Below are 57,671 nucleotides of genomic sequence, written 5' to 3' on the forward strand. Positions count from 1 at the left end.
GGTGACGCCGCGTTTGAGGTGCGGGCGTTCGTCAACGAGGGCGGCCGCTTCGAGGAGGACCCGGTGACGGGCAGCCTCAACGCGGCGATCGCGCAGTGGCTCATCCCGGCGGGAATCGCCGCGGAGCGGTACGTCGCGGCCCAGGGCACGGCGCTCGGCCGGCGGGGGCGGATCCACCTCGACCAGGCCGACGGCCGGATCTGGGTCGGCGGGAACACGGTCCTCGGCATCACCGGACGGGTGTCGCTGTGATCGTCACCTGAGCAACCGCGGACTTCCTCGCACACAACGGATACCGGCTCAGCAGGACCGGTTGCCGTGCGGCGGCACCGGTGCGTCCATCCGACGCATCTTCTCCGGACGCGGTTTGCGCGAGCGCCGCTTTGGGCACAAACACGCTCAGTGCGCGAACGAGTCCGGAGCGGTGAAACATGGTGGCGTCGTACTGGGAAACCGCGCGAACCGGGTTCTCGGCGTTCGTGGGTGTCGGGCTTCTTGTGCTCGTTCCCTTGGTGTTGTTGCATTATTGGCGCTTCGGGCGGGTGGAGCCGCGCCGGGCGTTCGTGCTGTACGGACTGCTGGCCTACGGGCTCGTCGCCCTGGCGTTGATCTTCCTGCCGTTCCCCGCGGACGTGTCGCGGTTGTGCCAGGGCGAGCGGATGCTGTCCACGGTGCCGTTCCAGTGGGTTACTGACATGCACAACAACATGGAGGCCCACGGGCGCTCCGGCATCGCGGCGATGGTGAGGTCGCCTGCGTTGCTTCAGCAGTTGTTCAACGTCGCGTTGTTCGTGCCGCTGGGAGTGGTGCTGCGCAAGGCTTACGGCAAGGGGCCGTTCGCCGTCGTCGCGATCGGACTGGCGATCTCGGTGGTGGTCGAGGTCGTGCAGTACACCGGCAACTTCGGCTACTACCCCTGCCCGTACCGGATCGCCGACGTGGACGACCTGATGTCGAACACCTTCGGTTCGCTGCTCGGCTGGATGATCGCGCCCGCCGCGCTGGTGGTGCCGAGGGTGCCGGCGTCCGCCGACTCGAGCGCGCCCACCGGCACCGTGACCGTGCCGCGCCGGCTGCTCGCCCTGGTGGCGGACCTGATGATCGTCCTCGTGGCCGCGAGGTTGTTGCTGCCGCCGGATCCGTTGTGGACGGTCGGTGCGCTCGCGTTGCTGCGCGTCGTGCTGCCGGTCGTGACGGGCGGGATGACACCCGGCGGATGGCTGATGCGCTACCGGGTTCGCGCCGGGAACGGCTCGACCGCCAACCCGCTGCGGCTGGTCGTGCGCGAACTCCTTGGCGTCACGGGGCTCGCGACCTACGCGATCGTCGTGTCACCGCTGATCGACATGGTGTGGCTGGACCTTGTCGTCATCGCGGTGTTCGCCCTCGGGGCGTTCGTCGTCCCGGTGTTCCGGCGGGACCAGCGTGGCTGGCACGACCGTGCCGCGGGGACACGCGCTGTGCCGCACCACGACGACAGGAGCCGCGACGGTACCCCTAGCCGCCCTGCAGCGCCTCGTCCAGGCTGAAGTACAGCTCCAGCGTCTCGTTCAGCATGGCCGCCCGCAGCGCCCGCAGCACGCTTCCCCTGGGCGACACCAGGCGCAACGGGGTGCCGCGCTCCTCACCGAGCAGGTGGTACTCCACCAGCACGGAGAGACCGGCCGACGCGAAGAACTCCACGGCGCAGAGGTCCAGCACCACCGGAAGCCGCACGCCGAACGCCTTGGACAGCTCGTCGCGCAGGAGGTCGGCCGTGTAGGAGTCGACCTCGCCCTCGGCGCGCAGCACCACGGCGGTGCCGACCTTCTCCGAGGTCAACTTCAACGGCGCCGCGTTGCCGTCGTCCACGTCAGGCCTCCCGGGCTTGCGTCAGTGCACGGGCGAACAGCTCCGCCGGCTGGGCACCGGCGACGGCGAGACGCCCGTCGACGAGCACGAACGGGACACCGGAGACGCCGATCTCGCGCGCCCGCTTCTCGTCGGCGCGCACCTCGTCGGCGTAGGTGCCGGAGTCGAGAACGGCCTTGGTGTCGGCGGGATCGAGCCCGGCCTCCACGACGATCCCGGTCAGCGACTCGGCGGTGAACAAGGAGCGCGCTTCGGCGAAGTTCGCGTGCAGCACGGCGTCGAGGACCTGCCGCTGGATTCCCCGCTCCCCCGCCAGGTGCAGGAGGCGGTGCACGTCGAACGTGTTGCCCACCTCGCGGTCCAGCCGGTACCCCAGGCCCTCGTCGCGCGCGAGCTGGGCGACGGAGTCCTCCATGCCGCCCGCCTGCGGACCGAACCTGGCGGCGAGCATGTCCCGCACGGACTCGACGCCCTGCCTGGAGGGATCCAGCTCGAACGCGCGGTGCACCACGGTCACCTCGTCGCGGTGCTCGAACCCGGCCAGCGCCTTCTCGAAACGCGCCTTGCCGATGTAGCACCACGGACAGATGACGTCAGCCCAGAACTCGACCTGCATCGTTCGATCATGTCATGCCCCGCACCCGAAGTCCGTTCAGAAACGATAATCATTGTCATGTATGGTGCGGGCATGGCAGCACGGGTCGTATTGGTAGCCGGGTTCACCCCTCATGACGTGGCCGACGAGCTCTGGCGGGCGTCACCGGAGTCCATGCTGGTCAGGCACGATCTGAGCGGCCTGGCCGACGGCGTGGTGCGGCGGTGGCTGAACGGCCGCCTCACCGTGATCGAGCTCGCACACGGATGTGTGTCGTGCACCCTGCGGCTGGACCTCGTGCCGTTGCTCGAAGGACTCGACGAGCGCGTGATCGTCTATCTGGACCCGGTGCTCGAACCGGAGGCCGTCTGCTTCGCGCTGAGCGAGACCGAGGTGGAGGTCGAGGCCGTGGTGACGGTGGTCGACACGGCCACGTGGCTGGACGACGCGACCGGCACCGACTCGCTCGCCGACCGGGGCATGCGCGCGGCCGAGGGCGACGAGCGGACGGTGGCGCAGGTCGTCGTCGGGCAGGCTGAGTTCGCGGACGCGCTGGTCCTGACCGGTCCCGCCGATCCGGTGCTCACGGCCGTGCTCGACCGGCTCACGCCGCACGCGCCACGGCAGGTGCTGGACGATCTGGACGTCGGCGCGCTGCTCGCGGCGATTCCCGCCACCGCGCGGCGCGGCGAGGTCGACGACGGGTTCGGACCGCTGCTGTACGGGCAGCCGCCGCTGGAACCGGCGCACGGCGTGTCCGTCGTCCACTTCACCGAGCGACGGCCGTTCCACCCCATGCGGTTGCACGACTCGATCGACGTGCTGCTCGACGGCGTGGTGCGGACGCGTGGCCGGGTGTGGGTGGCGAGCCAGCCCGACGCGGCGTTGTGGCTCGAGTCCGCGGGCGGCGGGTTGCGCGTGGGCAACCTCGGGCCCTGGACCGAGGGCACCGGTGGCGACCAGGAGCTCGTCGTGATCACCAGGTCCGCCGACGCCGCGGAGATCACCGCGGCCCTGCGGTCGGCCCTCGTCACCGACGAGGAGCTCGCGCTGATCACCGAACTCGACTTCCCCGACCCGTTCGCCGACTGGCACGAGGAGACGGAACTCTGATGCGCACCCCGGTGACCGTGCTGTCCGGCTTCCTGGGCTCCGGCAAGACCACGCTGCTCAACCATGTGCTCGCGGCCCGCGACGGCAGGCGGGTCGCGGTGATCGTGAACGACATGAGCGAGATCAACATCGACGCCGCCCTGGTCGCCGGCCAGGGCACCCTCGACCGCACCACCGAACGGCTGGTCGAGCTCACCAACGGCTGCATCTGCTGCACGTTGCGGGAGGACCTGCTCGACAGCGTCGGTGAACTGGCGCGCTCGGGCCGGTTCGACACGATCCTGATCGAGTCGACGGGCATCTCCGAGCCCATGCCGGTGGCGGCGACGTTCGACTGGACGTTCGACGACGGCACGAGCCTGTCCGACCACGCCCGGCTCGACACGATGGTGACGCTGGTGGACGCGGCGGGCTTCCTGCGCGAGCTGACCACCGGTGACCGGCTGGACGCACGGGACCTGGAAGCGGCCGCCGGCGACGAGCGCACGATCTCGGACCTGCTCGTGGACCAGGTGGAGTTCGCCGACGTCCTGGTGGTGAACAAGACCGACCTCGTCACGGCCGGGCAGCTCGCAACGCTCGACGCCGTGCTGCGGCGCCTCAACTCCTCCGCCCGGCTGCTGCACACGGTGAACGGCGTCGTCGAGCTGTCGGATGTGCTCGACACCGGCCGCTACGACCCGATCACCGCCGCTCAGGCACCCGGCTGGGCGCAGGAGCTCGCGGGCGGGCACACCCCGGAGACCGAGGAGTACGGGATCAGGTCGGTCACCTACCGCGCGTCCCGGCCGTTCCACCCCGCCCGTCTGGTGGAGGCACTGGCGGACTGGGAGGGTGTGTTGCGCAGCAAGGGTTTCTGCCACATCGCCACGCGTCCGGACGTGCTGGCCGTGTGGTCGCAGGCGGGACCGAACCTGACCCTCGAACCGGGCCAGTCGCTCGACGCGCCGTTCGCCCGGCAGGAGCTGGTGTTCATCGGCGTGGACCTCGACGTGACGATGCCTGCTCAGCGCCTGGATCCCGCGCTGCTCACCGATTCCGAGCTCGCGGCGGGGCCCGAGGTGTGGCGCACGTTCCCCGATCCGTTGCCGGCGTGGGACCTCGCTGACCTGCACGGCCACTCGACCGCGATCACGACCAGCGTGACCAGCGCCAGCGCCGGGTAGGTCCAGCCGACCAGCGACAGCCAGCCCGGCCGGCCGATCGTCCAGATCGACGGCTGCCGGCCGAGCTGGAACGCGATCACGTCCAGGAACGCCACCGGAATCCACAGCGCCAGCAGGGTGACGCGCGCCCACGGCGTGATTCGCTTGTGCACCAACCAGATCAGCAGCGGGGCGACCCACACCCAGTGGTGGTCCCAGGAGATCGGCGAGAGCAGCAGACCGAGGAACTGCACCGACAGCACGCCGATCAGCGCGTCGTCCGCCCGCACCGCCGCCCTCAGGGCGAACAGGGCGATCACGATCGACCCGACCGCGGCGATCACCCACGGCCAGGACACGCCCACGTCGTGGCCGAGGCTGCGGGACAACGCCCCGCGCAACGACTGGTTGTGCGCGGTGGCGATCGGGCCCACCCGGTCCGCGTTGCCGAAGAGCACGAGCCAGTACTGCTTCGCCTGGTCGAAGTTCACGAGGAAACCGAGGCCGGCGCTCAGCGCGAACGCGGCGACCGACCACACTGCGGCCTTCCAGCGGCGGGTCGCCAGGAAGTACAGGCCGGAGATCGCGGGTACGAGCTTCACCCCGGCGGTCAGGCCGATCCCGGCACCCGCGACCCGCGAGTCGCGCGCCACCAGCGTGGCCAGCACGACTCCGGCCAGCACGAGGTTGATCTGGCCGAAGTCGAAGGTGTGGAAGACCGGCATCATCCACAGCAGCAGCGCGGTCCACAGCATCGCGCGCTGCCGCCAGAGTCTCGCGTCGGTCGTCCACGCCTCGCCCGCCACCAGACGCAGCGCCACGCGCACCATCCAGTACAGGCACACCAAGGAGAGCACGCGGAAGCTCCACTGCGTGACGCCCCAGAACAGCCACGTCATCGGCAGGAACACCAGCGCCCCGAACGGCGGGTAGGTGAACGGCAGCGGGAAGTCCGGCGGCGAGTGCGCCGAGAACACCTGGTAGAGATCACCCTTGAGCACGTGCGGGGCGAGGGACCAGTACACGTACAGGTCGATCGACTCGTTGCCGAAGCCCGTGACGATCGTCAATGTGCGGACGAGCACGGAGATCGTCAGCAGCCACGGGGCGACGGCCGTCAACCGCCGTTCCAGCTTCCGCAAGGTGTCCACTGTGGTCTGCTTTCTACCTGGTGCGCAGCACCGCGCGTGCTCCGACGCGCAGGAGCTTCGGCGTGACCGTCAGGGTGATCAGCGCCAGCGCCGGGTAAACCCAGCCGAGCGCCGCGAACGGCCACGGTCTCGAAAACTCCCAGATCGACGGTTGCTGGTTGATCAGGAACGTGATGACGTCCGAGCCGGTCGCGACCACCCACGCCGCCGCGAGCGCCCAGTTCCGGTGCGCGTGGACCAGCCACAGCACCAGCGGGATCACCCACAACCAGTGGTGGCTCCACGAGATCGGCGAGATCAGCAACCCGAACAGCTGCACGCTGACCAAGGCGGACAACGTGTCCTGCGCCCGGACCGCGGCCCTGACCGCGAACCAGGTCACCGCGGCCGACACCGCCACCGCGAGCAGCCACGGCCAGGACGTCTCGACGTCGTACCCGAGCGTGCGCGACAACGCGCCGCGCAACGACTGGTTGATCGCCGACCCCACCGGTCCCACCCGGTCGGCCGCACCGAGCAGGTCGAACCAGTAGCGCCACGAGCCGGAGGCCGACGCGAGGAAGCCCAGCGCCACGGTGACCGCGAAGCCCGCCACCGACCACGCCGCCGCCTTCCACCTGCGGGTGGCGAGGAAGTACAGGCCCGAGATCGCCGGTGTCAGCTTCATCCCGGCACCGACGCCGACGCCGAACCCCGCCACGACCTGCCGCGCCGCCACCATCGCGGCGAACACGCCGGCGACCAGGACGAGGTTGATCTGTCCGAAGTCGAGGGTCTTGCGCACCGGCTCGCACCACAGCGCGAGCGCCGTCCACAGCAGAGCGCGGCGCTTCCACGTCACGTCGTACGGCTGCTCCGCCCTGGCGGCCACCAGTTTCAGCGCCGTCCGCACCAGCCACCACAGGCAGCCCAGCGACAGCACCTGCCACAGGGCCTCCGCGGCGACCCACGGCAATGCCGACAACGGCAGGAACACCAGCGCCGCGAACGGCGGATAGGTGAACGGCAGCGGGAAGTCCGCCGTGAACGGCATGCTGATGTCGTAGAGCTGGTCGGTCAGCAGGTTCGGGGCGAGGCTCCAGTACACCTTGAGGTCGATCATCCCCCAGTCCGCGGGGGTGCCGAGCGTCCAGGCGTAGAGGCTGAGCGACAGGCCCAGCACCAGCGGCGCGAACCTCAGCAGGCGCTGCTCAGTCACCGGTGCCTCCTGCCGTGGGCCGGCGCACGGGCGGCGGAGATCGCCGGGGCAAGGCTGACGTTGTCACCCGTCAGGAATACCGTTGCCCTGTCCGGCAGGAGGAACAGGGGGTCCATACGGAGACGGTGTTTCCTGCCACAGTCCGGCCGCGTACGACGTTCGAACCAGCGCGAGGTTGCCTCAGTGGGATGAATGTCATCCGGAGGCACACCCTCCCGCCGCCCGCAGCCCTCCTCTTGAACAATGGGACCACGAGGGAGGGCGCCATGAACAGCGAGCACCGGCCGGTCGCCGGGGGCTGCACCGTCACGGTGAAGTGGCCGGACGGGAGATCATTGCGGGAATCTGCCCTGGCACTGACGGGCGTGCGGCTTGCATGACCGCCAGGACCAGCACGGCCGAGGTCAGCCACACGTAGGTGTCGAACTCGTGCAGCCGCGTCACGAACACCAGGAACACCGCGGCGAAGGCGGGCCAGGCATTGCCGCGCAGGGCGAGGAACACCAGCACGGGTACGCACCACACCCAGTGGTGCAACCAGGACACCGGCGAGGCCAGCAGCCCGGCTGCCGCGATGACGAACAGCGCGACGAGGTCTTCGCGGGTCCTCCTGGCCACGAACACGGCGGCGGCGACCACGGCGGCGGCCAGCGACACCCACAGCAGCGTCTCGACGCCCGACGCGAGACCCAGGCCGCGCAGCAGGCCGCGGATCGACTGGTTGGTGGACAACGACATGTCGCCGATCCGGTCGGGGTTCAGCAGGGTGTGCAGCCAGTACTGCGCCGAGTCCTGCGGCGCGACGAGGAAACCCACCACGGCCAGGCCCGCGAACGTGGCCATCGACGTGATCGCCGCCCGCCAGTCGCGTTTGACCAGGAAGTACAGCACGAAGATCGCGGGCGTCAGCTTGATCGCCGCCGCCACGCCGACGAGCACGCCGCGGAAGCGCCGGTCCGTCACCAGCAGGCAGTCGACGACCACCAGCACCATCAGGAAGAGGTTGATCTGGCCGTAGCCGTAGGTCGTCCACACGGGATCCAGTGCCAGCGCACCGATCGCCGCCAGCGGACCGATCGTCCATTTGAGACGCGGACGTACCTTGCCCGCCACCGCGACGCACACGACCGTGAGCGCCACGAAACCGAACGCGACCGTGAGCGGGTTCAGCAGCGCCTCCGGCAGGAAGCTCAGCCCGCTGAACAGCACCGCCGCCATCGGCGGGTAGGTGAACGGCAGCTCGGGGTCAAGCGGCGGCCCGGTGAAACCGATGTACAGCGGACGGCCTTCCAGCCAGGCAAGGCCGCCGAGGCGGTACACGTCCAGGTCGATCGGATAGTGACCGGACCACGCACCAAGCAGCCACACCAGCACGGTGAGCCAGAGCACACCAATGAGCTGAGGAAGAAACCCGCGCGCTACCGCATCGGTTCTGCGCGTCGGCGAAACAATTGACACTCTTTCAAAATTAGTGACACCGGACGCTGTTCACCTTGCTGAACAACCGGAAGAACTACCGGCAGAACTGCTCTCGCCAGCAACGACGAGAGGAGCCGCGCGTCTACCAGGACGCATGATGCGCGGGTACGAAGAGGGGGCGCAGAGTGAGCACGACAGCGTTCGGGGACTTTCTCCGTTTTTACCGATCGCGTGTTCCGCTGACGCAGGAAGAACTCGCCGACCGCACCGGTTTGAGCACTCGGGCGATCAGCGACATGGAGCGCGGCCGCACGCTCAGCCCGCAGCTCCGCACCGTCGAGCTGCTCGTCGACGGGCTCGGGCTGCAGGACGACGAGGCGGCGGAGTTCACCGCGCTGGCCCGCGCGAGCCGTGTCGTCGCGGCGCAGGAAAGGCCGGCGGTTCCACAGGTCGTGGCGTCCTTCTCACTGCCGCCGGTGCTCCTCGACCTCACCGGCCGCGCGACCGAACGCGGCCTGCTGGACGGATTCGCCGCGGAGGCCTCGTCGTCGTCACGGCTGCAGATCGCGGTGGTCCACGGCGCACCGGGAGCCGGCAAGACCGCGCTCGCCGTCGACGCGGGGCACCGGCTGGGATCGCGGTTCTCGAACGGCTGCGTATTTCTCGACCTGCGCGGCACCGACGCCGAGCCGCTGACGCCGGACCGGGCCGCGCACCGGTTGCTGCGATCGTTCGGAGTGGACGAACGCCAGATGCCGACCGACCCGGAGGACAAGCTGTCACTGTACCGGTCGCAGCTGCGCGACCGGACGGTGCTGCTGGTGCTCGACAACGCCGCGAACGAGGCCCAGGTGCGGCCGTTGCTCGCGTCGAGCCCCGGCACGCTCGTGCTGCTGACCAGTAGGCGAACCCTCACCGGCCTCGACGCACGGCATCGGCTCGCGCTGGAACTGCTGCCGCTGGACCATTCCGTCGAGCTGTTGCGCGTCGTGACGGGGCCCGAGCGGCTCGGCACCGAACCCGAGGCCGCGCAGCGGGTCGCGGAACTGTGCGGGGGCTTGCCGCTCGCGTTGCTCATCGCGGGCAACCGCCTCACGAGCAGACCACAGTGGACAGTCGGTCACCTCGCCGAGCAGCTGGAGGACGAACGGCGCCGGCTGTCCGTGCTGCGGGCGGGCGACCTGCAGGTGCGGGCGGCGTTCGAGCTCTCCTACCACCAGCTGAGCCCCGGTGCGGCGGCGTTGTTCCGCAGGCTCGCACTGGTGCCGCGCCCCGACATCTGCGGGGCACTGGCCGCCGAGCTCACCGACAACGCGGAGGAGGCGCTGGAGGAACTGGCGGACGCGAGCCTGCTCGGCATCAGCGACATTCCCGGCCGGTACACGTGCCACGACCTGTTGCACGTGTTCGCCTCCGAGCGGCTGGAACTCGACGACGACCCCGCCGTCGTGCTGGAGCTGCGCACACGGTTGCGGCACTGGCTGCTGGACGTCGCGACCAGGGCCGCGCGGTTCTTCGACCATGACGTGCCCGCCGAACGGTCGGCGCCGGTGCGCGACCGGGAGTCCGCGTCCCGGTGGCTCGAACTGGAGCTGGAGAACTGGCGTGGCGCGCTGCGGTCGGCGGTGGACGAGGGCGAGCACAATCTGGTTCTCGCGCTGGCACAGGCGATGCACTGGTACTCCGACATGCACGGCGTCGGCGAGCTGTGGCACGAGGTCTTCGGCGCCGGCGCGCGGGCGGCGCAACAGCTCGGCCGTGCCAGGGAGGCCGCGGAGCAGCTGAACTACCTGTCGTGGGCGCTGTACGCGTTGTGCGGCCGCCCCCACGACGCGCTGGCGGTGCACGAGGAGGCCGCGGCGGTGCCGGTCGACGACACCCTGACCGAGGCGTGGAACTGCTACTACGGCTCGGCGATCCGGCGCCGCGTCGGCGAGCGGGAGAAGGCCGTGGCGCTGGGCCGCCGGTCGGTCGAGCTGTTCCGGCGGGCCGGCTATCCCATCGGCGAGAACCTCGCTCTCTCGCTGCTCGGCGTCATGCTGCACACCGCGGGCGACCTCGGCGAGGCCGTCGAGGTGCAGCAGCGCAGCGTGGACCAGCACCGCAAGGCGGGCGGTGACGACGAGCTGCTGTCGATGCTGCTGATCCGGCTGGCGACGACGACGGCGGCCACGGGTCAGGTGATGATCGCGCTGGACCTGCTCAACGAGGCGGAGTCGCTCTTCCGCACGCACTCCAACGTCGCGGGAACGGCGCGGGTGCAGCACAACCGCGGCCTGGTGCTGATGGACGCGGGCCGGTTCGGCGAGGCCCGGGAACAGCTGCTGGCGGCGCTGGGTGAGGCGCGGCTGGCCGACCACCGCGTCGAGATCATGGCGCGGCTGGCCGACCTCGCCGACGCGGCCGGAGACACGGCGCAGGCGCGCGAGCTCCGGGTGCGGGCGCTGGCCGAGTGCGACCGGTACGACACGCCCGCGGTGCGGGTGGCGGCGGCGAAACTGGCCGCGGCCCTGCGTTAGCGCACCACGGCCGGAGCTGCTCACGGCGCTGATCGCCGGCGCCAGGGCCATCGGACCTGTGTTGGTCAGCACTTGCACCGGACCAGGACCTTTTTTATTACATCAGGTTCGGATGCGTGGATTGTTCGCGTTGAGTCATCTCGATAGGGTCCGCGTATCACCTCAGGCATCACGTTAAGGCGGCTTATCCTTTGATCGGGCAGCGTGGACGACCGCCGTCGGATGCCGACCTGATCGACGCCGTCAAGGACGGCGAGGTCGAGGCCTACGGCACGCTCTACGAACGGCACGTGCGCTCCGCCAACATCCTGGCGATGCAGCTGTCCACGTCCTCCGCGGACGCCGACGACCTGGTGTCGGACGCGTTCGCCAAGGTCCTCGCGGCACTGCGCTCCGGCGGCGGCCCCGGCACGGCGTTCCGGCCGTACCTGCTGACGGCGGTGCGGCACGCGGCGTATGACCGCACCCGCAAGGAAAAGCGGCTCGAGCTCGCCGGTGACATCGAGGAGGTTCCCGGCGCCACCAAGGCGACCAGCGTGCCGTTCCGCGACAAGGCGGTCGAGGACCTCGACCAGGCGCTGGCGGCGACGGCCTTCGCGACGCTGCCGGATCGGTGGCAGACCGTCCTGTGGCACACCGCGATCGAGGGCCAGTCCCCCGGCGAGATCGCACCGATGCTCGGACTGACCGCGAACGGTGTCTCCGCGATGGCGTTCCGCGCCCGTGAAGGCCTGCGCAAGGCGTTCCTGCAGGCGCACGTCAACCAGGAGCCGGCGGAACGGTGCCGGGCCACGGTCACGAAGCTCGGCGCCTGGACCCGCGGCGGGCTGAAGGGTCGCGACGCCGTCCAGCTCGACGCGCACATGGACGACTGCGCCGAATGCCGCAAGCTCGCCAGCGAACTGTCCGACGTCAACGGCGCGCTGCGCGGACTCGTGGCCCCCATCGTGCTCGGCACGGGTACGGCCGGGTACCTTGCCGCCGCCGCGACCGCGACCAAGGGCGCCGCGGTGACCCTGAGCGCGAGCTCGTGGCTGGGCGTCGCCGCCTCGGCCGCCGCGGTCGTGGTCGTCGCCGCCTCGGGCGTCGCCACCTCGAACGACCCGGCCGCCACGATCCCCGGTGCCGCTCCGGCGACCAGCACCAGCACCTCGGCCGGGATCGCGCAGCCCGGTCAGCCCGGTCAGCCCGGCACCACCCAGAACCCCGGCGCCGCGTCGGCCGGCAACTCCGCCGGCACCGGCACACAGGCCACCGGGCCGAGCGGAACCACCGGACCGGTGGCGACCACCGGCACCACCTCCGTGGCTCCGGCGGGGACGGCCCAGCTGTCGGGGTCCGCCCCCAGCACCATCGCCATGACCACCGAGGGCCCGCCCAACGAGATGAACGTCAGCATCACCAACAACGGCTCCGCGCCCGCCACGGTGCCAACGTTGACGTTGACCATGCCGGACAAGGTCAAAACGGTCGGTCCGGGCCAGTTGCCGGCGGGGATGATCGGGTGCCCGGCCGGCAAGGACACCGTGACGTGCGAGGGCGGCCAGACGCTGGCTCCCGGTCAGACGATCACGTTCCGTGCCCGGCTGCAGGCGGGACCGAAGGCGGGCGACGGCGTCATCACCGGGGTCGCGGGACCGGTGCGGCTGAGCATTCCCATCACGATCTCGTAGGGCCTTCAGGTCCACTTCGGACAGTGGAGTCGGCCGGCGGACCGCACCATGGCAGCGTGGAAGAGCTCACGGCCGCACCAGTGGCGCGGCTCGGAGTGGGCGCACGCGAGCATGGAGGGCCTGGTGCTCGACGTCGGCAGGTGGTGGTCTGCCGGCGCGCAGACCCGCCTGCAGCCCCAGGTGACCTTCAGCGACGCGTTCAGCGAGGCGGCCCGCCACAACGGCGGCGTGTACGTGGAGGGCTACATCTGGGTGGACGGTCAAGCAGTCGCGGCGGCGTGGTGCGGACTCGGTGAGGCGGTCGTCTACGGGCCGCGGGCGCAGGCGTACCTCGGGGTGCCGTTGTCGCCCCACTTCTGCCGCAGGATCCAGCAGCGCAACGGCACAGCCGCGGTGCTCATGAGCAAGCACCCCAAGCTGTTGCCGTTGCTGCGGGACGGCCTGCCGCGCGGTGGGGTGCTCCCCGGTGGCAGGCCGGGCCGCGCTCAGCCGGTGCCCAGTGCCGCGAACCTCTCGTCGGCTTCCCTCTGGTGCAGGGCGGCTTGCACCGGATCCGCGACCGCGCGAGCGAGGTGCTTGTGCGCGTTCGCGGCCTCGCGCCGGTCGTCGATCCGTTCCGCCAGCTCCAGCGCCTCCCGCAGCGGCGCCACGGCCTCCGCGGGACGCCCGGCGGCGGTGAGGACCTCGCCGAGGTAGTTGAGCACCACGGTTTCCGTCGTGACGTCCCCGATCGCGCGGACGGCGGCCAGTGCGGACTCCAGCGCCTCCAACGCCTCGGAGTGCCTGCCCATGGCGTGCAGGATCATGCCCAGCGCGCTGCGGGTGTCCGCCTCGTCGCGGCGGCTGCCCAGCTCGCGCATCAGCGCCAGCGCCGAGGTGCAGGCCCGCAGTGCCTCGTCGTAACGGCCGAGCGCGCTGTAGATGTTGCTGACGTTGCTCATCGCCTGCGACTCGAGGTGCCGGTCACCGAGTTCCCGCGCGACCGTGATCGCCTGTTCGAGCAGCTCAGCGGCCTCGGCGTGGCGGCCGAGGGTCCGGTAGACCAGCGAGAGGTTGTTCAGCGTGCCCGCCACGCCCTGCAGGTCGCCCAGCTCGCGGAGCATCTCGATCGCGCGCTCGTTGTAGTGGATCGCCGTCGGGTACTGCGCGGTCTGCCAGAACACCATCGCGTAGTTCTTCGTGGTGATCGCGAGCGCCGCCGGGTCCTCCTTCGCCGCCTCCAGTGCCAGCTCGTTGATCGTGGCCCAGTCACGAGTGTATCCGCGCACCATGCAGAAGTACGTCAACGCGCGAGCGAGCTGCCACGTGTGTGTGCGCCAGTCGCCGTCGAGCGACAACGCCACGGCGGCCACGAGCGTCTGCCGTTCGGTCTCCAGCCACTCGACCGCGTGGTCGTAGTCGCGCAGCACCAGCCGTGACTCCGGCCGGTAGGTGATGTCGACCTCGTACCTGCGGGCGGCGGGCGACATCAGCCGCGTCGCCTGGTTCGCGGTGTCGAGGAAGTGGTCGAGCAGCCTGGTCAGCGGCTCCCGCGTGGTGTCCACCTTGGACTGCGCGTACTGCCGGAGCAGGTCGTGCATCCGGTACCGGCCGAGCGTGGTCGCCTCGAGCAGGTGGACGTCGACGAGGTCCTCGAGCATCCCGTCGCACTCCAGCGGGTCGAGCTCGCCCAGCGCCGCGGCCTGGTCGACGTCGAGGTCCGTGCCGTGGTGCAGGCCCAGCAGGCCGAAGAGCCGCTGGTGGGAGTCTGGGAGCTGGCCGAACGACAACGCGAAGACCGCGTCCAGTTCGGATAATCGTCCCTCGCGCAACCGCGTCGCGAGGTGGGCGGTGGTCCAGGTCGGACGGCTGCGCAACCGCCCGGCGGCCAGGCGCACGGCCAGCGGCAGCCGGCCGCACAGCTCGACGACCTCGCGGGCCGCCTCGTCGGCGCCACGGTCGTCACCCACGATCGTGGCGAACAGCTGCAACGCCTCCGCCTCGGACAGCACGTCCAGCGTGAGCGTCGACGTGCCCTCCAGCTCGACCAGCCGCGCCCGTGACGTGACCAGTACCAACGAGCCCGGCACGCCCGGCAGCAGCGGCCGCACCTGGTCGGCGCTGACCGCGTTGTCGAGCACGACCAGCAGCCGCCGCCGGGACAGCTCGGCCCGCCACATCGCGGCCCGCTCGTCCAGGCCGACCGGGATCTCGTCCAGACCAAGCGCGCGCAACAGCACGTCGAGCGCGTCCGTCGGCTCCACGGGCGCACGGCCCGCTGTGTGCGCGTGCAGGTCGATGAACAGCTGACCGTCCGGATACTCCAGCCGGTGTGCCAGGTGCACGGCCAACGTCGTCTTGCCAACGCCCGGCATGCCGTCGATCGCGGAGATCACGACCGCCGACCGTCCGGTGACCGCCCTGGTCAGCCTGTCGATCTCGGCGACGCGGCCGGTGAAGTCCGCGACGTCGCGGGGCAGCGTGTTCAGGGACGGGCGCGGCTCGTCCCCGCGCAACAGCCGGGCGTGCAGTTCCCGCAGGTCGCTGCCGGGATCGGTGCCCAGTTCCTCGGCCAGCAGCACCCGGAGGTCCTCGAACGCCTGCAGCGCCTCGGCCGGCCGGTTCGCCCGCTGCAGCGCGTGCATGAGCTGCAGCCAGAGCTGTTCGCGCAGCGGGAACTGCTTGGTGAGCCGCCGCAGCTCGGCGATCAGCCGCTCGCCCTGCCCCAGCTCGATCGCCAGGCGCGCGTGCTGCTCGGCGACGGTGAGCCGCCGTTCCTGCAGCAGCGCGAGCTCGGCTTCGAGGCGCGGCCCGACCGTGAGCCCGTCCAGTGCCGGACCCCGCCACAACGTCAGCGCCTCTTCGTACTTCGCCACCGCCGTCCGGTGATCACCGGATTTCAGCGCCTCGTCACCGGCCGCGCACAGCTGCTCGAAGACGCCGACGTCGATCTCGTCGGCGGGCACCTTGAGCCGGTACCCGCCGGGAACGGTGACGAGGTCGTCCAGCACGAGCTTGCGCAGGGCCGCGACGTAGGTCCGGATGTTCGACTCGGGAGCCGCGGGTGGAGATTCCCACACCGCTTCGTTCAAGTGTTCAACGCTGACCGTCTCGTTGGCATGCAACGCCAACGCCGCCAGCAGTGCCCGTTGCCGGGGTCCGCCCAGCCGCAGTTCCACGCCCCCACGCCAGATCTGCAGCGGCCCAAGAAGCCGATACCGCACTGCCCCTCCTCGGGAGGCATGGTGCCAGAACTCGCCGGTGCTGTGCGGAATTTGTGCGGACGATCTTCGAAACCTGGCTCACACCGCCGTGAAGAGGGCGAACGAAGATGGACCGGAACAGATCATGGACGGGCCAGGCAGCCTAAGATGACCGCATGACCGAGACGGCGAAGCGACGTCCCGGCCCGCGGATCGAAGAGGTCGCGCGGGTCGCGGGAGTGTCCAAGTCGACCGTTTCGCGGGTGATCAACGACGAGCAGTACGTCAGCGCCAAGGCCCGGGAGGCAGTGCACGCCGCCATCGCGGAGCTGGCCTACTCCCCCAACCAGGCCGCGCGAGCACTCGCCGGCAACCGGGCCAACGCGATCGCCCTCGTGGTCTCGGAACCGACCGGCCGGGTGCTGTCCGACCCGTTCTTCGCCGGAGTACTGCGCGGGGTGCACTCCGAACTGGCCGGGCGGCACGTGCAGCTGCTGCTGATGATGAGCCAGCCGGCGGACACCAGCGACCTGGTGACGTACCTGAGCAGCGGGCACGTCGACGGGGCGTTGCTGGTCAGCCTGCACGGCGAGGACCCGCTGGTGCCCATGCTCGCCGAGATCGGCCTGCCGGTGGTCTCCGGTGGCCGGCCGCTCGGCAAGACCGTCCCGTTCGTGGACGCCGACAACTTCACCGGTGCCCTGGAGGCGGCACGGCACCTGACCTCGCTGGGCCGCAAGCGGATCGCCACCGTGGCCGGGCCGAAGGACATGGCCGTGGGCGCCGACAGGCTGAGCGGGTTCAAGCGCGGGCTGAGCGAGGCCAAGATCGCCACCGATCTCGTCGTGCACGGCGACTTCACGCCGGAGAGCGGCGCGCGGGCGATGGAACGGTTGCTGCGCAAGGCACCTGAGCTCGACGCGGTGTTCGTCGCCGCGGACATCATGGCGCTCGGCGCGTTGCAGGTGCTGCACGCGCAGGGCAGGCGGATCCCCGAGGACGTCGCCGTGGTCGGGTTCGACGACTCGGTGTTCGCCGCCACCGCGACGCCGCCGCTCACGACCATCCGGCAGGACGTCGAGGAGCTCGGCCGCACGATGACGTGGAGGCTGCTCGCGGAGCTCGCGGGCGAGGCCGGGCTGCCGCCGTCGCTGCTGCTGCCGACCTCGCTGGTCAAGCGGTCGAGCGCCTGATCAGCTCGACCACTCGTTCCGCCATCCCATCGTGGCTGCGGAAGGGATTTACATCGCCGATCATTGACCGACCGTGACGGATCAGGCTGATTTTCACCCGTTCGGCACAACTTCGCGGCACTGTCGGTAACACCTTGCGTGGGGCCTCGATGGTCAGGCGTACGTACCCACCGCGAGGGAGTTGCGACAGTGATCGAGAACTCGGCCGCCGGTCTGGTGATGGTGCCCGGCGAGGTGACGGTGACCGTCACGGGCGAGCAGCACCACCAGGACGTCCTGGCCCGGTACGCGGTTCCGGCCGGTGTGACGAGGCACGTCGCCGTGCACCTCACGTGGTGCGCGATCGCGTCCGGCAAGTACCGCGGGCACCGCGGGATCGAGGTGCGGCTCGACGGGCAGCGCGTCGGTGAGCTGACTTTCCTGATGTCGCAACGGTATGCGCCCGTGCTGATGCACGTGGCGTCCGGCGGCGGGGCGACCGGATGCACGGCGTTCGTGCAGCGGGGCGACAACGGGTCGCTGCAGATCGCGCTGCGGATGCCGCGGGACGTCCCGCGTGGTGCGGTGGTGCCGGTCGCGAACTCCCGGTCGTGGACTACGCCGGTGGCGATCGGTGCGGCGAGCCTGTTCGCGTTCTTCGTCGCGATCGCCGTCGTCGGGGCGGCGATGAGCGGGCCGGGCGACGTGAACACGGCGGCGGTGGGAGCGTCCACGACGGCCGCGCCCACGACGACCACGACCGTGGCGCCGCCGACCAGCACCACGACATCGACCACGACCACCACGACAACAACGACTACGACCACCACCACTCCGGCGGCGGTCGCGCAGCCGAAGCCACAACCCCAGCCGCAGCCTCAGCCGCAACCTCGGCCCAACCCGCAGCCGAATCCCCAGCCACAGCCCGCGCCGAAGCCCGCCTGCGACCCGAACTACAGCGGTTGCGTGCCGATCGCCACCGACGTCGACTGCGCCGGCGGCAGCGGAAACGGGCCCGCCTACGTGGCAGGCCCGATCCGGGTCATCGGCACCGACATCTACGGCTTGGACAGCGACAAGGACGGCACCGCCTGCGAGTGACGTCAGCGCTGGACGAACACGCTGCCCGCCTGGAAGGTGATGTCGGACTGGCCGGTCTTGCCGTCGATCGGGTAGGGCCGGCCGGTGCAGTCGTCGCTGGCGAACAGCGACGCGGTCTTGGTGCTGTTGTTGTAGGCGGAGCGGATCCTGTTGCCCCAGCCGTGTTCGACCAGGTCGACGCACGCCGAGGAACCGATCGGCATGACGTTGAACTTGGCACCCTCGTAGTTGGTCTGGTCCCACGCGCAGAGCGTGTCGGTGAACGTGCAGTCCGGTTCGGCGGCGTGAGCCGCTGGCGTGATCGCGAGACCCGCCAGAGCGCACAGCACAACGGCGATCTTCTTCATGGTGTCCTCCCCAGGTTTCCCCCTCACACCCTTCCGGGCTTCCTGTTGTGAGGTCAAGGATTTGCGGTACCGGAACTCAATTGGTCGACGAGCACCCGGCCGGGCAGGATGCTCGGGGTGAAGATCCCCGAGGAGATCGTGCGCGCGGTCGGGCCGGACGCGGTGTGGTCCGATGAGCACGAGGGGCTGTCCGGCGACGTGTGGCGGGTCGGGTCCAGCTACGTGAAGCGCGCCGGGGTGGCCGAGCGCGACCGGTTGTCGTGGCTGGGCCGGCACTTCGAGGTGCCGGAGATCAAGGCCTTCGCGGACGACTGGCTGGTGCTGGCCGATGTCGGCGCACCGTCGCTGGCCGTGGCCGATCCCGTGCTCGCCGGAACGGTCATGGGCACGGTGCTGCGGTCGCTGCATTCGTTGCCGGTCGACTCATGTCCCTACGACGCAACGGTTCCGGTCATGCTGGACAAGGCTCGACGCAATGTCGAGGCAGGTCTGGTGGATCCGGACGACTTCGACGACGACAACCTGGGCGTCACGCCGTCCGACCTGTTGAAGCGACTGGAAGCGACCGCGCCGGGGACCGAGGACCTCGTGGTGGCACACGGGGACTTCTGCCCGCCGAACGTGCTGCTGCGCCCGGACGGTTCAGCCGTGCTGATCGACGTGTCGCGGCTGGGTGTGTCGGACCGCCACCGTGACATCGCGTTGGCGCACCGGGAGTTGGGCGAGGAAGCCGTAGGCGCGTTCGACCGCGCCTACGGCCTCACCCCCCGCCCGGAGATGCTCGACTGGTACCGGCTGCTCGACGAGTTCTTCTAACCCCGCTCGTACGGCGTCTTCTCCCCCGCCTCGACGCCGAACGGGAGGTGGTTGCCCGCGGGTGGCAGCGGGCAGGTGGCGAAGTCGGTGAACGCGCACGGCAGGTTCGTGGCGCGGTTGAAGTCGAGCACGACCTTGCCGCCGGCCGGCGTCGCCGCCAGCGATCGGTTCGCCGCGTAGGTGGTGACACCGCTGGTCTCGTCGGTGAACAGGATGTTCAAGCCGCCGTTGCGACCGTTGAACGCCGTCAGCGTGTGCTCGGCGCCGTTGAAGCTGAACCGCACGCGGCCCGGTGCCTCGTAGACATGGCTGAGGCCTTCGACGACAGCGCCGACAGTCGTGGGGATGGGGACGTCGAACGGCTCGTACCGGCCTTCCAGCACCCACCGCTCGTGCGGTTCGTACGCCGGCACGCCCCTGAAGTTCCGCAGCACCTCGGCCTTCGGGTCGTGCACGCGGATCAGGTAGCCACCACGGCGGGCGATCTCGACCTCGACGTCGCCCGTCCCGACACGCGTGCCGGCGCCGCTCTGGACGAGTTCGAACCGCTGCGTCTCGCCCTCGTGCTTCCAGTAGGCCGCGTCGTCGTCTTGCCACCACTCGCCCGGTAGGCCGGCATAGGCGCGTGGGGTCGTCTCCAGCCAGTCGAGTGAGACCAGCGCCAGCCACCCGAACGGGTCAGCCAACGAGGTCTCCCGCTCCGTCTTCCAGGTCTGCCAGTCCTCAGCGAAGCCCATGACCCTTGCGAACGACGGACGCGCGGCGTCTCTTCCCTGTTCCACGAAGTGAGACATGAGCATCACCGGGTCCCGCGCCGGCAGAGGCATAGTCGCGCGTCCTGGTGTCGAACCAGGCACCCCGGGCTCATGAGGCCCAGGTGATCGCCGGATCCCGCGCGGTGGAGTGACCGACCGGACTCGCACCGGCTTCGACCAGGATCACAACCTGGCGCCTCGACTGCTTCGGCTTCGGTCACGGCTGCCCGTCGAGGACTCGAACCTCGATCTCCGCGTTCAGAGCGCGGTGTCCGTGCCAATTGGACCAACGGGCATCAAAAAAGCCGCCTCGTCGCGGACGGCGACGGGACGGCTCCCCGGAGTCATGAGTCAGCTCATGCCGAGGAGCACCAGACGTGCTGATGGCGCATGTGTTGCATCACGGCTGGCTCCTTCCTCCGGTTCGTCGAGATCCACTCTGACGGATGACGCACCGGTGCTGCAATGCATTATTTCGGGGTTGCAAAAATTTGCAGACCTGGGTGATCTGCTCCCGTGTTCCTCAAGCTGACTTGCGGAAAACTTTTGCAACGTCTTTCCTGGAACGCTGACACACCCCACCCCGGAAGGCATGGACATGTCCCAGGACTGGTGGCGCCACGCCGTCATCTACCAGGTCTACGTGCGCAGCTTCGCCGACTCGGACGGCGACGGCGTCGGCGACCTGCCCGGCATCCGCTCACGCCTGCCCTACCTCCGCGACCTGGGCGTCGACGCGGTCTGGATCACGCCGTTCTACGCCTCGCCCATGGCGGACGGCGGCTACGACGTGGCGGACTACCGCGCGGTCGACCCGCAGTTCGGCGGGCTCGACGACGTGCGGGCGTTGGTCGACGACGCGCATTCGCTCGGTATCCGGGTGATCGTCGACATCGTGCCGAACCACACCTCGGACCAGCACGCGTGGTTCCAGGAGGCCCTGGCCGGGCGGAACCGTGAGCGCTACATCTTCCGCGAGGGCGTCGGCGACCAGCCGCCGAACGACTGGGAGTCGGTCTTCGGCGGGCCGGCGTGGACGCGGGTGGCCGACGGCTCCTGGTACCTGCACCTGTTCGCGCCCGAGCAGCCGGACCTGAACTGGGACCTGCCGGAGGTGCGCGCGGAGTTCCGCGACGTGCTGCGGTTCTGGCTGGACCTGGGCGTCGACGGGTTCCGGGTGGACGTGGCGCACGGGATGATCAAGGCGCCGGGGCTGCCGGACATCGGGCACACCGACCAGCTCAAGCTGCTGGGCACGGAACCGTTGCCGTTCTTCGACCAGGACGGTGTGCACGAGATCCACCGCGAGTGGCGTGCGGTCGCCGACTCGTACGAGGGTGAGCGCGTGCTGGTGGCGGAGGCGTGGACGCCTTCTGCCGAGCGGACCGCGATGTACCTGCGTGCCGACGAGATGCACCAGGCGTTCAACTTCCACTACCTCACGGCCGAGTGGGACTTCGAGGCGTTGCGGTCGGTGATCGACTCGTCCCTGGCGGCGGTCGCACCTGTTGACGCGCCTACGACTTGGGTGCTGTCGAACCACGACGTGCAACGGCACGTGACGCGGTACGGCGGTGGTGAGACCGGTGTACGGCGTGCCCGTGCCGCGCTGGCGTTGATGCTGGCGCTGCCCGGTTCGGTGTACCTGTACCAGGGCGAGGAACTCGGGCTGCCCGAAGTGCTGGACCTGCCGGACGAGGTGCTGCAGGACCCGATGTGGGAGCGGTCCGGCCACACCGAACGCGGTCGTGACGGATGCCGCGTGCCGTTGCCGTGGACCGCCTCCGGTCCCTCGTTCGGGTTCGGCCCCGGCGGGTCGTGGCTGCCGCAGCCGGCGGACTGGGCGAAGCTCAGCGTCGAGGCGCAGGCCGATGACCAGAACTCGATGTTGTCCTTCTACCGCACCGCTTTGCGCGTTCGCCGCGAGCACCCGGCACTGGGTTCCGGACTCACCTGGGCGGACGGTCCGGCCGGCGTGCTGTGGTTCGAGCGGGACGGTGTCGCCTGCGCGGTGAACCTGTCCGGCTCGGTCGCGGAGCTGCCGGATCCCGGCTCGGTGCTGCTGGCGTCGTCGTACTACGGAGTGCGTGACGGTCAGCTGCTCCTTCCGCCGGACACCGCGCTCTGGTGGAAGCTCTGACCAGCCTCTTCACCTGATCAACAAAACTGTCAGACCCCCTGAGTACGGTTCGCGGACATCAGCTCCAGATCGGACTCAGGGGGTTTCGTAGTGCGCAGGTGGGAACTCGTCGCGGATGGCTCGGCCAAGTTCTGGGAGATCGACCAGGCCGGGGCAACGGTGACCGTCCGGTTCGGACGGCTGGACACCGAGGGCCAGACGCAGACCAAGGAACTGGCCTCCGCCGAGGCCGCCGCCGCACACGTCGCGAAACTGGTGGCGGCGAAGGAGAAGAAGGGCTACAGAGCGGAAGGCGTAGTCGAACAGCAGCCCGCCGCCGCCACTGGGCCGCCCACCGCTGAGCCGCTCACCACCAAGCCCGCCACCGCAATCGACGAAGACGCCTGGCAGCTTCCCAGGGCGTGGGCGAAGGACGCCGTGCGGCAGCGCGGCTTCCACCCCGGCCCGGAGTTCACGCTCGACGCCGCGAAGGCCGAGGAGGCCCGCCGCCAAGTCACCGAGCTGGCGGAGAAGATCGAGCACGCCCTCTCGGCCAAGAACTCGGTGGCAGAGCTTGTCAGCGCGGTGCGGGACCACCTGGCCGGGAAGCCGACTCCTCTCGGCGCGGCGGCGATCGCGGCCGTCCTGGAGCCGGGCGTCCCCGCCGTGCACGCCTGGATCGCGGACCACGGCCTCGCCTTCTCCACCGCAGCGGTCGTCGAGCTGATGGGCCTGAAGCTCCCCACTCAGTGGGACCGGCGGCACGGCGGGTTGGCCAGCATCTGCCTGCAGTACGCCACGAACGGCTTCTGGACGTCGATCGCCGAGACGGCGGGCCTCATGCTCACCGCCGTCCGGTACGCGATCGCCGTCGCTGCCCCTGAGGAGCGCGCAGCCGCCGAGGGCGTGCTGGAGGGACTCGGGAAGTCGAAGAACCAGAAGGAGAACCGGTCCTTCCTGATGCCCGAGCGGGCGGACTGGTTCACCCAGGCCTGCGAGCTAGGCCACTACGCGAACCGGTGGTGGATGCTGCCGAGCAGCGCCCGCAGCCTCGAAGACTTCCAAGCGGCCGGCGCGTCGATCACGAAATCGGCGTTCCTGCTGCACACGGCGGTGTACGTGCTGGGTCCGGCCGTCGCACCGCTGCTCGCGGAGGAGCTCGACTCCGACAGCGACCAGCTGCGGCCGGACGCCCGCCAGCGGGCGTTGAAGGTGCTCGCGGCGTTACCGACGGACGAGGCGTTCACGATCCTGCTCGACCGGTTGGACGAGAAGTACCTGCGGCCCACCTTGGTGTCCGCGATGAGGGCGTTCCCCGTGAGGGCGGCGCGGCTGCTCTCCGAGCGCGTGGCATCGAGTGACGGCGCGCGCCGGCTGCTGCACGCCCACCTGCTTTCGAACCGCGAGCTCACGGTGTCCGACGAGGTCGCGGCGGTGCTCGCGGAGTCCGGCCTCGTGATCATGCCGGAGGCGAGCGCGGACCAGTTGCCGCCGCTGCTCGCCTCGCCGCCGTGGCTGAACCGCAGGAAGCCGGTGAAGCCGGTGGTGCTCAGCAACCTTCCATTGCCGGAGGCGACGGTGAGCTGGCAGCCGGGCGAGCGCGACGAGTGGCTCCAGTACGGCACGGGGTATCGGGAGCGCAGCAGCCTCGACTGGCGAAAGCTCCTCGAGAGGTACCAGGCCGGCACCATCGCCAGATCCGACAACGACCTGTTCCTCCTCGCTCCCGAGGACGAAGTGCGACACCTGATCGCGGACTGGCAGCCGAGCTACTTCTTGGGCGGCGACCGGTGGGGCGAGAGCATCGCGGCGCGGTTCGGCGTCGACGCCGCGCCGGCGATGCTGCAGATCGCCCAGGCCGCTCCGGCGCACCACTGGACGGTGCTGCGGCCGTTCGCCACCGTCGAGGTGGCCACGCAGATGGCCGACTGGTTCGCGCGCTCCAAGCAGGGCCGGCGCTGGGCCCTCGAGTGGCTGGGCCGGCATCGCGAGCAGGCCGCCCGTGTCCTCATTCCCGCGGCCGCGGGGGAAGCGGGCGTTCCCCGCCGCAACGCCGAGGCGGCGCTGCGGTACCTGAACAACACCGTCGGCGTCGACGTGGCGGCAGTCGCCAGGGAGTGCGGCGCCGAGGCTGCCATCGACCTCGTGCTGTCGGTGGACCCGGTCGACGTCCTGCCCGCGAAGCTGCCGAAGATCGGCCTGTGGGCGGACACCCGCCTGCTGCCGCAGGTCCTGCTGAGCGGCCGCAGGCACGCGCTGTCCGCGGAAGCCGCCGGTCATCTGCTGATGACGGCCGCGCTGTCCAAGCCGGGCGAGATCTACGCGGGGCTGGCGATCGCCCGCGAAGCGCTCGACCGGGATTCCCTTGCCGCGTTCGGGTGGGCCGTCTTCGGGGAGTGGCAGCAGGCGGGCGCGCCGTCGAAGGAGAGCTGGGCGTTGAGCGCGCTCGGCTGGTTCGGCGACGACTCCACGGTCCGTGCGCTGGCCCCGCTGATCCGCAAGTGGCCCGGTGAGAACCAGCACGCCAAGGCGGTCAGCGGGCTCGACGTCCTCACCGACATCGGCACCGAGGTCGCCCTGTCGCACCTCAACAGCATCGCCGAGACGGTGCCGTTCGACGGTCTCAAGTTCAGGGCCGAGGAGAAGGTCGCCCAGATCGCGGCAGAGCTCGGCCTGTCCCTCGACCAGCTGTCCGACCGCCTGGTCCCGCGCCTGGGTCTCAACGACGCGGCGACGCTGGTGATCGACTACGGTCCGCGCCGGTTCACCGTCGGGTTCGACGAGCAGCTCAAGCCGTTCGTCCTCGACCAGGACGGCAAGCGCCGCAAGGACCTCCCGAAGCCCGGCACGCGCGACGACCAGGACCTGGCACCGGTGGAACACAAGCGGTTCGCGGCGCTCAAGAAGGACGTCCGCACGATCGCCTCCGACCAGATCGGCCGCCTCGAACGCGCCATGGTCGACCAGCGCACGTGGACCGCGGAGGAGTTCACCACGGTGCTCGCCACGCATCCGCTGCTGTGGCATCTGGTCCGCCGCCTGGTCTGGATCACCGAAGAGGGCAGCTCGTTCCGCCTCGCGGAAGACCGCACCCTCGCGAACTCCGAGGACGACGAGTTCACCCTGCCCGAGAACGCCGTCGTCCGCGTCGCGCACGCGGTCGACCTCCTGGACGAGGCGGCGGCGTGGGATGAGGTGTTCGCGGACTCCGAGATCCTCCAGCCGTTCCCGCAGCTGGGCCGCCCGGTCCACCTGCTGGAGCAGCCGGGCGACGCCCTCCCCCCGGCTCAAGGAGTACTGCGCCAACTCGTACCCGGTCGGCAAGATCCTCGGCCTGACGAAGAAGGGCTGGGTCCGCGGCACGCCGCAGGAAGTCGGCATCGAGTCCTGGATCACCCGGCCGTTCCCCGGCGGCGGCGCTCTCGTCGTCTCGCTCGAACCCGGCATCGCGGCGAGTGCCATAGAGATCTTCCCCGTGGTCGGCTTCAGCGACGTGTGGTTCTCGCCCAGCGGTCACGGCGAGTGGCCCGCGCCGAGTGACGCGCCCACGACCTACGAGATCGACCCGATCACCCTCTCCGAGCTCCTGTCCGAACTGGAGTCCCTGCGGTCATGACCAGCACCCAGACGACGCAGCGCCCTCCCGCCGAGGTCCGCTTCGCCGACGAGCTCGCCCGCCTGCGCGACACCGACACCGCGCCCAGGCCGCCGGGCTGGGCGTTGAGCCTCGCCGCCGCGCGCCGGTTCGTGGTGGGCGACGAGGAGCACGGCCTCACCAGGAAGTTCGTGGGCGATCCCTCCCTTGTGGACAGAGAGCTGGTCACGCTGGCGACCAGCCGGGGGCTGATGCTCGTCGGTGAGCCGGGCACGGCCAAGTCGCTGCTGTCCGAGCTGATCGCGGCGGCGGTCTGCGGTGAGTCGACGCTGACGATCCAGGGCGGCGCGGCCACCACCGACGACCAGATCAAGTACTCGTGGAACTACGCGTTGCTGGTGGCCGAGGGGCCGTCGCCGCGCTCGCTCGTGCCCGCACCGATGCTGCGGGGCATGGCCGAGGGCAAGATCGTGCGGTTCGAGGAGATCACGCGCTGCCCGCTGGAGGTGCAGGACTGCATGCTGTCGATGCTGTCCGACCGCGTGATGGCGATCGGGGAGCTGAACGGCCCGGACGGCATGGTGTTCGCGCAGGACGGGTTCAACGTGATCGCCACGGCGAACACGCGGGACCGGGGTGTCAACGAGATGAGCGCCGCGCTCAAGCGGCGGTTCAACTTCGAGACGGTATTCCCGATCGCGGACTTCGACACCGAGCTCGCGCTGGTCGAGCAGGAGGCGGCAAAGCTGCTGGAGCGCTCCGGCGTGGAGCTCGCGCCGAAACGGGACGTGCTCGAGGTGCTCGTGCGCACGTTCCGCGACCTGCGTGAGGGCAACGACCGGCTCACGACCGTGATGAGCACGGCCGAGGCGGTGTCGGTGGCGCACGCGGTGGGGCTGCGAGGCTGGTTCCTGCGCGGTGAGGCCGGCTCGGCCGCGGACGTCGTCGAGTGCCTCGCGGGCACGGCGGCGAAGGACAACGCCGAAGACCTGGCACGGCTGCGGCGCTACCTGGAGCAGCACGCTCCCCGGCGCAAGGGCGAGCAGTGGCAGCAGCTGCACCGGGCGCGTCACCTGCTGCCCGGCTGATGGGGCCGTGTTCGTCGGCGTCCGGCACCACAGTCCCGCCTGTGCCCGGCTGGTCGCCGCCACCATCCACGAGCAGCAGCCCGCGTACGTGCTCGTCGAAGGTCCCGCCGACTTCAACGAGCGCATCGACGAGCTGCTGCTGGGCCACGAGTTACCCGTCGCCTTGTTCAGCTACTCCGACGAGCACGCGTCGTGGTCGCCGTTCTGCGACTACTCGCCGGAGTGGGTGGCGATCACCGAGGCACGCCGGTGCGGGGCCGAGGTCAGGTTCATCGACCTGCCCGCGTGGCACGAGGCGTTCCGCGACGTCAGCAACCGCTACGCCGACGCGGAGTTGCGGTACGCCGAGGTCGTCGAGCGGTTGTGCCGCGAGTTCGCCGTCGACAACGTCGACGTGCTGTGGGACCACCTCTTCGAGTGCGAGTCCGAACCGAAGGGCATGGCCGAGTACTTCGACCTGCTCCGCGGCACGGCCACCGCGGACGAAGGTGACTCGGCGCGCGAGGAGTACATGGCGCGCTGGGTGCGGGCGGCGGTGCGGGACGCGGAAGACCAGCCCGTCGTCGTGGTCACCGGTGGGTTCCACACGGCCGCGCTGAAGGCCAAGCTCGACGGCGATGCCGAGTGGCCGGAGGTGCCGGAACGGAACAGGGGCGCCAGCTACCTCGTGCCGTACTCGCACGCCCGGCTGGACGCGTTCACCGGCTACCAGTCGGGTATGCCGTCGCCCGGCTACTACCAGCAGGTGTGGGAGACCGGGGCGCAGCGCGCGGCGGACTGGCTCGTCGAGTCGGTGGCGACGCGACTGCGCCGCAGACAGCAGCCTGTGTCGACGGCGGACCTCATCGCCGCACACACCCAGGCCGGGGCGCTGGCCCGGTTGCGCGGGCACGAGAACCTGGCACGCACGGACGTGCTGGACGGGCTGACCAGCGCGTTGATCTCCGAAGACCTGACCCAGCCGCCGCCGTGGACGAGGCGCGGCACACTGCAGCCCGGCGCGCACCCGGCGCTGGTCGAGATGATCGGGGCGCTGCGCGGCGGCAAGGTCGGGCGGCTGCACCCGGACACACCGGCGCCGCCCCTGGCCGGCGCCGTCGAGGAGCTGCTGCGGACGCACGGACTCGACGGGGAAGGCAGGATCTCGCTCGACCTCACCGACGCGGAGGCGTTGGAGCGCAGCAGGATCCTGCACCGCCTGCGGGTGCTGCGGATCCCTGGGTTCGAGCGCACGAGTGGGCCGTCGGAGGGTACCGCGCCGCAGTGGGACGAGCAGTGGACGCTCAGGCCGGCCGACGAGCGGCTCACGGCGTTGATCGAGGCGGCCGAGAACGGTGGCACGCTGGAGGAAGCGGCCGGGACGGCGCTGGAACGCCGGTCGCGGCACGCGCGGCTCGAGGAGCTGACCGGGATCCTGTTCGACGCGGTGCTGTGCGGGATCTCGATGTTGTCGGGCCGGGTGAAGGAATCGCTCAACGAGTGTGTCCGGGAGACGGGTGACCTCGCGGCGCTGGGCCACGTGCTGAGCGGTGTGCTCGGGCTGTGGCGGCACGACAGGTTGTTCGGCACCAGGAAGGACCCGTTGCTGGGGGCGATCATCGACACGGGCACGGCGCGGGTGCTGTGGCTGATCGAAGGCCTGCACGGCGGACCGGCGCCCGCCGATCCACACCGGCTCAGGGCGATGGCGGCGACCAGGGACGCGGTGCTGCACGCCAGGTCCGCGCTGTCGCTGGACGCGGTGGACGTCACGGGCGTGGCGACCAGGGTGAGCAACGACGTGCAGGCACCGCCGGATCTGCGCGGTGCGGCGCTCGGGCTCGCCTGGACGCTCGGCACCAAGCCCGACGTCCGGAAGCTGCGCTCCGTCGGGGCGCTGGGCGACTTGCTCGCCGGGTTGTTCGCGGTCGCCCGTGAAGAGGTGCTGGCGAGCCCGGACCTCGTCGGAGTGCTCGACGAGCTGGTCGGCGCGATGACCGAGGAGGAGTTCCTGGTGGCGCTGCCGGCGTTGCGGCTCGCCTTCAGCTACTTCCCGCCCAGGGAGAGGGAGACCATCGCGGCCACCGTGCTCGCCCATCGCGGCGTCGGGGGCAGTGCCAGGGGCATCAGCCGCCTCAGGGTCGACCCGATGGTCGTGGCCGAGGCGATGGCGGTGGAGAAGCGCGTGGACGCGTTGCTGGTGAAGGGCGGCCTGACATGACTGACCTGGAACGCTGGCGGCTGATCCTCGGCGAACCCGCGTCGCGCTGCACCGGCGGCCTGCAGGGCGAGGGCGCGCGCAGGGACAAGGCGCTGGAGTGGCTCTACGGGCGTGATCCCGAGCTCGCCGAACGTGGCGTGCGCAAGGGCGGCGGTGAGGACTCGGTGCCGCGGACGGTCGACTGGCTCGACGAGGTGCACACCCTGTTCCCGCGGGAGACGATCGAACGCCTGGAGCGCGACGCGGTCGAGCGGTACGAGATCACCGACGTGGTCACGGATCCCGAGGTGCTGCGACGGATCGAGCCGAACCCGGCCCTGCTGCGCGCGGTGCTGCGGACCAAGCACCTGATGAACCCCGCCGTGCTCGCGATGGCACGCAAGATCGCCGAGGCGGTGGTGAAGCAGCTGATGGAGAAGCTGAGGACTGAGGTGCGCACGGCGTTCAGCGGCACGAGGTCGAGGCGGCCGAGCATCCACAAGAACTCCCGCGACTTCGACTTCCGCTCCACGATCAGAGCGAACCTCCAGCGCTACCAGCCCGAGGAGCGCAAGCTCGCGATCGAGCACCCGAAGTTCGTCTCGCGGACCAAGCGGTACGTGGAGCAGTGGCAGGTGGTCCTGCTCGTGGACCAGTCGGGCTCGATGACGAGCTCGGTGATCCACTCGGCGGTCACCGCGGCCTGTCTGTGGGGGCTGCCGGGCCTCAGGACGCACCTCGTCGCGTTCGACACCAACGTGGTCGACCTGACGTCCGACGTGACGGACCCGGTCGAGCTGTTGATGAAGGTGCAGCTCGGCGGCGGCACGGACATCGCGAAGGCCGTGGCGTACGGTGCGGACCTCATCGACAGCCCGCGCCGGTCGATCGTGGTGATCATCAGCGACTTCTACGAGGGCGGCAGCGAGTCGCACCTGGTCCGCACGGTCAAGGGCTTGTGCGAGCAGGGCACGCACGTGCTGTGCCTGGCGGCGCTGGACGACGAGGCGAACCCGGACTACGACCGGGCGCTGGCCCAGCGCCTCGCGAACGCCGGCGCCCACGTCGGCGCGATGACCCCGGACCAGCTCGTCGCATTCGTCGCGGAGAAACTCAGGTGACCAGACCCGACCTGATGGCACTGACCCCGGACGCGCTCGCGGCGCTGGCGAACCGCGGTCTGGTGAAACGGGCCACCAAGGAGCTCGACGCGGGTGTCGTCCCCGCGCTCGACACCGACCCGGCCGGTGCCGTGCGGGGCAAGTTCCCGGACGGCACCACCACGACGCTGCCGCCGGGCACCACGCTCGACGCCGCGCAGTGCAGCTGCGGTGCCGCGGACGTGTGCCGGCACCGCATCGCGGTCGTCCTGGCGTACCAACGCACACAGGAGGCCAGCGCGCCCGCCGAACTGTGGTCGCCGGGCGCGGTGACCGACGCCGACCTCGTGGCGTTGATGGGCGAACGCACGGTGCGCCGCGCCCGCCGGGCCTTCCAGGCCGGCTACCACGCCAAGCTGCGCCGCCCGACCGCGGAGGACCAGACAGCACAGGCGGAGCTGCCCACCTGCACGGTGACGTTCCTCGTTCCCGGCGATCTGTCCTACGTCCACACGGACGTGGTCAACCGCGACGAGGCGACGGCGCTGGCGGTGTGGGCGTTCCGCGAGGCGGACGCGCAGGGCGGCGGCACGAAGGACAGGGACGCCAGGAACAGGGACGCGGTCGACGTGGGCGGATCCCCGACCACCGCGACGGATCTGACCGCGGTGACGGACCTGCTCGACCAGCTGCTGCTCGACGGCGCCACGAACGCGAGCGAGGTGCTCGACGCGGCGTGGCAGCGCCTGCACCGCGACCTGTCGGCCCAGCGCCTGCACTGGCCGGCCGCGGTGATCACCGATCTGCTCGCCCAGCTGTCCGCGTACCGCGGGCGCAGCGCCGACTACGAGGCGGAGCGGTTCGCCGCGCTGCTGACAGAGCTGCACGCGAGGGCGACCGCGAACGGTCCGCGCGCCGAGGTCCTCGGTCCCGACGAACCCGCCGAGACGCCGCTGCGCAGAGTCCGGCTGACGGCACTGGGCGCCCGACTGCGCTCGGAATCCACGGCGGACGTCTACTTCGCGTCGGGTGACGTGGTCCTGGTGCAACGGGACACTCCCCTGCGCACCGGCCGACGCCTGGCCGCGTCGAACGTGGTGTCCGAGTCGGCGACGCGCAACGCGAGCCGCGCGGTGACGCTGAAGACCAGCAGGGTCGCCAAGACCTCGCTCACCCCGGTCGGCACGGCCTGGGACGACCTGCCGCAGAGGCTGGTGGTCGACGACTACGCCGCCACCGCGGCACACCTGGCCGACCTGCCGCCGCGGCAGGTCCGCGCGAGGGTCGAGGCGGAACTGGTCCGCGCGATCCGTGTCGCCGAGGTGTCCGACCTGGCCTACGACCCGGCCGCGCAACGCCTCACCGCCACGCTGCACGACTCCACCGGCGCCAAGTGCCTGCTGGAGGCGACGCACCGAGCCGTGGCACCGCAGTCGCTCGACGCGCTGGCGGCGGCGCTGCGCGCCGGTCCGGCAACGATCACCGGCTCGGTCCGCCGCCACCGCGGCACACTGGTCGTCGACCCGCTGGCCGTCCGCACCGCAGCGGGCGTGGTCGTCCCGGACCTCGCGACGGACACGGACCCGCAGCCGCTGGCGCCCGGAATCACGACGGCGGACCCGCTCACACCCAGCACCACGGCAGCGAACCCGCTGACACCCGGCGTCACCAGGGCAGACCCACTCACCCCCAACATGACCACAGCGGACCCGCTGAGCGCGGCGGTGGACAGCGCGCTGACGGTGTTAGCCGAGGCCTCGCATCGAGGCCTGGACCACCTGACGGACAGCCTGCTCGTTCGCGTGCGCGAGGTCGGCGCTCATCTGGACGGCGTGGGCCTGCGCACGGCGGCGGCCCGCATCGCGGCGTTCGCCGACGCCCCGGCCGCGGCCACCTGGCTCAGCGCGCACCTCAGGCTGCTGATCACGGCCGACGCCCGCTGACACGACCGAGGGCGCTGACACGACCGAGGAGGCAGGCACGACCGAGGAGGTCGGGTCGATGCGCTGCGACAGCACGTAAGCCTCAGCGGCCTCGGACACCCGCCGGAGCCGTTCCAGCACGAAGCCACGGAGGTAAGCAGCACGAGCCGCACCCCAGCCCCCGAGTGCCACCCCACGGCCGTAAGCCTCCAGCGCCGCGTCCAGCTGACCGGACGCGGCCAGCGCGTCGCCCTGCAACGCCCACGTCCTGTCGTCGCCGGGACTGAGCTCGACGAGCTCGGCGGCGTACGCGACGGCGCGCTGTGTGAGGCCGACGGTCAGATGGCTCCGCACGAGGAAGCAGTAAAGGGCGTAGGCCTCGTCAGCCCACGCCAGCCGGTCAATCTCGGCGGTGCCCGGTGTGATCGAGTTCAGGCTTTCCAGCGCGTGTCCGAGCCGCCGGTGCGTCTCGCCGATGTCGCGCCGCACGAACGGAACCGCGGCGATCGCCCGGTGCAACCGCGTGCGTCGCAGTGCCCCGGCGAACCCGTCGCGCGGCAGCTCCGACGAGGCCTTCGTCGCCAGTGCGGCGGCGGCCTGCAGGGAGGTGGAGTCGGCGCCGCGGGCCGCGTTGCGGAACACCACGAACAACGCCAGGTCGCCGCGCGTCTCGGGTGGCAGCGACGACCTGGCGCCGCGCAGGGCCATCGCCTCCACCGTGGACGACGGGAGGTGGCAGCGCAGGACGGCGAGCTGTTCCAGCGCCAGGTCGGGGGCGAACACGTGCTTGCGCGGGTCGATCACGCTCAACCCGATCACGGAGGCCGCGTGCTGCGGATATCCCAGGCGCAGCAACAGATCGCAAGCCACTCGCCGGTCGGTCGTGCGCGTCGAGCCGAGCGCGCGTTCGTGCACCCGCCACCACAGTTCGGAGGCGAGGTCGACCGGGAACGTCGTCATGTCCGAGCCGACGCCGTCGAGCCGGCCCCAGCTCGCCGCCGTCAGCACCCGCAGCTGGGCGGACGGCGGTGGTTCGAAGCGCGGGACGCCCGCCGACGTTCCCGTCACGAACGCCGCGGCCATGGCGTGGGTGATCCGCGCGTGCAACGCGGAGGTCGGGCCGGGAGCGGAGAGTCCCGCGTAGACACCGCAGGCGACGGGAACGCCGGCGGTGCGCAGGGCACGCAGCCGGACCGCCAGCGCGCGAGGACTCGGGTCGGTGCGGTACCGCGGCAGCGCGGTCATGCGGGCCTCCCAGGTTCAGTTCAGCAGTTCCCAGCCACGCCGGGTCAGGCGGTGGCGGACCGACCGGCCGTTGCGGTGCGTGGAGACGAAACCCGCGGTGCGCAGGGCGGTCGCGTGCTGCGACGCCGTCGGCAGGCTGATGCCCACGTGCTTGGCGAGCTCGGTGGTGGTGCGTTCGGAGGTGAGCGCCCGCAGCACGAGCGTGCGGGTGCGCCCGAGGGCCAGTTCGAGGCTGGCGCCGCTCGGCTGGGGTGTCGCGACCGGGTAGAAGAGCAGCGGCTGCGGTTCGGCGAACATCGAGACCGCCGGGCGGGTGAGCCCGTTGAGCACCGGCACGATGAGCAATCCGGTGCCGTGCAGGGATATCTCCGTGTCCCAGCCGAGCTCGACGTGCAGGGCGGGTGAGGTCCACGAGATCGCCGGGTGCAGGTTGCCGAGCAGGTCCCCGAGCCCGCGCGTCGCCCCCTGGCTCGACCGCAGCCGTACCTCGGCGTCGAACGCCTGGCGCGTCTGCGGCCAGGTCGCCCCCAGCAGGTCGCGGAACCCCGCCCGGAACGCCGACCTCAGGTCCTGGCGCGAGCTCGGCGTGCCGGCCGCGAACGACCGCAGCCACGGCGACGTCGTGCCCAGCATGCTCGCGATCTGGTCGCGCACCCGCGTGGACGGCACGCCGAGCACCTGGCTCACGGCCTCGTCGAAGTCGGGGCGTGCGGAGTTGAAGAAGTCCGGGATGAACCGGCCCGGCCGGATCAGTTCGGCGAGCGGACGGATCTGCGGCAGCAGCAGGCGGTCCCAGTTACCGCTGTGCACCGCGAACACCAGCTCGTACATCGGCAGCGGTGCCGACGCGAAGCGGGTGCGCGCCAGATCTTCCAACTCGAAGAGAATCGTCAACCCGCGCCCCTTGGGCACGGGTTCGGACAACACGATCGGCATTTGCTTCCCCCGGAGTGCAACCACTTCCGACGGTACGCAGATCTCGTTGTCCGGTGTCAGCGCTTTTCCACCTGACAACGTTCGGTGGACAAACTCAGGCGAGCGGCCCGAACTGTTCGGCGAGCTTCAGCAGCAGGTCACGGACGTGATCGCGTTTCTCGTCGATTCCTGGCCGCGCCACGGAAGATCAACCAGCATCACTCCATCGAGTGCACGTGAAATGACCGAACGTCAGCCTCGACGCGGCAGCGATCCGCCACCCACCCGATGATCAACGCGATGCTGCTGCGCAAATCCGCGTTCAGCAATGTATTTGCATCCGGTCGCAATCTTTCGTGCTGACCGGCCTGATGCTCTGGCGAACCCAGTGCTTCCGGAATGGAAGTCAGTTCGTGCGGGAGGCCTCGGCGAGCCGTTCGTGCAGGCGTTCCCGGACCTGGTCCGGGGTGTAGGCGGCGCGGCGGCGCTGGTTGCGGGCGACGACCACGCCGCTCGCCGCGACACCCGCGAACGCGGCGATGCCGAGCAGCTTCCAGAGCTTCATGCGCCTAGGGTACGGGGCCATGGCGATAACCCTGGACGAAGCCGTGGAGATGACCCGTACCGGCGACGTGTGGGTGTTCCGCGGGCGCAGCGCCGCGGACCGGGCGATCCAGGCGATGACGAACAGCCCGGTCAACCACGTGGGCATGGCGATCGTGCTCGACGACCTGCCGCCGTTGATGTGGCACGCCGAGCTCGGCAAGTCGCTCAAGGACATGTGGACGGGCACTCATCAGCGCGGCGCCCAGTTGCACGACCTGCGCGACGCCGTGGTGACGTGGCACGACAAGTACCGGCAGCGGGTGTGGCTGCGGCAGCTCGACCACGCGGTGTCGCGCGAGATGGAGGACGCCGCGCTCAAGACCGTGGCGCGGCTGGACGGCACGCCGTTCCCGTCGACCGCGAAGCTCGCGTCGCGCTGGCTGCGCGGGCGGCTTCCCGCGCGGCCCAAGGACACTTCGCTGGAGAGCGCGTTCTGCGCGGAGATCGTGGCCGTGACGTACGAGGACATGGGGTTGCTGCCGCGGCGGAGGCCGAACTGGTACGACCCCGGCAGGTTCTGGAGCGGGGACGACCTGGAGCTGCTCGACGGCGCCAAGCTCGGTGCGGAGATCGCGGTCATCGTGTGAGGGCCGCGCCCACGAGGATGAGCCGCAGGGTTCGTTCCGTGGCGTCGGTGAGGAGCTCCCCCGCCCTCGCTATCGCGGAGTCCAACGCGACCGGAGCGGCGATGATGCTGGTGTAGGCGTCGATGCCGATGTCGTGGTTGGCGCGGGCGTTCTCGCCGATGGTGCCGGCGAGCGCGATGACGGGCTTGCCGTGCAGCTTGGCCCGGCGCGCCACCTCCGCGGGCACCTTGCCGTGCGGGGTCTGGCCGTCGATCGCGCCTTCCGCGGTGATGACCAGGTCCGCGTGTGGCAGGCGGGCGTCGAGGTCGGAGTGCTCGAGCACCACCTCGAACCGCGGCAGCAGGGTGGCGCCCAGCGCGTGCAGTCCCGCGCCGAGCCCGCCGGACGCGCCACCGCCCGGCATGGTGCGGGTCTCGGGGCCGAGCAGGCCCGCCCAGGTGTCGAGCGCGTCGCTGAGCAGCTCGACCTGGCTCGGCGTCGCCCCCTTCTGCGGACCGAACACCCTTGCGACGCCCCGATCTCCACACAGGACGTTGTGCGGGTTGCAGGCCACCGTGATCTCGACCTTGTCCAGCCTCGGGTCCACTTCGGACAGGTCGAGGCGCCTGGCGCCGGCCAGTGCCGCTCCGCCGCGCCCGATCTCACGGCCTCGGGTGTCGGTGATGCGTGCTCCGAGCGCCTGCAACGCCCCCGCGCCACCGTCGGACGTGCCCGAGTCGCCGCAGCCGACCAGGACGCGGTCGACACCGAGGTCCAGCGCGGCCCGGATGAGCTCGCCGACGCCGTACGTCGTGGTCGTGGCCGGGTCACGGTGGCGTGCGGGAACGAGCCTGAGCCCTGCCGCCGCGGCCATCTCGACGACCGCCGTGCGCGGCCCGGGCCCGCCGAGCAACGCGAAGTGCGACGGCACCGGTTCACCGATCGGCCCGGTGACCAGCGTGGGGACGAGCGTGCCGTTCGTGGCCTCCGCGAGAGCTTTGGCCGAGCCTTCACCGCCGTCCACGAGCGGCACCTTGTCCACGACGGCACCGGGGACGACGCGGTAGATGCCTTGCGCGATCGCGTCGGCGACGGCACACGCGTCGAGGGACTCCTTGAAACCGCTGGGAGCTACCAGGAAACGCATCGGTGACCTCATTTCAGTGGCAGGCCGAGGAGCGGCCAGAGAAAGACGGCGCAGGCGAGGACGAGTGCGCCGGTGATCGGAGCCAGGACAGCGGACAGCCTCAGCAGGTCCTTCGGCCGGTAGGCGTCGGAGAAGAGGGCGACCGGCTTCGCGGACGACGTGAACGTGTGGCAGAACCCGGCGGCCGCGGTGGAGGCGAAGGCCAGGGCGGCGGGGTTCATGCCGGCGGCCGCGGCCAGGGGGATGACGATCGGGACGAGGACCGACGAGCGGGCCGAGCGGGACTGGATGACGAGGTGCGCGCAGAGACTCACCGCGATCACGGTCGGGAGGAGGTGGGCCGGGCTGATCAGACCGGCGACGGCCCTGGCCGCGCCGGAGGTGACCAGGGCGGTGCCGAGCGCGGTGGTGGCGGCCATGAAGAGCAGGAGCGACCAGGGGATCTCGCTCATGGCGCGCTTGAGCGTGGTGGTGCCGAGGCGCGGGGTGGTGATGGCGACGGCGCCGGCCAGAGCGGTGACCTCGGGCGGGACGTGGTGCCACGGCTCGGTCAGCCAGGCCGCTGAGACGGTGGCGAGGATGGCCAGGGAGGTGATCTCTTGCCTGGTGAGGGCGGAGAGGGCTGAGGTGACGGCCTTGGGTGCCGCCTTCACCGCTCGGGCGGCGGCTTTGGGCGCCGCTTCCAGGACTCGGGCGGCGGTTCTGGGGCCCGCTTCCGGGGCCCGGGCGGTGGTTCTGGGGCCCGCTTCCGGGGCTCGGCCGCCGGCCTTGGGTGCCGCTTCCGGGGCTCGGGCGGCGGTTCTGGGGCCCGCTTCCGGGGCTCGGGCGGCGGCCTTGGGTGCCGCTTCCAGGACTCGCGCGAGCGGCTCAGCACGGTCCGCGCGGGTAGTGAACAGCCACAACACCACCTCGGCCGTCACGTGCGCGCTGACCACGGCCAGCGGCAGCCCGAGCAGCAGCCACTGCCCGAACCCGATCCCCTCCCCCGTCGCCTGCTCCAGCAGCGCGCTGGTGATCAGGTGCGCACCCGCCCCCACCAGGGTCGCCACCGCCGTCAGCAGGATCACCGACGGGAACAGGACCCCGAGCGCCCGTGACACCCGTGGGTTCAGCCGCTGCCGCAGCGCGCTGTGCACCGGCAGGACCAGGGCGGCACGGCCCGACGTCGAAGGTACGAAGAACGCGGTGAGCAGCAGGGCGAAGGCCGTCAGGTGCATCAGCCCGCGCACCGAACGCGCGCGGCCGACCAGCGACGACGCCAGGCGGGTGGGCAGGCCGGACGCCGAGACGCCGCAGGCCAGGACGAACGCCGCGATCAGCAGCCACGTCGTCGAGCCGCCCAGCACCGCCAGCGACGACGCGGGCAGCACGCCGAACAGCAGCAGGACCACGACGGCGGTGAGCGCGACGAACGTGTCGTCCAACGGCGTGCACGTCCACAGCACCACCGCCACCGCGAAGACCACCAGCGTCAGGATCACGAGGACAATCCTGCTGAGCCACGCTGACGCACACGTGATGCCCGGATGAAGGACCTTTCATCTACACCAGGCGATATCCCATGCCGCGCACGGTCTCCACCCGTTCGGCGCCGATCTTGCGCCGCAGCGAACGCACGTACACGTCGACCACGTTGGAGCCGGGGTCGAAGTCGTAGCCCCACACGTGCGACAGGATCTGCTCGCGCACCAGGACCTGGCCCGGATGGCGCAGGAACAGTTCGAGCAGGGCGAACTCACGCGCGGTCAGGTCGACGGATCCGGACGGCAGGACGGCCTGGCGGGTGCGCAGGTCCAGTGCCAGCGTGCCGGACGTGAGCACGGTGGCCTCGGGAACGCCGGGTGGGCGCAGCCGGAGGCGGACACGGGCCAGCAGTTCCTCGAAGCGGAAGGGTTTGGTCATGTAGTCGTCGGCGCCGCCGGACAGGCCGGCGACGGTGTCGTGCACGGAGTCGCGGGCGGTCAGGATGATCACCGGCGTGGCCACGCCCTGGTCGCGCAGGGAACGCAGGACCGAGAAGCCGTCCAGGTCCGGCAGACCGAGGTCCAGCACGACCAGGTCGAACGAGGCGGCCCACGACAGCGCGTCCGCGCCGGAGGAGACGACGGACGTCGTGAAGCCGTTGGCGCGCAGGCCTTTCTCGACGAACGAGGCGATGCGGGCCTCGTCCTCGACGATCAGAATCCGGCCGGTCATCTCGGCACCTCCACCACGAAAGTCGCTCCCTCGCCGGCCACCGAACGCACCCGCACGGCACCTCCGTGCGCTTCGGCGATGGCCTTCACGATCGGCAGGCCCAGGCCGGTGGAACGCGAGAACAGCAACGACTCGTCGCTCACGCCGGGCCCGGAGTCGGCTATCCAGAACGACACCGCGGCGTCCACGGAGGAGCCGAAGCGGATGGTCGAGCCGTCGGACGTGTGCCGGACGGCGTTGGAGGCCAGTTGCAGGACTGCCTGGGTCACGCGTTGCGGGTCCAGCACGGCCTCGCCCTCCGCGATCGACTCCAGGATCCACCGGCGGTCGCCGAGCGCGCGGAGCTTGGCGTCGATGTCGCTGGTCAGCTCGGGCAGGCTCACGACGACGGGGCGCAGGAAGTCCGGGCGTTCGGACTTGACCAGGAGCAACAGGTCCTCCACCAGGCGCGCCATGCGGTCGAGCTCGTCGGTGCACAGCCGCACCACGGCGGCGCGTTCCTCGGGCGAGTCGCCGAGGAGCTCCAGGTGGCCGCGGACGATGGTGATGGGCGTGCGGAGCTCGTGCGAGGCGTCGTCGAGGAACTTCCGTTGCAGGCGGAACGAGCGGTCCAGGCGGTCGAGCATCGAGTTGAACTGCTTCGCCAGCGCGGCGACGTCGTCGTTGCCGGAGACCGGGATGCGGCGGGTGAGGTCGTCCTCCGTGATCTCGGCGGCGGCCTGGCGGACCATCCGGACCGGCGCGAGGATCACGCCCGCGACGAGCCACGCGATCAGCGCGGCGATCAGCAGGCCCGCCAGCGAGACGAGCACCAGGACACGCACCGTCGAGTGAACCGGGGCCTGTACGCCGTCCTCGAAGTACCCGGTGACGAACCACATCTCCGCCGGCGCCTCCGCGTGCACCTTCGCCCAGCGGAACGGGCCGGCCGGTGTGAACACGACGCCCCATGGCGCGGAGGACGACGTGATCATGCCCAGAACGGGGCGGTCGTTCTCCAGCGCGTACGTCACCTCGGAGCGTTGCACCAGCACGCTCGTGGGCAGCACGGCGAGGTGGATCTCGTGCTCGTCGGGGTACTGCAGGCGCAGGTGGGCCTCGGCGACGGCATGAGCGTCGCCGGCGTGGGTTTCGGCGTAGGCGCTGAACTCGGTGGTCTCCTGCTCCAGGGCGCGGTTGACGCGGTCGTCGACGTCGACGAGCAGGAAGCGCCACACCACGACCACGACGGTCGCGAGGACGAGCGTCATCAGGCCGAGGAGCCAGCACATGATCTTGGCGCGTGCGGGCACGTCAGTCGTCCTCGTCGTCGTCTTCGACCGGCGGTGGCGGCGGCAGCACCGAGCTCGGCGGCGGCACCACCGAGCTCGCGGGCGGCACCACCGAGGAGGTCGCCGGTGGAGCCGATCGTCCTATCCGGACTTCCGGCACCTGTACCTCCGGAGGGACCGGCCGCACCACGGTGAGCGCGAGCAGCACGGCCGCCAGTGCGCACGCCACGCTGAGCACGGCCACGAGAACCGTGCCGGTGCGGGCGGACAGCAGCATGCGACCGAGCCTGCCCCGGCTCGACGAGTCCAGCATGAGACCAAGATGAAGATCTCTTCATCTGTCCGCAAATCGACTGATAATCATCAGCCCCTTGACCGGCGACACAGCGGCCCAACACGATGGCAGCGGTCTCACACCCGGGAGCTGACAACGATGTCACGACTGCTCGTACTCGTGCTCGCCCTGCTGTTGCCCGCCGCACCCGCTGTCGCCGCACCTGCCGGCTGGACGGTCACCGGACCAGGCCAGGTCGCCGCAGAGGTCGCTCTGAACAGCGGAAACCTGACCGTTGCCGTCCGCAGGCAAGGCAGAACCGTGCTGCAGCCGGCCGCCGCCGGGCTCACCACGACCACCGCCGACCTCACCAGGGACCTGACGTTCACCGGCCGCAGTGACCGCGTTGTCATCGAGCGGTACGCCATGCCGCACGGCAAACGGCTGCACCGCGCCAACCGGATGACCGAGACCAGGCTCGGCTTCCGCAACGCCGCGGGCAGCTTCGACCTGGTCGTACGGGCCGCGGCGGACGGTGTCGCCTACCGCTACGTGCTGCCGGGCGCCGCCACCGTCACGTCGGAGGCGTCGAGCTTCGCCCTCCCCGGGGCGTCGAAGGCCTGGCTTCTGCCGTACAACGCCTGGTACGAGGCCAACCGCGTGCGCACGACCGCGGGAGAGGCCACCGGCGACTTCGGCTACCCCTCGTTGTTCCAGAACGGACCGGACTTCGCGCTGCTGACCGAGTCCGATGTGGACGGCGGGTACGCCGGCAGCAAGCTACGCAGGGCGGGCGACGGCTTCCAGGTCGTGCTGGCCGACGAGCAGGTCGAGTCCACCGGCACGACGCCGTGGCGCACCGCGATCGTCGGCGACCTGCGGACCGTCAGCACGTCCACGCTCGTCGACGACCTCGCCACCCCGGCGACGTTCGCGGACCAGAGCTGGATCAAGCCGGGCAAGGTCGCGTGGTCGTGGCTGAGCGAGCACTCGAGCCCAGTCGATTTCGCCAGGCAGAAGCAGTACGTGGACTTCGCCGCACGCCACGGCTGGGAGTACTCGCTGGTCGACGAGGGCTGGAGCGCCGCGTGGGTGCCGGAGCTGATCCGCTACGCCCGCGCGCAGGGCGTCGAGATCCTGCTGTGGCTGCGCTGGAGCGACCTCGACACGCCGCAGGAGCGCGACACCGTGCTGCCCAGGATCAAGCAGTGGGGCGCCAAGGGCGTGAAGCTCGACTTCATGGAGTCCGACTCGCAGGACCGCTACCGCTGGTACGACGCGGTGCTGCGGAAGACGGCCGACCTGGAACTGATGGTCAACTTCCACGGCTCCACCATCCCGCACGGTCTCGCGCGCACCTGGCCGCACGTGCTCACGATGGAGGCGGTGCGCGGCGCGGAGAACTTCCCGCCCGCCGCCAACAACCCCGTGCAGTTCTTCACCCGCAACGTCGCGGGCTCGATGGACTACACGCCGGTGTCGCTGGAGGTCGGCACCAAGGAGGCGTCGATCGCGCACGAGGTCGCGTTGCCGGTCGTGTACGAGTCGGGCTGGACGCACTTCGCGGACAAACCCGAGGCCTACGAACGGCATCCGCAGGCGTTGCGCTACCTCGACCAGCTCCCGACGGTGTGGGACGAGACCAGGCTGCTCGACGGCGACCCGGACACGCACGCCGTAGTGGCCCGCCGCAACGGCGACAGGTGGTTCATCGGCGGCATCGCGGCCGACGAACGTGCTCTGCGGGCGCGGCTCGGGTTCCTCGGCGGCGGGCAGTGGCTCGTCGAGACCGTGCGCGACCCCGAGACCAGGGCCGACGTCGTCCGCGACCGGCAGGTCCTGCGCAACACCGACACCCTCACCGTCCCGGTCCGGCGCAACGGCGGCTTCGCGGCGGTCATCTGCCGCAACCGGCCGGGTCTGCAGACCTGCGACCAGCCGATCCGCCAGGTGCCGAAGACCACGCTGACGGTCACGCCCACCGGGGTCGTCGACACCCCGGCCGGCTCGTCGATCGAGGTCGGCGGCACGTTCACCAACGGGGACAGGGAGATCCGCGACGTCAGGCTGACGGCCGTCGCTCCCGAGGGCTGGACGGTGTCCGGCACCGCCGTGCAACGCCGCAAGCTCGCTCCTGGCGAGTCGATCAGCGGTCGCTGGCAGCTCACGGCGGGCGAGCAGGTCGGCCCGGTGGACGTGCCGGTCGTCGCCACCTTCGGCGACGTGCACGTGGAACAGGTGGTCAAGGCGTTCGTGCCGCCACCGGTACCGGCGAACGGGGCACAGGTCAGCGATCTGCCGTTCATGAGCGAGACGAACGGGTGGGGCCCGGTCGAGCGGGACCGGTCCAACGGCGAGAACTCGGCGGGTGACGGCAACGCGCTGTCCATGGGTGGTGTCACCTACGCCAAGGGCATCGGCGTGCACGCACCGTCCGAGGTCTCGGTCTACCTCGGCCGCGGCTGCGATCGCTTCACGGCGAAGATCGGTCTCGACGACGAGACGCGGGAACCGGGTTCGGTCGTGTTCCAGGTGTTCGGCGACGACAAACCGTTGTACGACAGCGGTGTCCTGAAGGGCAAGGGCGTGGCGCTGCCGATCGGCGTCGACGTCACCGGTGTGCGGATGCTCAGCCTGCGCGTCACCGACGGCGGCGACGGCCGCAACTTCGACCACGCCGACTGGGTGGAGACCGCGCTCACATGCTGATCAGTCGCAGACAGTTCCTGTACGCCACGGGATTGCTCACCCTCGCGCCGAGCATCTCCGTGACGCAGCTGAAGGACACCTACTACGAGGTGCTGCTCCGGCACACGAGGTGGGCCGAGACCCAGTACGACGCGACGGCGAAACGGTATCGGCGCACGGACTTCGGGTTCGCGGTCGTGCTCGGCAACGCCGTGCTGCTCACCAGGGGCGGCTACGACGCGGCGCTGGCGGGGGTCGAGAAGGACGTGCTGCGCGAGCACACCCTCGCCACCGTCCGGCACTTCGCCGCGAGCAACGTGCTGGCCGGCGGCACCGAATGGGGCAAGACCCTGTTCTGGGACACCACATTCCAGTCCTACTTCGTGCTGGCCGCACGGCTGCTCTGGCCGGACCTCGACGCACCGACCAGGGCGAACGTCGAGGCCATCGCCCGCGGTCAGGCCGAGTACACGACATCGCTCGGCACCGGCAACGACCCGCGCTCGGGCAGCTGGACCCCGAACGGCCTCACCGGCGGCCACCGGGGCGACACCAAACTGGAGGAGATGGGGGTCTACGCCCAGGCCCTCGCACCCGGACTGGCCTGGCACGGCGACGGACCCGGCTGGCGGGAGGCGTTCACCCGGTGGAGCCGCAACGAGGCCGGGCTCGCCGCCGCCGACCTCGCCAATCCCTCCACAGTGGACGGAGTGCCGATCTCGGCCAACACCGCCACAAACCTGCACGACACGTTCATCGTCGAGAACCATGGCTCGTTCGGCCCGCACTACCAGGAAGAGCTGTGGCGCACGTCCGGCCGCAACGCCGTCCACTTCCTGCTCGCGGGACGACCGCTGCCCGAGGTGCTCACCAGCCAGCCCAACGGAGAGCTGTTGTGGCGCACCATCCTCGCCACGATGAGCGACGCCGGCGAGCCGTTGATGCCGATGGTCGACGACCGGGAACACCTCTACGGCCGCGACATCATCCCGCTCGCGTTCCGTTCCACGGTGCTGCGCGACCCGATGGCGGCCCGCGCCGAGGCCGCGCTCGCGTCGCGGCTGCTCGCCTACCAGGCGCATCCTCCGGTGCACCGGCTCGCGAAGTTCTCCGGTGAGGCCAAGTACGAGCCGGAGGCACGGGCGGAGCTCGCGATCAGCTACCTGCTGCACGAGCTGCGTCCGCCGGCGAACCCGGTGTCGGAGAAGGAGTTCTTCACCCGTGCCGCGATCACGATCGACCACGGCGTGGATCCCGGTTTGCTGACCCACCAGTCCGTGGCGGCGTGGGCGGGCACGGTGACGAAGCCGGGATTCACGAAGTTCGCGTGGCAACCGGCGCACGACGACTGGCTGTTCAAGATCAGTGGCGCGACTCCCATGTTGCTGCCGCGCGCAGCAGTCGTGGAACGCAACATCGTTGTCTGCAAAGAGGTTCGGGACGGGTTCGACGCGACGGCGAGCCTGCTGCGGTTCGCGGACGGGTTCGCCGGCACCGCCACGCTGCCCACCGGCACGATCGTGTGCGCGCTCCCCCGGCCTGGACGGGTGGACGTGCACAATCTCGCGATGGCCGGGATGCCCGGCCTCACCGGTTCCCGCACGTACACGGGATCCGCGGGCCGGGTCACGGTCCAGGCACGCGAGGGGTTCCGGGTCGACGAGCTGACCTTCCCGGCGATGACCGCGCGGCACGTCCGCATGATCGGCGTGACACCCCATCCCACCTACGGTTACTCGTTGTTCGACTTCGAGGTGGACTCCGCGCAGGGCAAACCGGCCACCGCGTCGTCGTTCGCGCCCGGCTTCGAACCGGCGAAGGCGACGGACGGCGATCCGGCCACGCGCTGGGCGGTGGCCCGCGCCGAACGCGGCCGCGCCGACAGCTGGATCGCCGTCGACCTCGGCTCCGCGACGACGGTGCGACGCGTGCGGTTGCGGTGGGAGACAGCGGCCGCGGGTGCCTACCGGATCGAGACGTCGCTGGACGCCACCACGTGGACGACGGTGGCCGAGTACCCGCGGCCGGACCTCAGCACGCCGGGCTGGCTCGACGTGGACGGGCGCGCGGGGTTCGTCGCGCGGTCGGCCGAGCCGATCACCGTGCAGGGCGACACGATCACCGTGCCCGCGGGGCTTGTCGAGGGGTACGTACGCGCGGATCTGCGGGCGATCGCGGCCCAGCCAGCTCCGGAATGCCCGCCTGGAGTGCGGGCGAGCACCGCCGACGGGTTCCTCAGCCTCTTCAACCTGTCCGGCACCGATATCACCGGAACCGTGCGCCTGCGCGGCGACAGGCTGTACCGGGGCACCCAGGTCACGACAGCCGGCGGCACGGACTACGCGCTCACGCTGCCCGCCGCCACCGCGCGGGTCGAGGCTCCGTGGTTCACCGCCAACGGCATCCCGCCGGGAATCACGGCGATCGTGCACGACGCGCGCAGGGTCACGTTCCGCGGCGGTCCGGCGCGATTCACGCTGACCCACCGGAACGGCTTCGCGCTGCCGGTCGTTCTCGGCCGGGCGGAGCGCACGGTCACGATGCCCACCGCCGAAGCCTTCCCGTTCGACGACCTCGCACGCGGCTGCGTCACGTTCCCGAACTCGGTTCTGCCGCCGGGGATGAGCGATCCGGCCGCCGCGGTCGACGGTGACCGGCGCACCGCCTGGACACCCGGCCGGGACGGGCGCATGGTCGTCGACCTCGGCGCCGTGCACGCCATCGGCGACGTCAGTCTCAAGTGGACGGACGGCGTGCCACCGCCGCACACCACCACTTACAGCCTGGACGGCAGGACCTACGGCGCGGCGGCGACCGCCCGGTACGTCGCCGTGTCGACGCGATGGCGCCCCGGCCACGCCTCACTACGGAGTGTGTCGGTGCGGCGCTGACGGCCGGCCCAGGGGTTTAGGTCCTAAGTAGTCGGCAATCCGATGGCATGTCGGACGGAATGCGAGCCGCCGCACGCGAAAGCGTGGTCAGGGCGTTGTGGGACGTGCCGAGGCTGGTGCGTCACCCGATCTGGCGAACGACCGATCGGCGTCAGGGCAACGGTCTCGGCGTCGTGCTCGTACCGGGTTTCGGCGCGGGCGGGGTGAGCCTCTCCCCCGCCGGGTGGTGGCTGCGCGCCCGCGGCTACCGCCCGGCGGGTGGCGGAGTCGGCTTCACCGTCGGCTGCACCGCGGACCTGCTGGCGAAGCTCCTGCGCAGCACCGAGAGGCACGCGGAGCGCACCGGTCATCCGGTGGTGCTGCTCGGTCAGAGCCGCGGTGGCTGGCTCGCGCGCCTCGTCGCGGCCCGGCGTCCCGATCTGGTGCACGGCCTGGTGATGATGGGCAGCCCCGTGCTCGACCCGTTGGGCGCACACCCGAGCGTCATGCGCATCGCCCGGTTCCTGGCCCGCCTCGCCTCGGCCGGTGTGCCCGGGCTGCTCGACGAGGACTGCATGCGCGGCCGGTGCTTCGACGAACACGTGAAAGCGCTGGCCGAACCGCTGCGGGTGCCCGCCATCTCGATTTTCTCGCGGCACGACGGCATCGTGCCGTGGGAGCTGTGCCAGGACCCGTGTGCCGAATGCGTCGAGGTGCACAGCTCGCACACGGGTATGGGGTTCGACCCGCAGGTCTACGAGGTCCTCGGCCCGAAGCTCGCCGAATGGGCTCAGGAGACCGGCACGATCCGCGCGTCGAGCAGCACGCCGTCCTCGATGTCCAGCAGCCCGATGGTTCCGTTCGGCTGACGGCGCTTGTCGGTCGGTGAGCCGGGGTTGAACACCCGGACGCCGTCCTCCTCGTCGTCCCAGGGGATGTGCGAGTGGCCGAACACGACGAGCCGGGCCGCGGGGAAGCGGCGGCGCATCCTCGCCATCCGCCCGGTCTTCTGGCCGCTGTCGTGGATCATCGCGACCGGGAGGCCCCCGATGTCGGTCTCCACCGTCTCCGGGGCACCCCAGGCCACCACGTCCGGCCCGTCGTTGTTGCCGCACACCGCGATGACGGGCGCGTACTGCGCCAGCTCGTCCAGCACCGGGGCGACGCAGACGTCCCCGCCGTGCAGGATCAGGTCGGCGGACCTCAGGTGGTCGGCCACGGCCGGTGGGCACCGCTTCCAGAACCGCGGCGCGTGGGTGTCCGACAGCACGACGACTCTCACGACCGCGACCGTAGCAACCCGGCTCAGGTGCGACCGACCGGCCGCACCCCCGCGCCGCGGTTCAGTTCCCGGCGGCCAGCCAGTCCGTCAGGCTGGTCGGCTGCAGCTGCGCGCCAGCGTTCGGCACGAGCTGCTTGCCGGTCAGGAGCGTGCCGAAGTACTTGGCCCGCGGATCACCGACGACCTCGCGCTCGTCGTTGCGCTGCGCCAGAACCGTGCGGATCCACCCGTCCATGGTGAGCTCCTCCGGCCCGCCGATCTCCAGCACGCCGTTGACGGGCCCGGTCGCCGCGGTCCTGGCGACCACGGCCGCCACGTCCGAGGCCGCGATCGGCTGGACACCGCCGTGCGGGAGGTGCACGGCGCCGTCCACCTCGGCCGAGTTCGCGATCGCCCCCGCGAACTCGAAGAACTGGGTGGCGCGGATGATCGAGTAGGTGAGGCCCGACTCCTCGATGAGCTTCTCCTGTGCCACCTTCGCGCGCAGGTAGCCCGAGTCCGGCAGCTCGTCCGCGCCGACGATCGACAGCGCGACGTAGTGGCCGACGCCCGCCTCCTTGGCGGCCTGGGTCAGGTTGGTCGTGGCGGTGGTGAAGAAGTGCATGACGTCGTCGTCGGCGAACGACGGCGAGTTCGACACGTCGACGAGCACGTCGGCGCCCTGCACGACCTCCTTGACGCCCTCACCGGTCACCGTGTCGACGCCGCTGTTCGGGGACGCGGGCACGGCGTCGTGACCGTGCTCAGCGAGCCGCTTCACGACCTGGCTGCCGATCAACCCAGTACCGCCGATGACAACGATCCTCATGGGTCCGTCCCTCTCGTGAGCCCGCCTCGTGCGGGTGTTCACGAGCTAAGACAGGACAGCCCCGGAAGTTGTGACAGGCCTACCGGAATGCCTTCAGCTTTTCCGGGTTGACCAGCCACAACACCTGGTCGATGCCGTCCTCGGACGCCGTCACGGTGATCACCGCGTAGGTGTTGCCGTCCTTGCGCAACCGGATCGCGGGCAGCCCGTTCGCCTCGACGAACGACGCTTCCGCACCGGCCCAGAACGACGGCGCCCACCCCGAGATGATCTTCGCCAGGGAGGCCGCGCCGAACAGCGGGCGACCCGCCGCCCTGATGGCGCCGTTGCTGTCGGAGTAGCTCACGACGTCCTGCGCGAACAGCTTCTCCAGTCCGGCCAGGTCACCGGCCTGCGCGGCCGCCACGAACGCCTCCAGCAGTTTACGCTGGTCAGCCCGTTCGACGGGCACCCGGCGCTCGTCCGCGAGGTGCTTGCGCGCCCGGCTGACCAGCTGCCGCGTCGCGACCTCGCTGGTCTGCACGATCTCGGCGATCTCGCGGTACGGGTAGTCGAACGCCTCTCGCAGCACGTACGCGGCCCGTTCGGTCGGCGTCAGCTTCTCCAGCAGCATCAGCACCGCGAGCTCCAGCACCGCCCCCTGCTCGGCCCCCACCTGCGGGTCGGCGGAGGTGTCGACGGGCTCGGGCAGCCACGGCCCGACGTAGGTCTCGCGGCGAGCCCGCGCGGTCTGCGACTCGTTGATCGCGAGCCGGGTGATGGCCGTCGCCAGGTACGCCTCGGGATTGCGCACCGCGTCACGGTCGGCGACCTGCCAGCGCAACCAGACCTCCTGCAGGAGATCCTCGGCGTCGGCCACGCTGCCGGTCATGCGGTACGCGATGCCGAACAGCCTCGGCCGGGCCGCCGCGAACGCCGACTCCGCCTGCTCCAGCTGCTGCGACATCAGCCACCCCTCTCGTCACGGCAACGTTAGCGCCGTTGCGGGGGGCTCGTGGATGTGGCACTGCTCATGGCAGTTCCTTGATCAACCGCCGCGGCGGCGCCCCGGAGAATGCGGGTGCACGAGATCATCGTCGCGCCCAGACTGGTGTCGTGACCACCGAACGCCCCAGCCCGCCGCTGCAGGCCGGCGAACGCGAGACCCTGCGCGCGTTCCTCGACTTCCACCGCGCCACCCTCGCGCTGAAGTGCGACGGCCTGTCCGACGACGACCTGCGCCGCCGCTCGATGCCGCCCTCCACACTGACGTTGCTCGGCCTGGTCCGGCACATGGCGGAGGTGGAGCGCACCTGGTTCCGCAAGGTCATCAACGGCGAGGACATCCCGTTGGTGTGGTCGGACGCGGGCGACTACCAGGTGGCCTACGACGCCTCGGGGTCGACCAGGGCCGAGGCGTTCGAGGCCTGGCAGGCCGAGGTCGAGCACTCCCGCAGGATCGAGCGCGAGGCCGAGTCACTCGACGTGACGGGCTTCCAGCCGCGGTGGGGTGAGCAGGTGTCGCTGCGCCTGGTCATGAACCACCTCTGCCACGAGTACGCGCGGCACAACGGCCACGCGGACTTCCTGCGCGAGGGCGTCGACGGCGTCACCGGCGCCTGAGGCCTGCTCGGCCGCCGCTCGAACGGACCTGCGTTCTCTCAAGTCGTCAGTAGAAGCCCTCACGCCGTGCCGGGCTCTTGTGGCCCAGGTCAGCGCTGATCCGTTCCGCGGCGTCGAGCAGCAACGGTACCACCTCGCCGCGGATCTCCTCGACGGACGACCGCCCCACCGAGGTGGAGGACGCGAGTGCCGCCACCACCTCACCGGTGCGGTCGCGGACGGGTGCGGACACCGAGAGCAGGCCGATCTCCAGCTCCTCCGCCACGATCGACCACCCGTCCGAGCGCACCTGGCGCAGAGTGGCGCGGAACGCGTCGGCGTCGGTGACCGTGTGCCGGGTCAGCGCCGGCAGGCCGCCCGCGACGACCTCCTCGACCACGGCGTCCGGCGCCCACGCCAGCAGCACCCGTCCCATCGACGACGCGAACGCCGGGATGCGGGTGCCGATCGACACGTTGATGCTCATGATCCGCCGCACGGGCACGCGGGCGACGTAGACGGCGTCGCGTCCGTCGAGTGCCGCGAGCGACGCCGACTCACCGGTCTTCGCCGACAGCTCCAGCAGGTGCGGCTGCGCGATCTCGATCATCGCGTTCGACGCCGAGTAGTGCTGCCCGATGCTCAGCACCCGAGGTGTCAGCGACCACTTGGTGCCCTCGTTGCGCACGTACCCGAGCCGTTGCAGCGTAAGGAGAATCCGCCGCACGGCGGGGCGGGACAACCCGGTGGCCGCGGCCAGCTCCGCGAGGTTCGGGCTGACCCGCTCCTCGTCGAACGCGAGCAGCACCGCGAACCCGCGCTCGATGCTCTGGATGAAGTCGCGCTCGCCCGGACCGCTGGTCATCGCCCCATCTTTCCGCACCACGACCCGTTGACAGTTCCGCGACGTCGGTGCACCCTCATGTAACCGCAAAGCGTACGACTTGTACGCATAGCGTACAGGAGGAGCGGGAGATGACTCTGGATCACCGCACAATCCGCAACGGGTTCGGCAGGTTCGCCACCGGTGTCACGGTCGTGACCTGCCTCAACGACGACGGAGAGCCGCACGGCGCGACCGTCAACGCCTTCACGGCTGTCTCGCTCGAACCGGCGCTGTGCCAGGTCACGCTGACCCGCAAGGCCAAGGCCTGCCGGTTCCTCGACGACAAGCCGTTCGCCGTCAACGTCCTCGCCGCGGACCAGATCGACGCGGCGTGGACCTTCGCGGGCCGTCCCCAGGGGCCCGCACCCCGCTGGGCGGACGGGCCGACCGCCCCCGTCCTGCTCGGCACCGCCGCGACCATCTCGTGCCTGCCGTGGCGCACGTACGACGGCGGCGACCACCTCATCGTCATCGGGGAGGTCGCACACCTCGACACCAGCGACGCCGATCCGTTGCTGTTCTTCGGTGGCGCGTTCCGCGAGATCGCCGGACGCACCGCCGACCACTGGATGAGCTCCGTCGACTGCCCTGACATCGGGTGGTTCGGATCCGACTTCGCCCCATTGCGCACCGCTTCGACGACGAAGGGTTGAGCATGACCACCCAGCAGCAGCAACGCATCACCCGGCCGATGACCGGCGAGGAGTACGTCGAGTCCATCCGGGACGGACGCGAGATTTTCCTCGGTGGCGAGAAGATCACCGACGTCACCACGCACCCGGCGTTCCGCAACACCGTCCGGATGACCGCGCGGCTCTACGACGCGCTGCACGACCCGGACAAGCAGGCCGTGCTGACCGCGCCGACCGACACCGGGAGCAGCGGCTTCACCCACCCGTTCTTCCGCACGCCGCGCAGCAGCGCCGATCTCTACGCCGACCGTGCCGCGATCGCGGAGTGGGCCAGGATGACCTACGGCTGGATGGGCCGCAGTCCCGACTACAAGGCGGCGTTCCTCGGCACGCTGGGCGCCAACGCCGACTTCTACAACCCCTTCGCGGACAACGCGCGGCGCTGGTACCAGGAGTCGCAGGAGAAGGTCCTCTACTGGAACCACGCGATCATCAACCCGCCGGTCGACCGCAATCGCGATCCCGACGAGGTCAGCGACGTGTTCATGCACGTCGAGGAGGAGCGCGACGACGGCCTGATCGTCAGCGGCGCCAAGGTCGTGGCGACCGGTTCGGCTATCACGAACTACAACTTCATCGCGCACTACGGGCTGCCGATCAAGAAGCGTGAGTTCGCGCTGGTCTGCACGGTGCCGATGGGCGCACCGGGCATGAAGCTGATCTGCCGCAACTCCTACGCCGCCAACGTCGACAAGACCACCGGCCCGTTCGACTACCCGCTGTCGTCCCGGTTCGACGAGAACGACACGATCTTCGTGCTGGACCGCGTGAAGATCCCGTGGGAGAACGTCTTCATCTACGGTGACGCCGAGAAGGCCAGCACGTTCTTCCCCGGTTCCGGGTTCCTGCACCGCTTCACGTTCCACGGCGTCACGCGGCTGTCGGTCAAGCTCGACTTCATCGCCGGTCTGCTGCTCAAGGGTGTGGAGGCCACCGGCGTCAAGGACTTCCGCGGCATCCAGACCCGCGTCGGCGAGGTCATCGGGTGGCGCAACCTGTTCCACGCGCTGTCCGAGGCGATGTGCGCGAAGCCGGACGAGTGGATCGACGGCGCCGTGCTGCCGCACCTCGACTTCGGGCTGGCCTACCGGTGGTTCATGACCGTCGGCTACCCGCGGATCCGCGAGATCATCATGCAGGACATGGGTTCCGCGCTGATCTACCTGCCGTCGTCGGCCAAGGACTTCCAGTCCGACGAGGTGCGGCCGTACCTGGACAAGTACGTGCGCGGCTCGAACGGCATGGACGCCGTCGAGCGCGTGAAGCTGATGAAGCTCATCTGGGACTCGATCGGCAGCGAGTTCGGCGGCCGGCACGAGCTGTACGAGCGCAACTACTCCGGCAACCACGAGGGCGTGCGCGCCGAGATGCTGTTCGCCGCGCAGCAGTCCGGCCTGGCCGATTCCATGAAGGGCTTCGCCGAGCAGTGCATGGCCGAGTACGACCTCGACGGCTGGACCGTCCCCGACCTCTTCAACCCCGGCGCGACCTCGCTGAACGGAAGGTGACCTCCCGATGACCGCCGTCCACTCCCCCACCGCGGCCGGCTCCGGCGCCTCCGCGAGCGCCAGCTTCCGTTCCACCGCACGCGAAGGTCTCACCGTCCCGCCCGAGCGGGTGTCCACTGTGGTCACCGCCGTGCTCCAGGGCGTGCACGAGGCGATCCGCGCGAACGACGTCACCTACCCCGAGTTCCAGGCCGCCAAGCAGTGGCTGATGGACCTCGGCGAAGGCGGCGAATGGCCGTTGTTCCTGGACGTCTTCGTCGAGCACGTCGTCGAGGAGGTCGCCGCCCGCACCCAGGACGGCACGAAGGGCAGCATCCTCGGCCCGTACTACCTGCCGGACCAGCAGCGGCTCCCCGCCGTCGCGACGTTGCCGATGCGCCCGGACGAGCAGGGCGCCCCGCTGACGTTCTCCGGCCGCGTCGCCGACCTCGCGGGGCTGCCGCTGGCCGGGGCCGAGCTCGACATCTGGCACGCCGACTCCGAGGGCTACTACTCGGGGTTCGCGCCCGGCATCCCGGACGGGAACCTGCGCGGCGTCGTGACGACCGACTCCGAAGGCCGGTTCGAGATCACCACGGTGCAGCCCGCGCCGTACCGGATCCCGACCGACGGGCCGACCGGGCGGTTGATCGACGCGGCCGGCTGGCACCCGTGGCGGCCCGCCCACCTGCACCTCGTCGTGCGGGCACCGGGGCACCGGCCGATCACCACGCAGCTCTACTTCGCCGGTGGCGAGTACGTCGACAGCGACGTCGCCGAAGCGGTGAAGCCCGAGCTCGTGCTGACCCCCGCCGGCCAGCGCGTCGAGTACGACTTCGTGCTTGAGCCCGCATGAACGACCTCGTGATCGACGGCGTGGACACCGTCCTGCTCGACGTCCCGCTCGTCCGGCCGCACCGCTTCGCCCGCACCGGGATGGACGCGCAGCCCGTGCTGCTCGTCCACGTCCGGACCGCGGGCGGGGCGGCCGGCCTCGGCGAGGGAGTCGTGCCGGGCGGGCCGTGGTGGGGCGGTGAGTCGGTCGAGACCATGAAGGTGGTCATCGACCAGTACATCGCCCCGCTGCTGCTGGGCCGCCGGGTCGACGACATCGCGGGCGTCCTGCGGTCCGTGAACGACGTCGTGAACGCCAACCTCTACGCCAAAGCCGCCGTCGAGGTCGCGCTGCACGACGCGTGGGCGCGGTCGCTCGGCGTCCCGGTGCACACGTTGCTCGGCGGGCTCGCGCGCACGTCGATCCCGGTGACGTGGGCGCTGGGCACCGAACCCGCGACCGTCGTCGTCGAGGAGGCGATGGCCAGGCTCGACGCCGGGCACCGCAGCTTCAAGCTCAAGATGGGCGCGCAGGACCCTGCCGACGACGTGCGGCGGGTCTGCGCGATCGCGGAGAAGCTGCAGGGTGTCGCCGGGGTGCGGGTCGACATCAACGCGCGCTGGGACCGGTTGACCTCGCTGACCTACCTGCCCGCGCTCGCCGACGCCGGCGTCGAGCTGGTCGAGCAGCCGGTGCCGGGCGCCGAGGTCGAGTGGCTGGCCGAGATCAACCGGTCGCTGCCGATCCCGGTGATGGCCGACGAGTCGCTGCGCACGCCCTCCGACGCGTTGCGGCTGGCCGGAATGCGGGCCGCGGACGTGTTCTCGTTGAAGACGACGAAGTCCGGCGGGCTGCGGGCGACGGCGGCGATCGCTTCGATCGCGGCCGCGGCGGGTATTCCGTGCCACGGTGGCACCTCGATCGAGAGTCCGGTCGGCACGGCGGCGTCGCTGCACCTGGCGTGCGCCTCGCCCGCCGTGACGTGGGGCAGCGAGCTGTTCGGACCGTTGCTCATGCGCGAGGAGCTGCTGGCCACGCCGCTGCGCTACGACGGCGGCAACCTGCACCTGCCGGACGGCCCCGGGCTCGGCATCGAGCTGGACCCCGCGGCCGTCGCGGCCTTCACCAGGAGGTGACCGTGCTCTTCCACGTGCGGATGGAAGTCGCCCTGCCCTACGACATGGACCCCAACCGGCGCGCCGAGCTGGTGCGAGCGGAGAAGGACCGGGCGCTGGAGCTGCAGAAGATGGGCGTCTGGCCACACATCTGGCGCGTCGTCGGGCAGTACAGCAACATCAGCATCTTCGACGTGCCCACGCACGACGAGCTGCACGCGTTCCTGTCCTCGTTGCCGCTGTGGGAGTTCATGCGCGTCGAGGTGACACCGCTCGCGACCCATCCCTCCGACCTGGCGGCCCAACCATGACGGCGGTGCGCGAAGGCCTGCTGTGGCGGTCGCTCGCCGAGGTGCCCGCCGACTGGCCCGGCTGCGTGGTCACGATCGGGGTGTTCGACGGCGTGCACCGCGGTCACGCACACCTGATCGCGGCCGCGCGGGAGGTCGCGGGGACGCGGCCGGTGGTGCTCGTGACGTTCGACCCGCATCCCGCCCAGGTGCTCGGCCTGCCGCGGGACACCTCGGCGCTCAGCACCGTCGACCGGCGGGCGGAGCTGGGGCACTCCCTCGGGGTGGAGGCGATCCTGGTGCTGCCGTTCACGCGCCGGTTCGCCGCCCTGTCCCCCGCCGGGTTCGTGTCGGAGGTGCTGGTCGGGTCGTTGCACGCCGAGGCCGTCGTGGTGGGGGCGAACTTCACGTTCGGGCATCGCGGTGCCGGTGACGTGGAGACGTTGCGGGAGCTGGGACTTCCGGCGTTCGGCGTCGGCCTGGTCGACGGCTGTTCATCCACACGGGTGCGGGAGCTGCTGCGATCCGGGGACGTCCGTTCGGCGGCCTCGATCCTCGGCCGGCCGCATCGGGTGGACGGCGTGCTGTGCGACGACGTGGTCACCGTCGCGCCGGGGACCGCGCTGCCGGCGGACGGACGGTATCGGGGGACTCTGGACGGCGAGCCGGCGCGGTTGGTCGTCGCCAGCACGTCGGTGCTGGTGACCGGGCCGGACGGACCGGCGGTGCTCGAGTTCGCGGACCGGCTGTGATGGACCGGGTGCGGCGCCTGGAGGACCTCGAGGCGATCCGGGCGCTGGACGCCGCCTACTGCCGGTTGCTCGACTCCGGTTCGTGGGACGCGCTGGTCGGGTTGTTCACCCCGGACGGTGAGTTCGCCGGGCTGTCCACGGCACGCGGGCGTGGTGAGCTGCGGGCGTTCTTCGCCGGGCTCGCCGACGGTGGACTGACCGCGTTCTGGCACCACGTGACGAACCTGGAGATCGAGTTGGACGGCGACCGCGCGCACGTCTGCTCGTTCCTGTTCCAGCCGTGTGTGCTGCACGGCGAACCGCACGTGGCCGGCGGCCGTTACCACGACGACCTGGTCCGCGTCGGCGACCAGTGGCGTTACCAGCGCAAACGTGTCGTCTTCGACTACTTCGCGCCGTTGTCGCAAGGCTGGGACCACGGCCGGTTCAGCCTCGAATCCGCTCGATCGACCCGATGGGAGCACGCGTGATCCACTACGCCGCGGACGGTCCCGGCGACGCCGAGGTGCTCGTGCTCGGCCCGTCGCTGGGCACCGATCTGGGCCTGTTCGACGCCCAGGTGGCCGCGTTCGCCGACCGCCGGCGGGTGATCAGGTTCGACCTGCGCGGCCACGGCGGATCGCCGGTGGTGCCAGGTCCGTACTCGATCGCGGACCTCGCGTCCGACGTCGTGGAGCTGCTCGACCACCTGGGGGTGCGGGAGTTCCACTACCTCGGCGTGTCGATCGGCGGCGCGATCGGCCAGTGGCTGGCGCTGCACAGCGACCGGCTGTCGACGCTGACCGTCTGCGCTTCCGCCGCACGGTTCGCCGATCCGCCGCAGTGGCCGGTGCGGGCGGCGACGGTCCGATCCGAGGGCACGTCGGTGATCGTGCCGTCGCGGCTCGGCACCTGGTTCACGGAGTCGTTCGGCAGTCGTGAGCCCGCCGAGGCCGCGCGGTTGCTGGACATGCTGCGCGCGACCTCGGCCGAGGGCTACGCGGGCTGCTGCGAGGCGATCGGCGAGTTCGACGTGCGGTCCGAACTGGGCCGCATCACCGTGCCGACGCTCGTGCTGGCGGGCGCCGACGACCCTGCCTCGCCTCCCGAGCTGGTGCGGGAGATCGCGGACGGCATTCCCGGCGCGCGGTTCGAAGTCGTGGCGGACTCGGCACACCTGCTGACCGCCGAACGCCCCGAGATCGTGAACTCACTGGTCGCGGGGCATCTGACGAGGAGTGTTCATGCGTGACGCCGTCATCTGCGAGCCCATCCGCACGCCGGTGGGCCGCTACAACGGTGCCCTGAAGGACCGCACGGCCCAGGAGCTCGGCGCGATCGTCGTGCGGGAGCTGATGCGCCGCACCGGCCTCGATCCGTCCGCGGTGGACGATCTGGTGCTCGGCCACTGCTATCCCACGATGGACGCGCCCGCGATCGGCCGGATCGTGGCGCTGGACGCGGGACTCGGCGTCGGCGTGCCGGGCGTGCAACTGGACCGCCGCTGCGGTTCCGGGTTACAGGCGGTGGTCAACGCGGCTATGGCGGTACAGACTGGTGCGCAGGACCTCGTGCTGGCGGGCGGCGTCGAGAGCATGTCGAACGCCGGTGCGGAGGCCCTGTCGCGCGGCCGGGTGACGGCGGGCGGCCAGAACTACCCGGTGCCGGGCGGAATGCTGGAGACGGCCGAGAACCTGCGGCGCGAGTACGGCATCTCGCGTGCCGAACAGGACGAACTGGCTTTGCGCAGCCATGAACGCGCCGTGGCGGCGCAGGCCTCCGGCCGGTTCGCCGACGAACTGGTCCCGGTCGGGGACTTCGTGGCGGACGAGCACCCGCGGCCGGGTTCGACGCTGGAGAAGCTCGGTGCGCTGAAGACCGTCATGGACGTCGACGGCGCCACGGTCACCGCCGGCAACGCGAGCGGGCAGAACGACGGCGCCGCGATCTGCGTGGTCACCCACCCCGAGCGAGCCGCCGCGCTGGGCCTGCGCCCGCTGGCACGCCTGGTGTCGTGGGCCACGGCCGGCGTCGAGCCCGCACGGATGGGCATCGGCCCGGTGCCGTCGTCCGCGCGGGCGTTGCGGATCGCGGACCTGAAACTCGGCGACCTGGACCTGATCGAGCTGAACGAGGCGTTCGCGGC

General features: G+C 70.6%; 47 protein-coding genes, 2 tRNA genes and 2 pseudogenes (2 of these 51 running past the window's edge). 29 read left to right on the plus strand and 22 right to left on the minus strand.

Features of this window, described 5'->3' with window-relative positions; genetic code table 11:
* Together ACRSBM_RS22010 and ACRSBM_RS22015 are read left to right on the plus strand one after the other, a co-directional pair.
* A protein-coding gene (locus ACRSBM_RS22010; protein WP_434445519.1) for a PhzF family phenazine biosynthesis protein crosses the window boundary here: on the plus strand, window positions 1–252 show its 3' portion. It extends 579 nt beyond the left edge of the window; 252 of the gene's 831 nt are visible here — the last part of the coding sequence; its start codon lies off the left edge, out of view; it ends in the stop codon at window positions 250–252.
* A 182-nt stretch (window positions 253–434) separates the two neighbouring features.
* Window positions 435–1,529 (plus strand): VanZ family protein, encoded by a 1,095-nt coding sequence (locus ACRSBM_RS22015; RefSeq protein WP_434445520.1) that lies wholly within the window; start codon window positions 435–437, stop codon window positions 1,527–1,529.
* Here ACRSBM_RS22015 and ACRSBM_RS22020 read toward each other — a convergent pair.
* Both ACRSBM_RS22020 and ACRSBM_RS22025 read right to left on the minus strand, forming a co-directional pair.
* Window positions 1,498–1,851, minus strand: coding sequence for an STAS domain-containing protein (locus tag ACRSBM_RS22020; protein WP_434445521.1), 354 nt, complete (start codon window positions 1,849–1,851; stop codon window positions 1,498–1,500). The two genes, ACRSBM_RS22015 and ACRSBM_RS22020, sit on opposite strands and share 32 nt — an antisense overlap.
* A 1-nt stretch (window position 1,852) precedes the next feature.
* The gene (locus ACRSBM_RS22025; protein WP_434445522.1) at window positions 1,853–2,467 is read right to left on the minus strand and encodes a DsbA family oxidoreductase; all 615 of its coding nucleotides are present in this window, start codon (window positions 2,465–2,467) and stop codon (window positions 1,853–1,855) included.
* 72 nt (window positions 2,468–2,539) lie between these two features.
* On the opposite strand from ACRSBM_RS22025, the gene ACRSBM_RS22030 reads away from it, so the two are divergent.
* Both ACRSBM_RS22030 and ACRSBM_RS22035 read left to right on the plus strand, forming a co-directional pair.
* Complete coding sequence (locus tag ACRSBM_RS22030) at window positions 2,540–3,559, plus strand: CobW family GTP-binding protein (protein ID WP_434445523.1); 1,020 nt, start codon at window positions 2,540–2,542, stop codon at window positions 3,557–3,559.
* Complete coding sequence (locus ACRSBM_RS22035; RefSeq protein ID WP_434445524.1) at window positions 3,559–4,725, plus strand: GTP-binding protein; 1,167 nt, start codon at window positions 3,559–3,561, stop codon at window positions 4,723–4,725. The genes ACRSBM_RS22030 and ACRSBM_RS22035 overlap by 1 nt, the downstream gene beginning before the upstream one ends.
* A 215-nt stretch (window positions 4,726–4,940) precedes the next feature.
* Here the strand turns inward: ACRSBM_RS22035 and ACRSBM_RS22040 are convergent.
* The 3 genes and pseudogenes from ACRSBM_RS22040 to ACRSBM_RS22050 form a co-directional block, all read right to left on the minus strand.
* Window positions 4,941–5,855 (minus strand): annotated as a pseudogene (locus ACRSBM_RS22040) (glycosyltransferase 87 family protein); the annotation flags it as partial.
* A 13-nt stretch (window positions 5,856–5,868) separates the two neighbouring features.
* Window positions 5,869–7,053 carry a mannosyltransferase gene (locus ACRSBM_RS22045; RefSeq protein ID WP_434445526.1) on the minus strand — a complete coding sequence of 395 codons (1,185 nt, stop codon included), beginning with the start codon at window positions 7,051–7,053 and terminating at the stop codon, window positions 5,869–5,871.
* 306 nt (window positions 7,054–7,359) lie between these two features.
* Entirely contained in the window at window positions 7,360–8,442 is a 1,083-nt protein-coding gene (locus tag ACRSBM_RS22050; protein WP_434445527.1) for a glycosyltransferase 87 family protein, read from the minus strand.
* Window positions 8,443–8,657: 215 nt separating this feature from the next.
* On the opposite strand from ACRSBM_RS22050, the gene ACRSBM_RS22055 reads away from it, so the two are divergent.
* The gene (locus ACRSBM_RS22055) at window positions 8,658–10,991 is read left to right on the plus strand and encodes an ATP-binding protein (RefSeq protein ID WP_434445528.1); all 2,334 of its coding nucleotides are present in this window, start codon (window positions 8,658–8,660) and stop codon (window positions 10,989–10,991) included.
* Between the two features lie 191 nt (window positions 10,992–11,182).
* The gene (locus ACRSBM_RS22060; protein ID WP_434445529.1) at window positions 11,183–12,664 is read left to right on the plus strand and encodes a sigma-70 family RNA polymerase sigma factor; all 1,482 of its coding nucleotides are present in this window, start codon (window positions 11,183–11,185) and stop codon (window positions 12,662–12,664) included.
* A gap of 485 nt (window positions 12,665–13,149) precedes the next feature.
* Here the strand turns inward: ACRSBM_RS22060 and ACRSBM_RS22065 are convergent, their stop codons facing one another.
* Complete coding sequence (locus ACRSBM_RS22065; protein ID WP_434445531.1) at window positions 13,150–15,867, minus strand: BTAD domain-containing putative transcriptional regulator; 2,718 nt, start codon at window positions 15,865–15,867, stop codon at window positions 13,150–13,152.
* A gap of 155 nt (window positions 15,868–16,022) precedes the next feature.
* On the opposite strand from ACRSBM_RS22065, the gene ACRSBM_RS22070 reads away from it, so the two are divergent.
* Window positions 16,023–17,039 (plus strand): LacI family DNA-binding transcriptional regulator, encoded by a 1,017-nt coding sequence (locus tag ACRSBM_RS22070; protein WP_434445533.1) that lies wholly within the window; start codon window positions 16,023–16,025, stop codon window positions 17,037–17,039.
* A gap of 189 nt (window positions 17,040–17,228) precedes the next feature.
* Entirely contained in the window at window positions 17,229–18,119 is an 891-nt protein-coding gene (locus tag ACRSBM_RS22075; RefSeq protein ID WP_434445535.1) for a hypothetical protein, read from the plus strand.
* 2 nt (window positions 18,120–18,121) lie between these two features.
* On the opposite strand, the gene ACRSBM_RS22080 is transcribed toward ACRSBM_RS22075, so the two are convergent.
* The gene (locus ACRSBM_RS22080; RefSeq protein ID WP_434445537.1) at window positions 18,122–18,466 is read right to left on the minus strand and encodes a peptidase inhibitor family I36 protein; all 345 of its coding nucleotides are present in this window, start codon (window positions 18,464–18,466) and stop codon (window positions 18,122–18,124) included.
* 117 nt (window positions 18,467–18,583) lie between these two features.
* Between ACRSBM_RS22080 and ACRSBM_RS22085 the strand changes: the two genes are divergently transcribed.
* Window positions 18,584–19,282, plus strand: coding sequence for an aminoglycoside 3'-phosphotransferase (locus ACRSBM_RS22085; RefSeq protein ID WP_434445538.1), 699 nt, complete (start codon window positions 18,584–18,586; stop codon window positions 19,280–19,282).
* Here ACRSBM_RS22085 and ACRSBM_RS22090 read toward each other — a convergent pair.
* The 3 genes from ACRSBM_RS22090 to ACRSBM_RS22100 form a co-directional block, all read right to left on the minus strand.
* Window positions 19,279–20,019: a DUF1684 domain-containing protein gene (locus tag ACRSBM_RS22090; protein ID WP_434445540.1), complete on the minus strand. Its 741-nt coding sequence runs from the start codon at window positions 20,017–20,019 to the stop codon at window positions 19,279–19,281. The two genes, ACRSBM_RS22085 and ACRSBM_RS22090, sit on opposite strands and share 4 nt — an antisense overlap.
* Before the next feature lie 162 nt (window positions 20,020–20,181).
* Window positions 20,182–20,258, minus strand: a tRNA-His gene (locus tag ACRSBM_RS22095).
* A 2-nt stretch (window positions 20,259–20,260) separates the two neighbouring features.
* A tRNA-Gln gene (locus tag ACRSBM_RS22100) sits at window positions 20,261–20,333 on the minus strand.
* A 302-nt stretch (window positions 20,334–20,635) separates the two neighbouring features.
* Here ACRSBM_RS22100 and ACRSBM_RS22105 point away from each other — a divergent pair.
* The 6 genes from ACRSBM_RS22105 to ACRSBM_RS22130 all read left to right on the plus strand — a co-directional run bounded on the left by ACRSBM_RS22105 (window position 20,636) and on the right by ACRSBM_RS22130 (window position 32,061).
* Window positions 20,636–22,177, plus strand: coding sequence for a glycoside hydrolase family 13 protein (locus ACRSBM_RS22105; protein ID WP_434453171.1), 1,542 nt, complete (start codon window positions 20,636–20,638; stop codon window positions 22,175–22,177).
* A 90-nt stretch (window positions 22,178–22,267) separates the two neighbouring features.
* Window positions 22,268–25,696, plus strand: a complete 3,429-nt coding sequence (locus ACRSBM_RS22110; protein WP_434445542.1) for a WGR and DUF4132 domain-containing protein — start codon at window positions 22,268–22,270, stop codon at window positions 25,694–25,696.
* Window positions 25,697–25,768: 72 nt separating this feature from the next.
* Window positions 25,769–26,839: an ATP-binding protein gene (locus tag ACRSBM_RS22115; protein WP_434445544.1), complete on the plus strand. Its 1,071-nt coding sequence runs from the start codon at window positions 25,769–25,771 to the stop codon at window positions 26,837–26,839.
* A gap of 7 nt (window positions 26,840–26,846) precedes the next feature.
* Window positions 26,847–29,039 carry a DUF5682 family protein gene (locus ACRSBM_RS22120; protein WP_434445546.1) on the plus strand — a complete coding sequence of 731 codons (2,193 nt, stop codon included), beginning with the start codon at window positions 26,847–26,849 and terminating at the stop codon, window positions 29,037–29,039.
* A complete protein-coding gene (locus ACRSBM_RS22125) occupies window positions 29,036–30,139 on the plus strand; it encodes a VWA domain-containing protein (protein ID WP_434445547.1) in 1,104 nt (367 codons plus the stop codon). The genes ACRSBM_RS22120 and ACRSBM_RS22125 overlap by 4 nt, the downstream gene beginning before the upstream one ends.
* Window positions 30,136–32,061: an SWIM zinc finger family protein gene (locus tag ACRSBM_RS22130; RefSeq protein ID WP_434445549.1), complete on the plus strand. Its 1,926-nt coding sequence runs from the start codon at window positions 30,136–30,138 to the stop codon at window positions 32,059–32,061. The genes ACRSBM_RS22125 and ACRSBM_RS22130 overlap by 4 nt, the downstream gene beginning before the upstream one ends.
* Window positions 32,062–32,241: 180 nt before the next feature.
* On the opposite strand, the pseudogene ACRSBM_RS22135 reads toward ACRSBM_RS22130, so the two are convergent.
* The 3 genes and pseudogenes from ACRSBM_RS22135 to ACRSBM_RS22145 form a co-directional block, all read right to left on the minus strand.
* Window positions 32,242–33,285, minus strand: a pseudogene (locus ACRSBM_RS22135) (BTAD domain-containing putative transcriptional regulator); the annotation flags it as partial.
* Between the two features lie 15 nt (window positions 33,286–33,300).
* Window positions 33,301–34,221, minus strand: coding sequence for an ArsR family transcriptional regulator (locus ACRSBM_RS22140; RefSeq protein ID WP_434445551.1), 921 nt, complete (start codon window positions 34,219–34,221; stop codon window positions 33,301–33,303).
* 385 nt (window positions 34,222–34,606) lie between these two features.
* The gene (locus ACRSBM_RS22145; RefSeq protein WP_434445553.1) at window positions 34,607–34,765 is read right to left on the minus strand and encodes a hypothetical protein; all 159 of its coding nucleotides are present in this window, start codon (window positions 34,763–34,765) and stop codon (window positions 34,607–34,609) included.
* 19 nt (window positions 34,766–34,784) lie between these two features.
* On the opposite strand from ACRSBM_RS22145, the gene ACRSBM_RS22150 reads away from it, so the two are divergent.
* Window positions 34,785–35,393, plus strand: a complete 609-nt coding sequence (locus tag ACRSBM_RS22150; protein ID WP_434445555.1) for a hypothetical protein — start codon at window positions 34,785–34,787, stop codon at window positions 35,391–35,393.
* Here the strand turns inward: ACRSBM_RS22150 and ACRSBM_RS22155 are convergent.
* The 5 genes from ACRSBM_RS22155 to ACRSBM_RS22175 all read right to left on the minus strand — a co-directional run bounded on the left by ACRSBM_RS22155 (window position 35,383) and on the right by ACRSBM_RS22175 (window position 40,299).
* A complete protein-coding gene (locus ACRSBM_RS22155) occupies window positions 35,383–36,519 on the minus strand; it encodes a glycerate kinase family protein (protein WP_434445557.1) in 1,137 nt (378 codons plus the stop codon). The two genes, ACRSBM_RS22150 and ACRSBM_RS22155, sit on opposite strands and share 11 nt — an antisense overlap.
* 8 nt (window positions 36,520–36,527) lie before the next feature.
* Entirely contained in the window at window positions 36,528–38,000 is a 1,473-nt protein-coding gene (locus tag ACRSBM_RS22160; RefSeq protein WP_434445558.1) for an SLC13 family permease, read from the minus strand.
* Between the two features lie 61 nt (window positions 38,001–38,061).
* Window positions 38,062–38,715: a response regulator transcription factor gene (locus ACRSBM_RS22165; protein ID WP_434445560.1), complete on the minus strand. Its 654-nt coding sequence runs from the start codon at window positions 38,713–38,715 to the stop codon at window positions 38,062–38,064.
* On the minus strand, window positions 38,712–40,007 hold the full coding sequence (locus ACRSBM_RS22170; protein WP_434445562.1) for an ATP-binding protein: 1,296 nt from the start codon (window positions 40,005–40,007) through the stop codon (window positions 38,712–38,714). Before ACRSBM_RS22170 ends, ACRSBM_RS22165 begins: the two co-directional genes overlap by 4 nt.
* A gap of 1 nt (window position 40,008) precedes the next feature.
* A complete protein-coding gene (locus ACRSBM_RS22175) occupies window positions 40,009–40,299 on the minus strand; it encodes a hypothetical protein (protein ID WP_434445564.1) in 291 nt (96 codons plus the stop codon).
* 120 nt (window positions 40,300–40,419) lie between these two features.
* On the opposite strand from ACRSBM_RS22175, the gene ACRSBM_RS22180 reads away from it, so the two are divergent.
* Genes ACRSBM_RS22180 through ACRSBM_RS22190 form a run of 3 tightly spaced genes read left to right on the plus strand, consistent with a single transcriptional unit; the run spans window position 40,420 to window position 46,687 of the window.
* Window positions 40,420–42,969, plus strand: a complete 2,550-nt coding sequence (locus tag ACRSBM_RS22180; protein WP_434445566.1) for a glycoside hydrolase family 97 catalytic domain-containing protein — start codon at window positions 40,420–40,422, stop codon at window positions 42,967–42,969.
* Window positions 42,963–45,839 carry a discoidin domain-containing protein gene (locus ACRSBM_RS22185; RefSeq protein ID WP_434445567.1) on the plus strand — a complete coding sequence of 959 codons (2,877 nt, stop codon included), beginning with the start codon at window positions 42,963–42,965 and terminating at the stop codon, window positions 45,837–45,839. Before ACRSBM_RS22180 ends, ACRSBM_RS22185 begins: the two co-directional genes overlap by 7 nt.
* 59 nt (window positions 45,840–45,898) lie before the next feature.
* Window positions 45,899–46,687, plus strand: a complete 789-nt coding sequence (locus ACRSBM_RS22190; protein ID WP_434445569.1) for an esterase/lipase family protein — start codon at window positions 45,899–45,901, stop codon at window positions 46,685–46,687.
* Here the strand turns inward: ACRSBM_RS22190 and ACRSBM_RS22195 are convergent.
* From ACRSBM_RS22195 to ACRSBM_RS22205, 3 genes are all read right to left on the minus strand, one after another.
* The gene (locus ACRSBM_RS22195) at window positions 46,609–47,100 is read right to left on the minus strand and encodes a metallophosphoesterase family protein (protein WP_434445571.1); all 492 of its coding nucleotides are present in this window, start codon (window positions 47,098–47,100) and stop codon (window positions 46,609–46,611) included. The two genes, ACRSBM_RS22190 and ACRSBM_RS22195, sit on opposite strands and share 79 nt — an antisense overlap.
* A 61-nt stretch (window positions 47,101–47,161) precedes the next feature.
* Window positions 47,162–47,908: an SDR family oxidoreductase gene (locus tag ACRSBM_RS22200; RefSeq protein ID WP_434445573.1), complete on the minus strand. Its 747-nt coding sequence runs from the start codon at window positions 47,906–47,908 to the stop codon at window positions 47,162–47,164.
* A 79-nt stretch (window positions 47,909–47,987) separates the two neighbouring features.
* The gene (locus ACRSBM_RS22205) at window positions 47,988–48,854 is read right to left on the minus strand and encodes an RNA polymerase sigma-70 factor (RefSeq protein WP_434445575.1); all 867 of its coding nucleotides are present in this window, start codon (window positions 48,852–48,854) and stop codon (window positions 47,988–47,990) included.
* Between the two features lie 149 nt (window positions 48,855–49,003).
* Here ACRSBM_RS22205 and ACRSBM_RS22210 point away from each other — a divergent pair, with 149 nt between their 5' ends.
* Window positions 49,004–49,510 (plus strand): DinB family protein, encoded by a 507-nt coding sequence (locus ACRSBM_RS22210; RefSeq protein WP_434445577.1) that lies wholly within the window; start codon window positions 49,004–49,006, stop codon window positions 49,508–49,510.
* A 46-nt stretch (window positions 49,511–49,556) separates the two neighbouring features.
* On the opposite strand, the gene ACRSBM_RS22215 is transcribed toward ACRSBM_RS22210, so the two are convergent.
* Window positions 49,557–50,354 carry an IclR family transcriptional regulator domain-containing protein gene (locus ACRSBM_RS22215; protein WP_434445579.1) on the minus strand — a complete coding sequence of 266 codons (798 nt, stop codon included), beginning with the start codon at window positions 50,352–50,354 and terminating at the stop codon, window positions 49,557–49,559.
* Between the two features lie 110 nt (window positions 50,355–50,464).
* On the opposite strand from ACRSBM_RS22215, the gene ACRSBM_RS22220 reads away from it, so the two are divergent.
* The 9 genes in view from ACRSBM_RS22220 to ACRSBM_RS22260 are tightly spaced (at most 7 nt apart) and all read left to right on the plus strand, a layout consistent with a single transcriptional unit that may run on beyond the window.
* Window positions 50,465–51,028 carry a flavin reductase family protein gene (locus ACRSBM_RS22220; protein WP_434445581.1) on the plus strand — a complete coding sequence of 188 codons (564 nt, stop codon included), beginning with the start codon at window positions 50,465–50,467 and terminating at the stop codon, window positions 51,026–51,028.
* Between the two features lie 2 nt (window positions 51,029–51,030).
* A complete protein-coding gene (locus ACRSBM_RS22225) occupies window positions 51,031–52,575 on the plus strand; it encodes a 4-hydroxyphenylacetate 3-hydroxylase family protein (protein WP_434445583.1) in 1,545 nt (514 codons plus the stop codon).
* Window positions 52,576–52,582: 7 nt separating this feature from the next.
* Entirely contained in the window at window positions 52,583–53,410 is an 828-nt protein-coding gene (locus ACRSBM_RS22230) for a dioxygenase (protein ID WP_434445585.1), read from the plus strand.
* On the plus strand, window positions 53,407–54,525 hold the full coding sequence (locus ACRSBM_RS22235; protein WP_434445587.1) for a muconate/chloromuconate family cycloisomerase: 1,119 nt from the start codon (window positions 53,407–53,409) through the stop codon (window positions 54,523–54,525). The genes ACRSBM_RS22230 and ACRSBM_RS22235 overlap by 4 nt, the downstream gene beginning before the upstream one ends.
* A 2-nt stretch (window positions 54,526–54,527) precedes the next feature.
* Window positions 54,528–54,815 carry a muconolactone Delta-isomerase gene (locus tag ACRSBM_RS22240; RefSeq protein ID WP_434445589.1) on the plus strand — a complete coding sequence of 96 codons (288 nt, stop codon included), beginning with the start codon at window positions 54,528–54,530 and terminating at the stop codon, window positions 54,813–54,815.
* A 5-nt stretch (window positions 54,816–54,820) separates the two neighbouring features.
* Window positions 54,821–55,546 (plus strand): adenylyltransferase/cytidyltransferase family protein, encoded by a 726-nt coding sequence (locus ACRSBM_RS22245; protein WP_434445591.1) that lies wholly within the window; start codon window positions 54,821–54,823, stop codon window positions 55,544–55,546.
* Window positions 55,546–56,016, plus strand: a complete 471-nt coding sequence (locus ACRSBM_RS22250) for a nuclear transport factor 2 family protein (RefSeq protein ID WP_434445593.1) — start codon at window positions 55,546–55,548, stop codon at window positions 56,014–56,016. The genes ACRSBM_RS22245 and ACRSBM_RS22250 overlap by 1 nt, the downstream gene beginning before the upstream one ends.
* Window positions 56,001–56,777, plus strand: a complete 777-nt coding sequence (gene pcaD, locus ACRSBM_RS22255) for a 3-oxoadipate enol-lactonase (protein ID WP_434445595.1) — start codon at window positions 56,001–56,003, stop codon at window positions 56,775–56,777. Before ACRSBM_RS22250 ends, pcaD begins: the two co-directional genes overlap by 16 nt.
* A protein-coding gene (locus ACRSBM_RS22260) for an acetyl-CoA C-acetyltransferase (RefSeq protein WP_434445597.1) crosses the window boundary here: on the plus strand, window positions 56,770–57,671 show its 5' portion. Its footprint extends 223 nt past the window's final position; 902 of the gene's 1,125 nt are visible here — the first part of the coding sequence; it begins with the start codon at window positions 56,770–56,772; its stop codon lies off the right edge, out of view. Before pcaD ends, ACRSBM_RS22260 begins: the two co-directional genes overlap by 8 nt.

The organism is Lentzea xerophila (assembly GCF_051094245.1).
GTDB classification, from domain to species: domain Bacteria; phylum Actinomycetota; class Actinomycetes; order Mycobacteriales; family Pseudonocardiaceae; genus Lentzea; species Lentzea xerophila.

Bases quoted from the DNA above. Each gene is read 5' to 3' on its own strand.
- ACRSBM_RS22025 (WP_434445522.1), bottom strand. From the start codon at position 2,467: ATGCAGGTCGAGTTCTGGGCTGACGTCATCTGTCCGTGGTGCTACATC.
- ACRSBM_RS22030 (WP_434445523.1), top strand. From the start codon at position 2,540: ATGGCAGCACGGGTCGTATTGGTAGCCGGGTTCACCCCTCATGACGTG.
- ACRSBM_RS22035 (WP_434445524.1), top strand. From the start codon at position 3,559: ATGCGCACCCCGGTGACCGTGCTGTCCGGCTTCCTGGGCTCCGGCAAG.
- ACRSBM_RS22070 (WP_434445533.1), top strand. From the start codon at position 16,023: ATGACCGAGACGGCGAAGCGACGTCCCGGCCCGCGGATCGAAGAGGTC.
- ACRSBM_RS22080 (WP_434445537.1), bottom strand. From the start codon at position 18,466: ATGAAGAAGATCGCCGTTGTGCTGTGCGCTCTGGCGGGTCTCGCGATC.
- ACRSBM_RS22090 (WP_434445540.1), bottom strand. From the start codon at position 20,019: ATGGGCTTCGCTGAGGACTGGCAGACCTGGAAGACGGAGCGGGAGACC.
- ACRSBM_RS22105 (WP_434453171.1), top strand. From the start codon at position 20,636: ATGTCCCAGGACTGGTGGCGCCACGCCGTCATCTACCAGGTCTACGTG.
- ACRSBM_RS22115 (WP_434445544.1), top strand. From the start codon at position 25,769: ATGACCAGCACCCAGACGACGCAGCGCCCTCCCGCCGAGGTCCGCTTC.
- ACRSBM_RS22125 (WP_434445547.1), top strand. From the start codon at position 29,036: ATGACTGACCTGGAACGCTGGCGGCTGATCCTCGGCGAACCCGCGTCG.
- ACRSBM_RS22140 (WP_434445551.1), bottom strand. From the start codon at position 34,221: ATGCCGATCGTGTTGTCCGAACCCGTGCCCAAGGGGCGCGGGTTGACG.
- ACRSBM_RS22145 (WP_434445553.1), bottom strand. From the start codon at position 34,765: ATGAAGCTCTGGAAGCTGCTCGGCATCGCCGCGTTCGCGGGTGTCGCG.
- ACRSBM_RS22150 (WP_434445555.1), top strand. From the start codon at position 34,785: ATGGCGATAACCCTGGACGAAGCCGTGGAGATGACCCGTACCGGCGAC.
- ACRSBM_RS22155 (WP_434445557.1), bottom strand. From the start codon at position 36,519: ATGCGTTTCCTGGTAGCTCCCAGCGGTTTCAAGGAGTCCCTCGACGCG.
- ACRSBM_RS22165 (WP_434445560.1), bottom strand. From the start codon at position 38,715: ATGACCGGCCGGATTCTGATCGTCGAGGACGAGGCCCGCATCGCCTCG.
- ACRSBM_RS22175 (WP_434445564.1), bottom strand. From the start codon at position 40,299: ATGCTGGACTCGTCGAGCCGGGGCAGGCTCGGTCGCATGCTGCTGTCC.
- ACRSBM_RS22180 (WP_434445566.1), top strand. From the start codon at position 40,420: ATGTCACGACTGCTCGTACTCGTGCTCGCCCTGCTGTTGCCCGCCGCA.
- ACRSBM_RS22185 (WP_434445567.1), top strand. From the start codon at position 42,963: ATGCTGATCAGTCGCAGACAGTTCCTGTACGCCACGGGATTGCTCACC.
- ACRSBM_RS22190 (WP_434445569.1), top strand. From the start codon at position 45,899: ATGCGAGCCGCCGCACGCGAAAGCGTGGTCAGGGCGTTGTGGGACGTG.
- ACRSBM_RS22200 (WP_434445573.1), bottom strand. From the start codon at position 47,908: ATGAGGATCGTTGTCATCGGCGGTACTGGGTTGATCGGCAGCCAGGTC.
- ACRSBM_RS22205 (WP_434445575.1), bottom strand. From the start codon at position 48,854: ATGTCGCAGCAGCTGGAGCAGGCGGAGTCGGCGTTCGCGGCGGCCCGG.
- ACRSBM_RS22215 (WP_434445579.1), bottom strand. From the start codon at position 50,354: ATGACCAGCGGTCCGGGCGAGCGCGACTTCATCCAGAGCATCGAGCGC.
- ACRSBM_RS22220 (WP_434445581.1), top strand. From the start codon at position 50,465: ATGACTCTGGATCACCGCACAATCCGCAACGGGTTCGGCAGGTTCGCC.
- ACRSBM_RS22225 (WP_434445583.1), top strand. From the start codon at position 51,031: ATGACCACCCAGCAGCAGCAACGCATCACCCGGCCGATGACCGGCGAG.
- ACRSBM_RS22230 (WP_434445585.1), top strand. From the start codon at position 52,583: ATGACCGCCGTCCACTCCCCCACCGCGGCCGGCTCCGGCGCCTCCGCG.
- ACRSBM_RS22235 (WP_434445587.1), top strand. From the start codon at position 53,407: ATGAACGACCTCGTGATCGACGGCGTGGACACCGTCCTGCTCGACGTC.
- ACRSBM_RS22250 (WP_434445593.1), top strand. From the start codon at position 55,546: ATGGACCGGGTGCGGCGCCTGGAGGACCTCGAGGCGATCCGGGCGCTG.
- pcaD (WP_434445595.1), top strand. From the start codon at position 56,001: ATGGGAGCACGCGTGATCCACTACGCCGCGGACGGTCCCGGCGACGCC.